The following is a 55,760-nucleotide window of genomic DNA, read 5'->3' on the forward strand; positions in this document are numbered from 1 at the left end:
ATTGCTGCCAAAGTGACGCCGCGCATGATGCCGGGCGTTGTCGCACTTGGAGAAGGTGCCTGGTATTCCCCTGACAGCAAAAAGATCGACCGTGCGGGTAGCATTAACGTACTGACTTCTCAAAGACCTTCACCGCTGGCGAAAGGTAACCCCTCTCATACCAACCTTGTGCAAGTGGCTAAGGTTTAACGGAGTAAAACATGACAACTCAATATGGTTTTTATATTGACTCAAGCCGCTGCACAGGATGCAAAACCTGCGAACTGGCCTGTAAAGATTTCAAAAACTTAACGCCGGACGTCAGTTTCCGCCGCATCTATGAATATGCCGGTGGCGACTGGCAAAAGGACGGCGATGGCTGGCATCAGAATGTCTTCGCGTATTATCTGTCGATTTCCTGCAACCACTGCGCAGATCCAGCCTGTACCAAAGTGTGTCCGAGCGGCGCGATGCATAAGCGTGAAGATGGGTTCGTGGTGGTCAACGAAGACGTTTGCATCGGTTGCCGTTATTGTCACATGGCGTGTCCGTACGGTGCGCCACAGTACAACGAAGCTAAAGGTCATATGACCAAATGCGACGGCTGCTATGAGCGTATTGCGGAAGGTAAGAAACCGATTTGTGTGGAATCCTGCCCGTTACGTGCACTGGATATGGCGCCGATTGAAGAGCTGCGTGCAAAATACGGTGATCTGGCTGAAGTGGCTCCTTTGCCGGCTTCACATTTTACTCACCCAAATATCGTCATCAAACCCAATGCGAATTGCCGTCCTGTAGGCGATACCACGGGTTATCTGGCTAACCCGAAGGAGGTTTGAGATGGGAAACGGATGGCATGAATGGCCTTTAATGGTCTTTACGGTTCTGGGGCAGTGTGTGGTGGGTGCATTTATTGTGCTGGCTATTGCGCTTCTCACCCAACGCAGTAAAGAAGAGGCCCGAAGGATACATCTTTCGATGTTCTTCCTGTGGGCACTAATGGCGATTGCTTTTGTTGCTTCGGTTCTGCATCTGGGTTCACCCCTGCGTGCATTTAACTCGCTGAACCGGCTGGGGGCGTCGCCGCTGAGCAATGAAATCGGTAGCGGATCATTCTTCTTTGCCTTAGGCGGGATTTACTGGCTGCTGGCGATGGTTAATAAGATGCCGCGCGCACTGGGCAAAATCTGGTTGATCGTCACCATGCTGGCGGGTATCGGCTTTGTCTACGCGATGTGCCGCGTTTATGAAATTGATACCGTGCCGACCTGGGATAATGCGTATACCTTCTTCCATTTCGGGCTGACGGTGCTGATCGGTGGTCCGGTTTTGGGTTATCTGCTGCTTCGTGGTGCAAATATCAATGGTTGCGGGCTGCGCCTGTTGCCGGTTATCAGTCTTGCTGCGCTGGTCGTGAGTATAGCGGTCGTTATGCTGCAAAGCGCAAGTCTGGCAGGCATCAACAGTTCTGTTCAGGCGGCTTCTGCCCTGATCCCGCAATATGGTTCGCTGTCAGTCTGGCGGTTGGTGCTGGTAATTCTCGGTCTCGGCTGCTGGTTCTGTCCGCTGATTATGCGCAAGCGTCCGGCACTGGCATCAATGATTCTGGCGTTCGTACTGGTATTTGCCGGTGAGCTAATTGGTCGTGCCATTTTCTATGGTTTGCATATGACAGTGGGAATGGCCGTCAGCGGCTAACGATCAGTAGTCCGATTTATCAGAGAACACGTCGCTTGCGGTGGCGTGTTCTCTCTAAGCAGAGTGAATTATGTCAGCAGAGTCAATCAGTTTAACCGGTAAGATTTTAGGTGCCGTATTATTTTATCCGCCAGATTCCCGCGAAGTTCAGCCCTTAATTGCATTACTGGAAAGCAGCGAATGGGCACCCTTGTGGCCCTGTGCCACTGAAGATGCCAAAGCGCAGGTTACTGAATATTTCAGCCAGATCGATCAGGCGCAAGAAAGCCTCGCGGACGCCTATCAGCGCCTGTTTGTGGGCCCTTACGCGCTGCCAGCACCGCCGTGGGGCTCGGTCTATCTGGATAAAGAGTCTGTCGTGTTTGGCGATTCAACGCTGGCGCTTCGGCAGTGGATGCGCGAAAACGGCATCGAACCGCACCTGAAACAGGCAGAACCAGAGGACCACATTGGTTTACTACTGATGATGTCTGCGTGGCTGGCGGAAAACTCTCCGGCATTGTTGAATGAATTTCTGACAATGCATTTGCTGCCGTGGTCAGGGCGTTATCTGGAATTGTTGCGGCAGAAAGCTGATCATCCGTTTTACGTGGGTGTGGCTTTACTGGCGGAATCCACGCTCTGTGGCTGGATCCAGCAGCAGGGTCTGGATGTGGTAACAGCGGATCTGTATTTCTGATGAGCGATCCACGCGACGCTGGCTTTTACCGGACCTGGATGAGCAGCAGAACCGTCAGCCGCCGGGGATTATTCCGCGGTTTGTTGTCACCCGCAAAACAGGTTATTGAACAGACTGTCAGCCCGGAGAAAACATTGCTGGTTCGCCAGCGCGCGCGTCCACCTCAGGCAATAGCAGAGTCGCTGTTTATTCAAAAATGCGATGGTTGTGGTCGCTGTGGAGAGGCTTGCCCGGTGGGTATTTTGAGTATCCGTGAAGGGAAGGCGACACTGGCCATTGAGTATGCGGAATGTGATGCTTGTGGCGCCTGTACGTCATCCTGCGAGAATGGTGCACTGGATGCCACTGTCGTGATGGATACCGGTTTGCGTCCGGTGATTTTGCCGCAATGTCTTGGTCGCATGGATGACTTGTGCAGGATGTGCGAAATTGCGTGTCCGCGCACTGCAATATTTTTTAATCAACAAAATCAACCCAGCGTTGATAGCGCAAAATGTAACGGTTGCGGTAAATGCAAACTCGTTTGTTATCATGGTGATATTGACTTGTCATTAAAGCATCATGATTCCTGATACACGCGCTTGATTAACGATTTCAATCATCACTCTGCAGTTTGTGCTCAGGTCAATTTTTGCCAGATTGACTTTTTATCCGCCAGTGGCATGATGCGCGCAATTTCCTTCTGTTTGTGGTCATCAATGTCCTATGTCCGCCTATTCTCGCCCCGTTTCTCTGCTCCTGTGCGGACTCCTTTTGCTGACGATTTCTATCGCCGTTTTAAACACGCTGGTCCCCCTTTGGCTCAGCCATGAACAGCTACCGACCTGGCAGGTCGGGCTGGTCAGTTCATCGTATTTTACCGGTAACCTGCTGGGCACTTTGCTCGCAGGCGGGCTGATAAAACGCATCGGTTTCAACCGTAGCTATTACCTTTCCTGTGTAATATTTGCGGTCGCCACCGCAGGGCTGGCGCTTTCCATGAGCTTCTGGACGTGGGTATCGGCGCGTTTCGTCGCGGGGATTGGGTGTGCGCTGATCTGGGTGGTGGTGGAAAGTGCGCTGTTACGTAGCGGAACAGTCAAAAACCGTGGCCAGCTGCTGGCGGCGTATATGATCATGTATTACATCGGAACGGTAGCAGGGCAGTTACTCGTCGGAACCGTACCAACGGCAATCTTCAGCGTTTTACCGTGGGTGACTGCACTGATTGTGATTGCGATGCTGCCTTTGCTGTTAACACATATTGAGGATCAGGACAGTGAGCAACCTCGCCATGCGGTGATGCCGATGTTCAGACGGCGTAATGCACGTCTGGGGATAAACGGCTGTATTATTTCCGGTATTGTCCTTGGTTCACTCTACGGTCTGATGCCGCTGTTCCTGACGCATCAGGGAATGAGTGATGCGAATGTAGGTTACTGGATGGCATTGCTGGTCAGCGCGGGGATTATCGGACAGTGGCCGGTAGGACGTTTGGCAGATCGCTATGGTCGCCTGATGGTTTTACGCATCCAGATATTTTGTGTGATCCTCGGCAGTATTGCCATGCTCAGTGGGTATGCGATGGCGCCGACGCTGTTTATCCTCGGATGTGCGGGCTTTACGCTGTATCCGGTCGCGATGTCATGGGCCTGTGAGAAAGTGAGTGCTGATGAGCTGGTGGCGATGAATCAGGCGTTGCTAATGAGTTACACCATCGGCAGCCTTGCGGGACCGACAATGACCGCGATGCTGATGCAGAGTTATTCTGACCGTTTGCTGTTTGTGATGATCGCAGTGGTTTCGCTGGTCTATCTGATGATGCTGATGCGTAAAGCGGATCATACTCATAATCCTGTGGCCGCAGCGTAGTACTCTTCATTCTTGACGCTGCAACTGCGTTAGCTACGCTCCGGGCCCCGTATCACTGACTTATGTCAGCTCATCGGGATCTCCTCACTTGGCGCCTTATTGCAACTCCAATTATTCTGGGTATGGTTTCATTGAGAATCTTAGTCTCACAAAGCAAAAAAGACGCCAAATGGCGTCTTTTTAATGGGCTGGATATCTGTGTTTAATAGATAACTTTATGCCCGTAGCTGGCGAGAATGTTTTTCACTCTTTCCATGATTTCTTTGGTCGGCGGATTGACGCCGTCCAGTCCATATTTCTCGCCCATTGCCGTCCATTTATGTTTGCCGAGTTCATGATATGGCAACAGTTCAATCTTCTCGATGTTAGTCATGTCTTTGGTGAACTCGCCGAGTTTATGCGCAGACTCATCATCGTCTGACCAGCCCGGTACAACAACATAACGGATCCAGGTGCGCTGATTACGTTTTGCCAGATAGCGGGCAAAGTCCAGCGTACGGTGGTTAGATACGCCGACCAGATTCTGGTGAATATCGTCGTTCATTTGCTTAAGATCGAGCATAACCAGATCTGAGACATCCAGTAATTCGTCGATCACTGGATCATAACGGCGGACAAAACCGTTGGTGTCCAGACAGGTATTAATCCCTTCTTTCTGGCAGGCGCGGAACCAGTCGCGCACAAATTCTGCCTGAAGGATGGCTTCGCCACCTGACGCCGTCACACCACCGCCTGAAGCATTCATAAAGTGGCGATAGGTCACGACTTCTTTCATTAAATCATCAACATTGATCTCTGTCCCGCCGTGCGTGTCCCAGGTATCGCGGTTATGGCAATACATGCAACGCATCAGGCAGCCCTGAAAGAAAACAATGAAACGGATACCTGGGCCGTCAACGGTGCCACAGGATTCATATGAGTGGATGCGACCTTGAACGGACATATGCCCCCCTGACTCAGTGGTGCTTTCCGTGGAAATACAATCAGTTAAGTTACTCATAAAGTTTCACTTAGTCCTAAATAGTGCAGATTCGTGGACATTATATGGACACTCCGTTAAGTGGGTTTAATGAGACTGCATCCTGCAAAAAGTCCGGTGCAAAGTGCGCATAAACCATGGTCTGTTGTACGGTGGAATGCCCTAAAATTCGCTGTAGTGTAATAATATTACCTCCATTCATCATAAAATGCGTGGCGAATGTGTGCCGCAGAACATGGACAGCCTGTCCGGCGGGTAGGTCTGGTTTCATAGTTCGCAGTGTGTTTCGCACCGTGTCGTAATTGGGCGTAAACAGTTTTCCGGTACTACGTTTTTTCACCATTTTAACCAATCCCTCAGACAGCGGTATTGTTCTGCGTCTACCATTCTTCGTTTTCATGAATGTCAGCATGCAGTTAATAATGTGCTCAGCTTTAAGATCTGCAACTTCACTCCAGCGACCACCGGTGGCCAGACAAAGCAGCACAGCGTTGCGGTTGTCTCCTTCAAGCATATCGAGCAACTGCGTGATTTCTTCCGTGGAAAGAAACGCCATTTCTGGCTCAGCCTCTTTAAGCTTTTTCACGCCTCTGAAAGGATGCTCGCTGTGATATTCATTGGCATCAATCAGCTTGGTAAACATGCCGCTGAATATAGCCTGATGACGGTTCACACTGGCTGGTTTCAAGCCTTCATTCATCATCTTGACCCGATAATCCGTTATAGCTTTCTTGGTTATCTGGTCAGCTCTGGTCACCCCGATTTCAGCAAACTTAACCATGATTGCTGAAAGCCTGCCTTTTTCTATCAGACCACGGTTATGGTGCTTACCGTGGTATAGCCACCACAATTCCAGCAAATCAGTCAGCTTGCGGCGGTCTGCCGGTTTCTCTAACCACTCTTTATTATGGTAGTTAACCAGCACATGACGCTCATAAATCTGAGCCTCACCTTTCGTATTAAATTTACGCCGGATTCTTCTTCCCTCGGAACCCTGCGGCCTTACGTCCACTTCATATCGACCATCATCGAGCTTCTTAATTGACATAGCGAAGCCCTCCAATGGTTTTTACTCTGTTCGTTACAGTCTGAATGTGGCTGTAACAATCGGTGACCTTACATTGGCTGCATATATAAGCAGCGTGAATGGTTAGCCAATCTTTTGGTCTGAATGTGATGAGGTTGTTATTTCTTGCCCAGAGTGTGCGAGTGCCGGCGCAATTTGGCCGGTTGCGGGATCGGTTTCGTCAAACATGAACCAGTCGCGATACTTGCGAAAACGCGGGTGCTTGAAGAACTTCATCCCCGCTTCCATAGACATTTTCGACTTACCAGATTCATAGCCATGGTAAGTCACATAATTTAATCCAACTAATTCAGCGGCTTCCTTAACTTTTAGTCGTTCAGACTCACGGATCAGCTTTAGCTTTTCTGACTGTTCAGTTGACATAAAATATCAGATCTCTTATTTTATAAGCATTGAGATACCCGATAAGACATTAGATAGGTCTAAATGGTGTCAGATCGGAAAGGAAATAGGAGAATACCAAATGAATACGAAAGCTAAAACATCAGACCAGTCGAATGATGACGAACTTTTAGGGGAAAGCGGCGGTATCGTTAAACGCAAACCAGTCAGTTTGTCGGAAAAGCCCGGCAACCTACTTTCAAAGGAGGGCTTTGCGCTTTACGTGGGTAAAACCCCAGCCGCAATTGTAGCGATGGCCAAAGCAGGAAAATTGCCAGCGTTTTATATGGCTGATCCATTAAAGCCCGGAGGACATGCAGAGTTATGGATTAGCCGTAAAGAGTGGGACAAGTTTGCTGATCAGCTTGTTGAAGATGCACCGGCAGAATGGCACGGGTGGAAAGACCGTATTAGTGCGAGCAAGCCATGCAGAGGGCAGGCTACGAGAAGAGCATAGTTTAGCAACGTTTTTAAAAGGCCAATTAAGGCCTTTTTAGGGAACAGCGATGAATAGGTTACTTAGGTATTCCGCCAGCAATAAAACAGACAACCCGCTCTTGGAAATTGAGCCGGTAATTGCTTTCTGCGTCTTCACCGTAAAGAGCAATACATGTTCGTTTTCTGGCCGGATTGAAAAGAGACATAACTGGAGATGTATCCTGCTCTTCAATTTTATTTCTCTTAATCCTGACTTCCTCTGGACTCAGAATACTAAGTTCATCCGCGAGCTGCTGGTATCTCAATGCTTGAACCTTTGCGTTGCCAGCAACTTCGCCCGGCTTGTAGGCGAGTTGCAAGGCCGACATAACGGCGATGATTATACCGAACAGCCATCCATAGCCGCTTTGCGCAAAAATGGACGCACCCAGAAGTACCTGAATGAAACAGCAGAATTTGTCGAGCCTACTGTTTAGAGAATCAGTCATTCGAGCAAGATGGGCATTGAAATTGATTTCAAAATTTAATTCGTCGGATGGAGATTTCTTCACCATAGCTCCTAGTTCTTTTTTTCGTTTTCCCCTTCCTGTTTGTCTTGGCGTTCTTGCTGCTGATTAACAGGTGCAGAAGGGGCTGGTTTGTGTAATCGGTGAAATTTTTCTACATCAGACATATTAAATCTCCTTGTGATTGTTGGGTCGTTTTCAGCAGAACGGATCCTATCATAAGGGCGAATATTCGGGGATAAGCACGTAGCGTAATTACACGTAAGTAATTGCTGCGCAGGTAATTATCAATAAAGTTCTGTAAGGAGGGGGAATGTCTCAATCAATCTCTATCGCTCCATTACTCTGGAATCATCAGGTAGTTTCATGCCGTGATTCACAGATAACCCACGGCAAGGGGCGCAAGGGAATCATCATTCGCTGTAAACGACCAAGTCAATTTTCACGTATTAAAAATGCGTTTTATCGGAGGCAAAAATGACAGTAATCACTGCGGCTATGGTAATGAATCAGCCTGCCGGGCTTCGTGCTGCTGTTGGGGAGCGCCTTGCGCCCGCTCGCTGGCAAACCTCTTGTGATTTCTATAACAAGATGAGCGAACGTGAACGTCTGACCATCTGTTTTCATGCTCAGTTAAGACAACGCCATTCCGTAATGAAGTTGCAGGAAATGAACGATTGCGATCGTGAACGTATTGTCTGTGCAATTGATGAGCTCCGGGCTGCTTTTGCAAAGTACCGAAGTTTCAGGATCACCAAGTCATGTTTTATCGGACGTTTAAATATTAGCGAACGCCGCACTTTATATTTTCATGCAGGATTAACGGAAGAAGAATTCAGCCAGCCATATTGGCGAATAGATGACGAAACCTGCTCATGGAGAGAGGCTTTATTCCGGGCACTACGGGAATTATTTAGCCTGTTCGAAAATGCGCCGACTGTATTAACGTCGGTTCGCCCCGAAACTTACCTCCACTAATTAACCATTTTTAATTCTGCGCTTGATTGCGTAGGGGATCCCTTTGTCTGGAGCCAGAGATGAGCTTAACAGTTGGTCAAGAAATGAGAAATAAAGCAGACAGCGAAGCAACGAATTGGATGTTAAATCAGGCACGAAATCAGGCTAAGGCTGATGCAGCAATCACCTTTTCCTCGCATCTGGATTCGCTAATTAGTCACGCGATTCAAGAGCAATTAAACAGGGTTGAAATTCTTGAATTACTCGGACAAGAGTCCATCCGTTTTCACAACGTAGGTTTAGAAAATAAAGGGGTGATGTAATGCCAGATTTAATGGATTCCGTGCAGGAAAGAAATCTCGAAATTTTGACTCATCAGGTAGCTGCACATCGTATTCATAGCAATGGGGTATCGGCCTCAGTCTGTGAAGACTGCGACCAGCCAATCCCTGCGGAGCGGCGCGCTGCATTTCCCGGTGTCGTGCGTTGTGTGCCATGCCAAGAAATCACCGAACAACAGAAAAAACATTTCAGGAGCTAATCATGATTCGAATTTTTGTAGGTGACAATTGGGTTGTGACGAGCGACTGCTACCAGTTCATTCTCAACAAAAAGAAAACTGTTCTTTCTGGCGATAAGAAAGGGCAGGAATATTTAGAAGCCACGGCTTACTACGCCAAAATTGACCAGTTGGTGAAAGGATTACTGCATTTTCACATCAGAGATTCTGATGTCCGTACCCTTGCGGAACTGGCTGATGAGATGACTAATATTGGAGATCTTTGCCGGGTTGCTTTTAACGTGACGCAGTCCGGTAAATAACGTGCTGATGAATGCGAGAGGGCGTATCGCGCCCTCGCCACCACCTAAACTAATAAAAGCCGACAAGGTTCCTTTTGTCGGCGCATACCCTTGGAATGCTCCCCGTCCTGCAATCTCAAAAGAAAGACCTCTTACCCGTGATGAATTCCATCAGGGGCAAGATGCCTTACGCAAGATCCACGCGCTGCCATTTTTTCTAAGTGGCATTTTCTCTAGCCGGTATGAATATCTTAAAGAAAGCTCAGGGCTGCTGGCTGCACATCGTTACCTCATCAATGTTTTTATGCCACGGATTTGGCCTCGCATCGAGGTTGTACAGACTAAATATGCGTTGGCCTTAAGTGGCAGAGCTAATGAAATTTTTACTGATGAGGCTGAGAGTTATCGCCAGTTAGCTGGAATGAATGATAAAGCGCTGAAACGTCTCGCTATGCAAATTTCATCCCGGCTGTTCACAGAATATGAAGAGCAGAGCGATCGGCTTCTTAGTCAGCACAACGGGGTTCAAGCCAAGTTATTCACCGATAGCGCACAGCAGAAAATTTATGGTGAGGTTGCCGGTGCTGCCCGCGTTTTTAATATCACTCCAATGCACTGGCAAAAATACTGTAAACGCAAACTGGATATGCGCTCAGCGTTCTCCAGCATCGCGCGATTGGTAAATGATGAGTGGTGGATTCGACAGTTAAAAGCGCAGCGCACTCAATGGCGCGAATCTCTCCTGATTGCTGTTGGCGAGGTTAGTCTGCAAAAGTCTGGCTATGCCAGCAAACAGGCTATCCGGGATGTTCGGGCGCGCCGCTTAGCAAACATGGAATATCTGAAATCCTGTGATTTAGAAAACATCGAAACAGGGGAACGTATAGATCTCATCGATAAGGTAATGGGGAGTATTTCTAACCCTGAAATCCGTCGTATGGAGTTGATGAGCACTATTGCAGGAATTGAAAAATATGCCTCAGAAGTTGGTCATGTTGGCATGTTCCTCACGATAACCACACCCTCAAAATACCATCCAACACGCATGGTCGGGAAAAAGACTGATCGCCGCGTTAATTTCAATCATAAGTGGGATGAAGAGGCGTTTTCACCAAAGGATGGCCAGCGCTATCTGGTGAAAATCTGGGGCAAGATGCGTACAGCATTCAAAGATAACGGCATCAAGGTATACGGAATGCGCGTAGTTGAGCCTCACCACGACGCTACACCTCACTGGCATATGATGTTGTTTTGCGATAAAGCTCACCGTCAGCCTGCCGTTGACATCATGCGTCGCTATGCACTCCAAGAAGATGGAGATGAACGTGGGGCACAAGCTCAGCGTTTTGAGTGTAAGCATTTAAATAAAGGCGGGGCGGCAGGCTATATCGCTAAATACATAGCCAAGAATATTGATGGTTATGCTCTGGAAGGTGAGATAGACCATGAGACTGGCCGATCATTGTCAGAGACTGCCGCAGCCGTTACTGCATGGGCTTCTACATGGCGTATACCGCAATTTAAGTCCATTGGTGTACCAACAATGGGAGCCTATCGCGAGCTGCGCAGATTACCGCGTGGCGTGAGTATCGCTAGCGAGTTTGACGAACTTGTCGAAGCTGCAAGAGCAGCGGCAGACGGTGGTGATTTCGCCGCATATATTTCTGCGCAGGGTGGGGCGAATGTCCCACGCGATGAGCAAACGGTAAGAACCGCCCGCCAAGTGATTGATGAGTTAAACGAGTACGACGAAGAGATCCAGAAAATCATCGGCATTTATGCCCCTCATCTTGGCACTGATCTCATCCACGAAACACGCACAACAAAATGGCGCATTGTCGCCAAGGCTGTTGAAGTTGCCGTTCATCTTTTGAATTTAATAAGCGCTTCCGGCGCGCCTCGGAGTCCTGTCAATAACTGTGGAAAGCTGAAAGTCGGGGATGATCCAGTTATGACCCCTACGCCGTCTGAGCATGCCGCAGCGGTGTTAAATCTGGTTGATAGTGGCGTTATCGGATGGGATGACCCCGAGGTTGTGACTGTGCTCAGAAAGGCATTAAAACAAAGACATCATGAGGTTCTACAGCCTACAAATGAAACAGCTTTAAAACCTTGCCGATCAAGGCACATACTGAACGACGTTCTTGCGTAAAGACTAAAAACATAGGTCTTCATCAGATCAAATAGTGTTTTTTTACTTCCAAGTTCCAACCAACTTGATATACTGTGTATACGTACAGTTACTTTGGCTAAGAAAGCAATTCTATATTAACAGCATGAGGTGTCTATGTGTCTGACTATAAAATCAAACTAACTTTTTGGATGATTCGTGCGGAGAAAGTAGAGTGTGATCAGTCTTGCATAACTAGTTGATGTTCTTGAGTTGTAGATAGTTGATATTCATTTTAGTATGTGTTCATAAAACCTACTTTAAGGATATCGGAATGGACTGGATTATTCACATCATCACTTTCATCGTTGGGTTAGGGGCTGGCTGGTCGATTCGTATTGTGTATTCATCGCGTAAGAGTGTTGGCAATCACACGGAAGACTCGAACAACCATACTGTAACTGTAACCCAGACTGACAACAACGTTACGAATGGGAGCATTGTTGGTGGCAATCAGGATAGTTCGCATTAAGAGGGATTTAGTGTGTCTATCGAACAGTCGGGCAATGCCGTTACCAATGGCGACATAGTTGCTGGTAATCAGACCAATCAAACTATTCATCAGTACGCTGCAAAGGGCACTAATCGCGAGATACAAGGCCTCTATGAGCGTCTAAAGAAAGGCGAATCCGGTGATTCAAACTCGGCATTTTGTGCCGATCTTGAACATTATATGTCTCTTCAGCCAGAAATTGATGTTCGAGGTCTCGATGCAAAATTGGTCGAGAGCAATAGAACGGATTTGTTATTTTTAGCGAAACAGATGAAAGAAAAGGCCGCAAAAGCTATAATGCGCCGCCAAACCTCAAGAACTGCGCAAAGAATATTTGTAATTATTTTAGACCAAATTCATTATGATTTTATAATGAAGGTGACACCGCTTATAGAAGAAGATAGCCCGAGGAAAGTTGTCGATGAAAAAATTGGCTCAATAATTGATGACCTATATTCTTCATTAGGTGAGAATTTATTAGAGTTGACAGCTAAAGATCTTTTGGGTTTGCTGTTTTTTCTAGGTGGCAATTGTCATATAAGGTGGGATAAATGTTAATTTACCATCCAGCATATGATGCGTATCATTGTCTTTTTAGAATGATTGCGTTGATAGACCATGTGAATGAGATCGAAGTTGATAAAGCAAGGATATTAGATTTTTATCTAATATTCCCTGCTCTGATTTCTGAGATTAGAATGCCTCATAACTATAGTTCCATTAAAAAAGAGGCTAAAAAATATTCTAATGACTATAGGAACCCTATTAATATTTCATCAACATTTAGGGATATGCATGAGATTCAAATGGCTGCAATTAGATGCCTCGCTGCAACTGGTTTGATTGAGATAACATCGCTAGAAAGAAATATTATTAAGCGTACACATAAATCTATTCCAGACGGTTTGTTATTATCCATGCGGGATTTTCTAAATGCAAAAAAAGATATTCATGAATTTATCGTTAATACATTGTCAAAATTCCATCTAACAGGGAAGGATGGGCTAAAAGATAGAACAAATTTAATGGAGTTTAGATATGACTTTTCTTAATCCATCTTTTTCAGTAAGCAGACTGAAAGTATTCCAAAACGGACATGAAGCATTTGGGTGCGACTTTCATAAAGGTGTTAATGTTATAAGAGGGCGTAATAGCTCTGGTAAGACGACCATTATGGATCTTTTGGCCTTTTCTATTGGGGCTGAAAATATAAGATGGAAGCCTCAAGCTCTTCTTTGCACCAAAACTTTGGTGGAAGTGCTTTTAAATGACAAACCTGCTTGTTTCCAAAGAGATATTAGTAAGGAGTCGATGCGGCCGCTCAGTATTTTCTGGGGGACGATGAACGAAGCTCTTCAATCTTCACCTAGCCAATGGGAAACTTATTCCTTCAAACGTTCAGAAAAGTCACTAAGTTTTTCCCAAGTAATTCTAAATGCATTGGATATGCCGTTAGCCCAAGGAGAAGGGGCGTCGATATTAACAATGCATCAAATCCTACGAGTCCTATATGCAGATCAGCCTTCAGTTCATAGCCCTATTTTTAGAAATGATAATTTCGATAAAGCCTTAACTAGGGAAACTGTTGGTGATTATTTATGTGGGATCTTTGATGATACTCTCTATAGTTCGCTGATAAGACTCAAGCAAGTTGATTCTGAGCTTTCAACTAAAATCACAGAATTAAAAAGTATATTCACAGTTTTAGGTCGTTCCGGTCAATCACAAAATATACATTATATAGAAGAAAAAATAATTGAGTTGGAACAAGAAAAAAATGAAATATACGCCAATCTAAAGGCATTAAGAGGCCGGGCAGTTTCTGAAGGGAATAATAAAAGTGCTGATAGGGAAAAAACCGCTGATCTTCGTAAACGATTGAATAAAGCTAAAGAAGCGGAAATAAAAAATACTGATCTCATTAACACCTTAGAGATTGAAGTGGCTGATTCTGAGATGTTTATCAATGAATTAGAATCAAGATATCAGGCGCTAAATGAGTCCAGCGTTGCTAGAGAATATTTCAGTAATGTACAGTTTCAATTTTGCCCTAGCTGCCTAAGTGAGATACATAGCTCTACTGAGGGGGGATGTACATTATGTAAGAGTCATGCACCTGAGGGTAGTGAAGCTCCACAATTGCTGAGGATGAAAAATGAAATTTCTGTGCAATTGAAAGAATCAAAATATCTTCTTGAGCATAATTTAGAGCAACTCAGTAAAATAAAAATTGAAGCACCCTCTCTAAAGAAAAACGTGCAAGCACTAGTTCGCGAATATGAAACTGTTTCAACGACATGGGAAAATGCTTACGAAATAGAGTTTGAAGCTCTGACTAAAGCACTTGGACGAGTTGAAGAAGAGATTAATCAAGCTTATGAATCGCAAAAGCTAAGCGATGTGATTTCAGATTTGCAAAAAAATCGTGATGCTTTACAGTCAGAAAAAGAGCGATTGGAATCATTGGTTGAATCTTTGCAAAGCAAAGAGGAAAGTAGGAAAAATGATATATCTCAGGTGGTTGAAGTTATTATGGCGAGGCTTTTGAAGCTTGATCTTCCTTTGCAAACTGAGTTTATAGATCCTAAGCAAATCAACTTTAGCTTTGTTGATAATGAAGTTTATGTTAATGGTTCTAAAAATTTCTCGGAAAGTTCTGCTGTCGTGCTAAGACATATTTTTCATTTGGCTTTGCTTACCGCAAGTCTGGAAAAACACTACATGCGATTGCCTCGCTTTTTAATGCTTGATGGTATAGACGATGGTGGGATGGAGAAAGAGCGTAGTCATAATTTACAGAAAATTATAGTTCAAGAAGCTAAGACATATGAGTACGATTTTCAGTTAATTTACGCTACGTCTGAAATTAACCCAGAGTACGATAACACCGACTTGATCGTTGGAAGGTACTTTAACCCTGAAGCTAGATCTCTGAATGTGAGTCATGTAGGCGCTGATAACGGACAATTAATTTAAAAACGGAAGCCATGCATCAGGATGCATGGCTTTGCAATCAAAAAATGAGTTAACTATTTTTACCCTTCATTAGATATGGTGGGGATGTCAGAGGAAATGCAGCTGCATTAAAACCGCCCCTTAAAGCGGGCAGGCGTGGCGGGGATAGCATTGCGCGCAAACCCGCATTTTTATTATTTATTCTCGTGCTTGAGCTCGCCGTAGCGGCGTTCTGTGGATTAGGTCAGGTCTTGGGGCGGTTCGGTGTGTCCGCCCCGTATCGCGGCGTTCATGGCCTTGAATAGGGCGTAAAAAAACCGCCGTAGTCCCGGCGGTTCTTCTCAATGGTTGGTTTTAAAGTTCGTAATCAGTAAATCTGACCACATTTTTTCCAACCCACTCGTTTAACTCTTTCATGCGCTCCTGTAGCGGAACCAGCTCATTACGCACAAATACTTTTGCCGCTTTCTCCACGTCTCCAAAGCCGCCGGTGTTGCTAGGGATGATTCCCATCATCTGCGGTGGCACCCGGTGCGCACTAAGCAGGTCGTCGCGTGTTGCGTTCTTGATGTTAAAGAAATCGTCCTTGGTCGCCACTTCGCTGAGGGGAATGATTTTGATCGCATCCGATTTTCCGCCGGGTGCGTGGTAGAAAATATTTTTAAAATTCCCTGACCCTTTGGATTTCGTCATCATGTCGCGCAGTGCGGTCACGTCCTGCGAGTTTTGCGCCGGGTCGGTAACATACATGACATAGCCCGCGTGTGCGCCGTTGAGGAAATATTTCCGACGGTACAGCGTCGCTGACTCATTGAGCCACGCGCTATTTAATGCGCTGAGGTATTCCGGCAGGCCGTACAGTTCCTGATTAATGTCCGGCTCTTGCAAATGAAATACGCTCCCTTGACCAAAGGCGTGAGGGGTTATGTAATTCTCCACGAACCAGTAAACATCTTCCTCTACGCCACGGCGCGTGTACTTGGCCGGTGATGCCTCCAGTTTGAGAAGCTGGCCGGTCACGCTCAGGCGTTTTTCGATGAACGCATTACCAAAAACAATGTAGTCCAGCGCGTAGCGGCTGAATTGCTGCTGAGAAAGCAGTGGGTGAGGGATGAACGTACTCGCCAGAATATTACGCTTAACGTACATCGGCGAACTGTGGTGAACGGCGGCGCGGAAGCTTTTAGCCAACCCAGAGAAAGTGACCGGAGGCTCGTACCATTTCCCGTTGCTGAGGCATTCCAGATAATTAAGAATATCCCGGCGATCCATCACCGTGGCGGGTTCATCAAAACGAAAAATCTCGCTTTTTTGGGTGTCGGATTGGGGCGTCAGTTGTTTATTGATGCGGTTTTTTTTACGGGTCATATCAGAACATCACCAAGGTGGATTTTATTTGTTTGCCGGAGGCGGCGGTCAGCGGCTCGTTAATCAAAACGTGCATCGTTGCCCACGCGACGTCGGCGTGGCTGGCTTCTTCACTGCGGCTCGCGCGGTAGGTTGATTTCGTACCGCTGGCCGTCATGGTTTTCTGAATGGCCATGAATGAGGCCGTAATGTCGGTATGGCCAGCGTCGTATTGCAGACAGCCGCGATGAATGGTGTTTTTCGCTTTCAGCACCATTTCCGTTTTCACTTCCGGCGTGTATTTGATTTCACGCGCCGCCGGGTAAAACTGCCTGACGAGCTGATAAACGCCCTGACCCACGGTGGTGGCATCGATACCGATGTATTCAACGTTAAATTTTTCTGTCAGTGCCTCGATGGCTTTGGCCTGCGCATCGAAATCCATACCCTGCCACTGGTGACGTTCCAGAATGCGGAAAATGCCGCCCGGCTGTGCAGGCGGAGCAATGACCACACACCCGGCGCTGTCACCTCCATTAGCTTCCGACGGGTCGTAACCAATCCACACCGGATTGTCATCGAACGGGTGAAAGGTGTAGGGATTAAAGTCCGGCCACTCTTCGAGACTGTCCACCATGCAGCTCTGCAACTCCTCAAACGGGAATACCGAGGACTTATCATCGACAAATTCACACATCAGCAGGTTCTGATATTCAGACGGGCTGTATTCGAGCGAAAGCTGATTAATGTCGAACAGATCGCAGCCCCCGGACAGCGCATCTTCCACTGTGACAATTTGCCGCCACTGGCCGTCGGCACATTCCACACCGGCGGCTAAATGGCTGTGGCTGAGGTCGAGCTGAATTCGCTGGTCTTTATGCCGACGCCCTTTATTAAATAACTCACCTGACCAGAACGGATAGGCGCTGTGGGCTAGGCTCGACGGCGTGGAGAAATAGGTGGTACGCCATTTTTTATGCAGTGACATCCCGGAGGCCACTTTGCGCAGCTCCTGAAATTTGGGGATCCAGAAATATTCATCCAGATAAAGATTGCCGGTGTAGCTCTGAGCGGTACGGATATTTGTTCCGAGAAAGAACAGGCGCGCCCCGTTTGAAAGCTGCATCGGGTCGCCTTTAAGGTCTACGTCAACCTGACGGGCAAAGTCGATGATGTAATTTTTAAAGACGTGCGCCTGTGATTTACTGGCCGAGATAAATATCTGATTACGTCCGGTGATCAGCGCATCAAGCAGCGCCTCGCGGGCAAAAAAGAAGGTCGCGCCAATCTGGCGAGATTTTAGAATGTTGCGGATGCGGTGCTGTAAACCCGCCTGATGCCAGCCGCGCTGATACTCAAACGCATCATCGAGAAAAATGTTGCTGAGTTTGGCGATAGCGTCATCCGTGAAAACATTTTTCTCCGCCTTTTTCCGCTCCCCTTTGTTGCGGTTCGCCACGTTCGGATTTAAATCCGCTTCGCTGCCTGTGGACATGTAGCGGTTAACTCTTGCGAGACGCTCAATCTGTCGGCCTAGCAGGTCGATTTCTTTAAAATCCTGCCCCTCTTTTTTACTTTTCATCACCAGTTGAATGACCCGCGCCTCGATGCTGGTTTCAATGCGCGAAATCGGGGCGATGGCGTCCCATTTTTCGCGCTGTTTCCAGCTCTGCACTGTGGGTTTTTTCAGACTGAGCATTTCCGCTATTTGCGTGACGGAAAAACCCTGCCAGTAAAGCAGTGCCGCCTGTCTGCGCGGGTCGCTGATTAATCCTGCGTTGTTCTCGGTCATTGTGTCGCTCCGCTGAATGGATGTGCGTCACGCTACGCAACCGCTCACACCCTCGCATTAACCCCCTGTTGTGTAATGGATCGTCAGACGGCCACCGCTGGCCGTTCAGGCGTCAGGTCGGGAAACTAGCCCCGAACCTAACTCCCACTCAGGACATCTGAACAATGGCAAAGAAAGTATCGAAATGGTTTCGAATCGGCGTTGAGGGTGATACCTGCGACGGCCGCAATATTGAGGCAAGCGACATTCAGCAAATGGCCGCAGCGTTTGATCCGCGCGTCTACGGTTGCCGCATCAATCTGGAGCACATCAGAGGCTTATTACCCAGCGGTGACTTTAAGCGCCTGGGTGATGTCGTCGAACTGAAAGGCGAGAAAATTGATGATGACTCAGCCCTGAAAGGTAAGTGGGCACTGTTTGCCAAAATCACCCCGACTGACGAGCTGGCCGCAATGGTCAAAGCGGGGCAGAAAATTTACACCTCCATGGAAATTCGCCCGAATTTCGCCAACAGCGGTAAAGCCTATCTGGTCGGTCTGGCCGTGACTGATGACCCCGCCAGCCTTGGAACGGAAATGCTCGAATTCAGCGCCCGCGCTAAGGTCAACCCGTTCGCCGGTAAGAAAGACCAGCCGGATGATTTGTTCTCCGTGGCCACCATTGCCGAGCTGGATTTCGAAGACCTGCCCGACAACCTGCTTACCAGCCTGACGGAAAAGATCAAAGGGATGTTCAGCACTAAACAGACCAGCGATGACGCCCGTTTTTCTGACGTGCAGGGCGCGATCACGGTCGTAGCCGAGGAATTACAAACCGCCGGTGAAACCACCGCAAAACGCTTCTCTGAACTGGAGCAGGAAATTACCTCGCTGAAAGGGCAGGTGAAAACCAGCGATGCGGCGCTTAGCTCGTTAAAAACCTCCCTCGACAGCACCGAAAGTTTCAAACAACCGAAACGCCCGGTCTCTCCGGGTGGCAACGGTGAAAGCACCTTTTTGACGAACTGCTAACCGGCGGCGTTCCCCTTTATTCCTGATAAACAGTGAGAGAAACATGCGTAAGAACACCCGTTTTAAATTTAATGCCTACCTGTCCCGTCTGGCCGAGCTGAACGGCGTTGATGTGGAGGATTTGAGTAAAAAATTCAGCGTTGAACCCTCCGTGACGCAGACGCTTATCACCACCGTGCAGGAGTCCTCTGAATTTCTGAGTCGCATCAATATGGTGCCGGTGGATGAGCAGGAAGGTGAAAAAATCGGCCTTGGCGTGACCGGGTCTATTGCCAGTACCACGGATACCGACGGTGGCAGCGAGCGTAAAACCGCAGATTTTCAGGCGCTGGCTTCACGCAAATATAAGTGTGAGCAGGTCAATTTCGATTTCCATATCCGTTACAACACTCTCGATTTGTGGGCGCGTTATCAGGACTTCCAGACCCGTCTGCGCGATGCAATCGCTAAACGTCAGGCACTGGATTACATCATGGCCGGTTTCAACGGCGTAAGCCGCGCGGAAACGTCCGACCGCAGCAAGTTCCAGATGTTGCAGGACGTGACTGTCGGCTGGCTGCAAAAGATGCGTAACGAAGCCGCCGAGCGTGTGATGGATAAAATCACTGACGACGACGGCGCAATTGTCTCTGCCACTGTGCGAATCGGTAAGAACGGTCATTTCGAAAATATTGACGCTGCTGTCATGAATGCCACCGATTTTCTGCTGGATGCATGGCATTCAGAAGATCCCGGACTGGTAGTGATCTGCGGTCGCAAAATGCTTTCCGATAAGTATTTTCCGCTGATTAATAAGTCGCAGGAAAACAGCGAAATGCTGGCTGGTGACATTATTGTCAGCCAGAAACGCATCGGTAATTTGCCTGCGGTGCGTGTGCCTTACTTCCCGGACAATGCCCTGCTGATCACCCGTCTGGATAACCTGTCTATCTACATCATGGACAGCTCACACCGTCGCCATATCGAAGAAGTAGCGCGCCGTGACCGCATCGAAAACTACGAGTCCCTGAAAATTGACTTTGTGGTCGAAGACTACGGTTGCGCGGCTATGATTGAAAACATCGAGCTCGGCGATTTCAGCCCTGCAAAAAACGAACCGGCCTCATCACCGGTGACCGAAACCCAACCTGAAACCGAGGCATAACCCATGCTGAGTCCCGCACAGCGTCACATGATGCGGGTCTCTGCTGAAAAAGCCTCATCGCAGCGGGTCAGTGATCCGCTGCGTTCGGCACTGCCCTACGGTCAGATGCTGATGAAGCTGCGCGGAGACCGCCAGATACTTAAATCTATTTATTCCGTTGAAGACAAAGCCCGACGCAAGCGCGACATGTTGCCAGCCTATGCGCCGTGGATTGCTGGTGTGCTGGCCAGCGATGCCGGAAATCAGGATGACGTCCTGATGACGATGTTGCAGTGGTCACTCGATGCCGGGGACATTCGCGGCACGTTCGACATGGCGCGCTATGCGCTAAAACACGGTCTCAATGTGCCGAATAACAAGCGCCCGACGCCGTATTTATTTGCCGAAGATGTTGCGCTGGCCGCGATGCGCGCCCGCAGTGCCGGGCAGGCCGTCAGCGTTGATGACCTGCTGACCGTTATTGATATGACCCTCCCGCACGACATGCCGGATCCAGTGCGCGCCAAGCTGCACAAAATTACCGGTCTGGTACTGCGCGACAACGGCCAGCCCGAACAGGCGCTTATTCAGCTAAAACGCGCGATGCAGCTTGATAACGTCGCTGGTGTGAAAAAAGACATAGAGCAACTGGAGAGGGCGCTGCGGCCAGCGGTGGTGGTGGCGAAGCCTGATGCTGCCCCGCGCAAAACCAAGCCTAAAGCCACTCCGGCTAAGCGTGGTCGCCCGCGTAAGACAAAGCCCAGTTGTTAACAGAAAGCGCCCCGCGCCGGACGGCACGCAGGCCGATGCAGGTTTTCACCTCGTCTGACGCCTGCGTCCACCGTCCCCCTATTTGAGGTTTAAACATGGATATTGTCATGACCGCACCAGCGGCGAGCTCCACCGTAGTGATCCCACCAGAGCAGGCGGTCATTCCCGTTATCACCAATACGTTCTTTTTCCCGGACGTTGACCCAAAACTGGTGAGCGAACGTATCCGCCTCGGTCACGTCGTGACGGATGAAAGACTGCGCGCCGCGATTAAGTCCGCAATGGCCGAGGTCAACGCCGAGCTTTATCTCTTCCGGGAGGTGCAGATCGAGGCAGGATTTAAAACGCTGGCGGATGTGCCCGCTGAAGCGCTCGACGGGGAAAGCGTGAAGTGTTTCCACTACCTGAGCGCAGTCTGTGCGATGACCACCGCCGTGATTTATGAGCGTTACCGCAGCTATGACGCCAGCGCGAAGGGTGACAAAAAGGCCGATGCGCTGGAGGTGTCGGTGGATGACCAGTGGCGTGACATGCGCTGGCATTTGTCCCGGTTACAGGGGCAGGCGCGCGGCATGGTGAGCCAGCTCTGATGAAAGTCATCGCACAGCAGGGCGACACGCTCGACGCCCTGTGTTTTCGCTACTACGGGCGAACCGGGGGCGTCGTTGAGACGGTACTGATCGCGAATCCCGGTCTGGCTGAATTAGGCGAAGTCCTGCCGCACGGTACCACCGTGATTTTGCCAGACGTTGATACCGCCTCCACTTCTGAAACCGTCCAGCTATGGGACTGACGATGGAAAAAATATCTTCAATGTTTGCCTATGGGCTCGCGGCATTGCTGGCTTTTATCGGCGCGCTGACGCCGCAGGATTTCGCCTTTCTGGTGGGTGCTGCGGTGGCCGTGGGGACGTTTTTCGTTAACTGGTACTACCGGCGTAAAAGCTACAAGTTGCTGGAGCGTAACGGCCTGAATCAGAGGGTTTTCGATGAGCTCAATCGTTAAACGTTGCAGTGTGGCCGTCGTGTTGGCGCTGGCCACGCTGATGCCTGATTACCGGTTTGTCAAAACCTCCGCCGAGGGTCTGGCCATTATTGCCAACCTTGAAGGGTGCCGCCTGAATCCGTACCAGTGCAGTGCTGGAGTCTGGACGTCAGGTATTGGTCACACTGCGGGGGTGAAGCCCGCGCAGAACATTACGGAGCAGGACGCCGCCCGTAATCTGATCGCTGACATCATCATGACGGAGCGCGCCGTGGATAAATGCATGCCGGTGACCATGCCGCAGCCGGTGTATGACGCCGTGATCAGTCTGGCGTTTAACATCGGCACGGGGGCAGCGTGTAAATCCACGCTGGCCTATTTCATCAGGCACGGTGAATGGTCACAAGCCTGCCAGCAACTCCCCCGCTGGGTGTACGTCAATGGCGTGTGGAATAAGGGACTCAACAACCGTCGGGCGGTTGAACTGAAACAGTGCATGAAGGGGGTGCCATGAAATACATCATCACGGTGTTAGTGCTGACGCTCGCGGTTGCGCTCTTTGCGTGGCGGGGAGCAAATCAGAAAGTAGCAGCTGCCAATCAGCACATTCAGCAATTAAAAACGACGCTGGAAGCCAGCGCGCTGGCCATCAGTGAGCTGAAAGCCAGCGGTCAGCGTAATGAGCTCGCACTGGTTGTGCTCCGTCAGCAGGTTAATGCGGCGGGTGCGCTGGCCGCGCGTCGGAATCAGACAATTACGAGGTTACTCAATGAAAATGAAGCACTGCGCGGCTGGTTTCAGTCTCCTTTGCCTGATGACATTATCCGGCTGCACACCCGCCCCGCGTTCGATAAACCCGGAGATTATTTACGTTGGCTGTCCGAAAGTCAGCAGTTGTCCGATGCCGGGAAACACCCCGAAAACGAACGGTGATTTAAGCGAAGATAATCGCCAACTGGAGAGCGCGCTGGTGAATTGTGCGCTGCAAGTCGAGACCGTTAAACAGTGTCAGGAGTCCCACGATGTTGAAGCCCGCCAGCCTGAAAAACGCGATCTTTAAGTCCGTTCCGTTGCTGCGTGATAACCCGGACATGCTGCACATGTTTGTTGATGGCGGCACGATTAATGCCACGCTGGCCACGTCGTTATCGTTTGAGAACCGCTACACGCTGGATATTGTCGTCACGGATTACTCCGGGGATTTAAACCTGCTGATTGTGCCGGTTAACGTGTGGCTGCGTGAGCATCAGCCGGACATCATGACAACAGAGGAAGGGAAAAAACGCGGCTTCACCTACGTAGCAGATATTAATAACGACGACAGCAAAGACGTGCGCATGAGCCTACAACTGACCGAGCGCACCATCGTCAAAGAGGCTGAACGTAGGCTAACGGTTACGCCTCTGGATGAGCCCCCGTTACCGGTGCCGGTCAATCGACCAATGGAGCTGTATGTGCATGGCGAGCTTGTGAGTAAATGGGATGAATGAGCTCAAGCCCTTTGACGATAAGCTCGCCGGATTGCTGGCAAGCCTGTCCCCCGCTGGCCGTCGTAAGATGGCCGCTGAAATAGCCAAAAAGCTGCGAGCTAGCCAGCAGCAGCGCATCAAGCAACAAAAGGCACCGGACGGTACGCCCTACGCTAAGCGAAAGCGTCAGCCGGTCAGAGGTAAAAAGGGCAGGGTAAAGCGGGAAATGTTCGCCAAGCTGCGCACAGCTCGATACCTCAAGACGAAAAGCAGCAGTGAGGCTGCGGTGGCCGAATTTGCGGCGAGGGTGCAGAGGATCGCGCAGATACATCAGGAAGGATTACGGGATAAGCCGAACCGTTATAGCAAGCCAGTACAATACAGTGCGCGCCCATTATTGGGGTTTAGTCCGGATGATTGTATTATTATTGAGGATATAATTTTTTCATGTTTAGGTTAAAGGTATAACTAATATTTCCCTTTAACCTTCAGTATGTTTGTGTTTTATGAACCAACGTCGTTAATCGGGATTAACTCCACTCTTCTGGTTGTGTTGAGTTTTAATTTGTAGCAATCATTATCGTTTTTTCTAATGTAAAAGTCATGACTATCTTGTTTATTGCACGACGTATAAACGTTCGCGTCTAGAAAAAGAAAATAAGATTTGTTATTTTCTATAAACGTAAGGGATGTTACACCAATAAAGATAAGTGAGATAGCAACTGAAAGAAACGTCATGCTCCTAATTATCTCATTAATGCCGAACTTCGCTCTGGAACGTGGGAATATTATTGGTAATAACTGGTAAATAACTAAGGTCATTAGTAAGAAAATTAGTTGTTGCATAGTGCTAGAGTTGGAGGCAATCTTTTTGAAAAAATAAGCCCCTAAGCCTATGGAAAGTAGTGATGAAAAAAACAGCGCCAACAAGGATATCTTTCTAACATAAATGTACGCATAGACAGCAAGACCGAAAAATAGTGCTGTTATGGGTAAAGTGAGGAAAACCGCATAGCCAATAATTGAATAATTTAAATTTTCAGGCGTGATTTTATAATCAATATTAAAGGTCCATCTTGCAAGCAGTAAACAGCATGTGTAAATCAATGCTGTTACTATCCATTTTATGACTCCATGGCTCAGTACTATTTTTATCTCATCTTTATATCTACTGTATCCGTATGCAAGCAAGGTGATAGAGCAAAGCATGGAAATAATGATTATCCCTCTGTTTGCAAAATAGATGGTACCGTTAGAAATTAAATAATAAACGGCTATTAGATAGGTGATGGATACTAAATCTAGGGTCTCTTGATTGTCATAGAAAATCTTGGTTTTCTTTATTGTGTTTTGTATCGCTGTCGGAATGATGTCAAGTAGAGCAAGCAAGAATTTCCCTGATAATTGAAGGAGTAATATAAATAATTTAATGATTGTATACCTAATAATGTTTAAAAAATTGATGGGGCGTGATGGCGAATGATTTCTGAAGAATTTCATGAACAGTTCCTTTGAGTTAGAAATTTTGGTGTTTATATAGCATTGTTGTGCAGGCTGTCAAATAACGACTCCTAATTGCTGTTAAATATCTTTAACGTCATTCTCTCCCCCATGAATATACACGAAACTCTCTCCGAACTTTCCCGCGCGATGCGCGACATTATCCGAATCGGTGTGGTCGCAGAAGTCGATACCGAGCTGGCTCTTTGCCGCATCCAGACGGGTGAAATTCTTACTGACTGGTTGCACTGGATGACGTCCCGCGCTGGTGGTTCGCGGACTTGGTGGGCTCCCTCCGTGGGTGAGCAGGTTCTGCTTTTATCTCTGGGTGGCGAGCTCGATACCGGGTTTGTTTTGCCGGGTATTTACAGCGATGACTTTCCCACGCCGTCCGTATCCGCAGAGGCGTATCACGTCAGCTTTTCTGACGGCGCTCAATTTCAATATGAACCGGCCAGCGGTGCGCTGACGGTGAGTGGCATTCAGACCGCTGATGTATCCGCCACAAAATCTATTCAGGCTACCGCCCCCAATGTGACGGTGACGGCCAGCGGGAAAATCACGCTCGATACGCCGGAGGTGGTGTGTACCAACAAGCTGACCACCGGCTCATTAGAGGTGAAAAAAGGCGGTGCGATGAAAGGCAATATTGCGCACAGCGGCGGCGCGTTTACCTCCAACGGTGTGCAGGTAGATACCCACACACACGGCGGCGTCCAGACCGGTGGCGGAAACACCGGTAAACCGAATTGATAGCTGAGGTTTTGACAATGACTAACGCGAAATATCTCGGCATGTCACGCCAGTCAGGGCGCGCGGTTGAAGACATGGCGCATATCAATCAGTCAGTCAGTGACATCTTGCGAACGCCGATAGGTTCGCGGGTTATGCGTCGTGATTACGGTTCGCTGCTTTCCGCGTTGACCGACCAGCCACAAAACGCGGCGTTACGTTTGCAAATCATGGCGGCGTGTTATTCGTCGATCCTCCGCTGGGAGCCCCGCGTCAGCCTGACCGGCATCACTTTTGAAACCACTTATACCGGGGAAATGGTGGTCAACATTACCGGCAACCGTAATGATTCTCCCGGCGGTTTTTCTTCTTCCATCTCACTGAGTTAATACTATGGCCACGATTGATTTAAGCCTGCTCCCCGCGCCGGATGTGGTCGAGGGGTTGGACTATGAAACCTTGCTGGAAGAACGCAAAGCCACGTTGCTGTCACTGTATGACGAGAGTGAACGGGAGGCCGTCGCCCGCACCTTGGCGCTGGAATCTGAGCCTATCGTCAAACTGTTGCAGGAGAATGCTTACCGCGAGGTGATTTTGCGTCAGCGTGTCAACGAGGCGGCGCGCGCCAATATGCTGGCCTACGCCACCGGCGCTGACCTCGACCAGCTCGGCGCAAACTATAACGTTGCGCGGCTGGTTATCACGGAGGCTGATGATACGGTGCTGCCGCCGGTTGCCGAGGTACTGGAAAGTGACAGTGATTTTCGTGTGCGTATTCAGCAGGCTTTCGAGGGTCTGAGCGTGGCCGGTTCAACGGGCGCTTATCAGTTCCATGGCCGCAGTGCTGACGGTCGGGTTGCGGATGTGTCAGTGATTAGCCCGGAACCTGCCAGCGTGACTATTTCTGTGCTTTCGCGTGAGGGTGACGGCACGGCCAGCGCGGAGCTTATCGCGATTGTGAATAAAGCGCTTAACGCTGAAGACGTGCGCCCGGTGGCTGACCGCGTGACGGTGCAGTCAGCGAAGGTTGTCCCTTATCAGATTACCGCCAAGCTCTATGTTTATCCGGGGCCGGAATTAGAACCCGTCAGACTGGCCGCAGCCGATAAGCTTAACGCTTACACGCTGGCACAGCACCGGCTGGGGCGTGATATTCGTCTCTCGGCTATCTATGCCGCGCTGCATGTTGAAGGTGTTCAACGTGTCGAGCTCACGCAGCCGCTGGCCGATATCGTACTGGATGACACGCAGGCGTCATATTGCACTGAGTCCTCCATCACTATCGGGGGCACCGATGAGTAATGTGCGCCTGTTACCTGTGGGTTCTTCTCCGCTGGAGGTTGCCGCCGCTGCGGCGTGCGCCGAGCTGACCGCTGTCCCGGTGCCGTTGCGTGATTTATGGAACCCACAGACCTGTCCGGCGAAGTTTTTGCCTTATCTGGCGTGGGCTTTTTCAGTTGACCGGTGGGACGAAAGCTGGCCGGAGGCAACAAAACGCGGCGTTATCCAGTCAGCTTATTTCATCCATACCCATAAAGGCACCATCAGCGCAATCCGCCGGGTGGTTGAGCCGCTGGGGTACGTCATCAATATTTCCGAGTGGTGGGAAACCAACAGCCCGCCCGGCACGTTTCGCCTCGATATTGGCGTGCTGGAAAGCGGCATTACCGAAGAAATGTATCAGGAAATGGAGCGACTCATTGCGGACGCCAAACCCGCCAGTCGCCACCTTGAGACGCTGACCATTATTCAGGATATCCCCGGCCATATTTTTGTCGGCGCGCTTTCTTACGACGGCGACGTCATCACCGTTTATCCGGCCTAAGCAGAGGAAAACTCATGGCGACTTATAAAGCATTACTGACTACCGCCGGAGCGGCCAAAATTGCCGCCGCCACGGCCGGTGGAACGCAGGTCAAAATCACACGTATGGCCGTTGGTGATGGGGGCGGAAAACTCCCGAGGCCTGACCCAAAACAAACGAAACTTGTTAATGAGGTTTACCGCGCTAATCTCAACCGCCTAAGCATCGATGCCAAAAACAGTAATTATCTGGTGGCCGAGCTGGTGATCCAGCCTGACGTCGGCGGTTTCTGGATGCGTGAAATGGGCTTATACGATGCTGACGGCGTGCTGATTGCTGTCAGCAATATGGCCGAAAGCTATAAACCGCAACTGGCCGAAGGGTCAGGCAGATTACAAACGCTGCGTATGGTGCTCATCGTCAGTGAAATTGAGTCTATCGCGTTGAGCATTGACGGCTCTACGGTGATGGCCACGAAAGACTATGTTGACGATAAGCTGGCCGCACATGAAAAATCCCGTAACCATCCTGACGGCACGCTGACGGCAAAAGGTTTTGTGCAGCTTAACAGCTCGGTTAGCAGTACCAGCGAAACGCTGGCGGCGACGCCAAAGGCGGTGAAAACGGCCAATGACAACGCCAATACCCGCGTTCCCGCCACCCGCAAGGTAAACAATAAAGCACTGAGTGCTGATATCACGCTGACGTCTGAGGACGTCGGGGCAATGAGCAATCTGATGCTGGCAACGGACACGACGAAGGTTAAGCGTCTGGATGACCCGTCCATTATTGACGTCACGAACCCCATCAGTATTTCTGCCACGTTTGAAGACCATCCTTTGGGCGCCTCCTATGTCGTTGCCGGTCAGTTGCATAACTGGCGGCGTTACTGGGCTGCGGGTGCGGCGGCCTATCAACGACTGATTAACAACGATGGGCAAATTTTTGAGCGCATAGGCTCATACACTGCCGCCGCTGGTTGGAAATGGTATTTAGGAGACAGTGCCTACCCATTCGGCTGGAGGAAAGTATTTGATTCAGGAAGCATGACACTTGCCGATTTAACACGTCTCGGCGTCGCTCAGTCCGGTAACAATGCCGACATTACCAGCATGAGCAAACTGACCAGCATTGCTTCCAGTGTGAAAATGGGGATGAATCTGGAGGTCGCAAGCACCATTCAGGCGAACTACCGCGTCGGTATAATGCGCGCAGGCGATTATGAAGCCTATATGTCATTTACCAGCCGGACAGGGAAGGTATCGGCTGAGAATTTACCTTCCACCTTAACCTCAATGGGGAATGTCTATTTTCGTGTGCCTAACACGTTAACAGATACTGACCCCCATGCGGGGCGTGCGCTGGGTGGCATTTCCTCGGCTATTTATCCCGCCGGTGAGGGGGTTATGCGGATGGATGCTCGCGATGAAACGGGCACTATTAAAGCGCGCATTGTCTGCGATGGTCAGACCGACAGTGTTCAAATTGCTAACGGCGTTTTACGGCCTGAATCAGGTATTACCCTTTCCTCAACGAATGCGAATTCAGTGATCCGCGGGCGGAATGATGCCGTCATTCTGCGCGACCACAACAACGGTAATGTCACGTTATCTGCCAGCGTCAAGGATGCCGGTTCCGGCGTCGGCGGCACGTTATATCTGGGATATAACCGGGACACTGCCAACATCTACACCTCTGCCGTTTCCGTTGATTCTCCATTAACGGTGAATGCCAAAATGGTGGCTGAACAAGCGGCGACGTTCTCCGATTCGATTACAGTCAAGGGCGAGGTGGCATTTACAAAAGGCGGCAGTGTTGGTTATCTCGAAGGGGCTAATCATTACGCTACCAAAGCGGGGGCGTGGGAAGGTGCGGGAGGCTTTTCTAGCCAATATACACAACCAAATGCTCCTTTTATCGTCCCTTACGGATACAGGGCTCCAAAGGATGTGAGTTCATATGCCCCAATTGCCAAAGGGGTAATTCAAACCACCAGTTATGGCTATGGTACTGCTGTCAGTTTTGGTGCATACACAAGCGGTGGTAAAAAGTTTGCCAGCGCCGCTATACATGCAATCGGGGACAGCGGAGTCACTCAGGCGTGGTTATTCGATCCTACCGATGGAAGTTTTAGCTGTCCCGGTTCTATTAATGGCGGCAATATTTATTCATCACTGGGAATATATGAGCAAGGGCAGCGCGTTTATAGCCCTAACTACAGACCAACACCCGAAGCGATAAATGCCATCGCGCGTGATACGTGTTCTACCGCGGGTTTTGTGTCAGCAAATGCCAATGATCCTTATATGCGTCATTCGACCAGCAACGCTGTCGTTATTCTGTCTACGCGTGATCAGTTGAATAACGAAATAGCAGCCTCTCGAAATTGGGCGAATGCCGATTTACGCAATGATATCTACAACTGGTGCCGTCAGAGTTTTGTGACAGCCGTCAGATTAGGTAGTGAGCGCGTTCAGGCATCAACAAATGACAGTGGCGGCGTGGTTAGCTTAGGGGGCGGTGAACTATTCACGGGTGCCGCCGGTGTCGGAGGTTCCGACTTCAACAGAGCACAATGGCGGGTCAGGCAGCTTCAATATTTTATCAATGGGCAGTGGGTTGCGGCAGGTTCTATCTAAGGAAATATAAAAATGATTATTATGAAAAACTTCACCGCGAAAAAAGTTGAAATCAATGGAATGCTCATCGGGATGGCCACAGACGAAACCGGCGCTGATTGGTATGAATCTCAAAAGAACTTTGCAGACGATACTTTAAAAATCATATTCAATTCTGATGGTGTGATTGTTTCGATGAGTAATGATGTTTCGTCTCTTTGGCCTGCGGGTAATTCAGTTGCTGAGATAGCTCCCGATGCGGTGCCGGATAACCTAGATATTAATGGCGGATGGGCTTTCGACGGAAAGAAAATTATAGCGCGAGAATATACGACAGCGGAACTGGTTGAACTGGCGAAAAATAAGCGTGATGCATTAATGGCGGTGGCAACTGCGGCCATTGCTCCGCTGCAAGATGCTGTTGATATTGCTGATGCAAGCGACGACGAACAGGAAAGTCTGACTGTCTGGAAAAAGTATCGAGTCTCGCTGAATCGACTCGATTTATCTCTGGCTCCAGATATTGATTGGCCTTTGTTACCTGAATAAATCATTGCCCCGAAAGGGGCTTTTTTTTCGCCTGTTGTACTGACTCCCTCCCAACGCTCATCCCTCGCCCTGACTCCCGTTAAACAACAAAATTACCTTGCCTATTTTAACGGAGTTAAGCCGATGAGTGATTTTCACCACGGCGTGCAGGTCGTCGAAATCAACGACGGAACGCGCGTCATTACCACCGTATCCACGGCCATCATTGGCATGGTCTGCACGGCCAACGATGCTGACGAAAAAGTTTTTCCTCTTAACACACCGGTGTTAATCACCGATGTGATCGCAGCGCAGGGCAAGGCGGGGAAAACCGGCACGCTGTTACCGGCGCTGACGGCCATTGGCGACCAGTGCAAGCCGGTCACCGTTGTGGTGCGCGTGGCGGAATCAGAAAACGAAGACGAGGAAGCCGCCGCCGCCGAAACCCTCTCTAACATCATCGGCGGGGCTGATGAAAATGGCCAGTACACCGGCATGAAAGCATTGCTCACCGCCGAAGCGGCCACCGGTGTTAAGCCGCGCATTCTCGGCGTGCCGGGGCTGGATCCGCAGGCAGTTGCTACGGCGCTGGCCACGGTTTGTCAGTCGCTGCGCGCTTTCGGCTATATCAGCGCGTGGGAATGCAAAACTATCTCTGATGCGATTAAGTACCGGGATAATTTCAGCCAGCGTGAACTGATGCTTATCTGGCCTGATTTTATTTCATGGGACACCAAACTAAACGCCAGCTCTACCGCGTACGCCACGGCGCGCGCGTTAGGTCTGCGCGCCAAAATAGACCAAGACACCGGCTGGCATAAAACCCTGTCTAACGTTGGCGTTAACGGCGTGACCGGTATCAGCGCCTCGGTGTTTTGGGATTTGCAGGCATCCGGCACCGATGCTGACCTGCTCAATGAGGCCGGTGTCACGACGCTGGTGCGTAAAGACGGCTTCCGCTTTTGGGGTAACCGCACCTGTTCTGATGACCCGCTTTTCCTGTTTGAGAACTACACCCGCACCGCGCAGGTGCTGGCTGACACGATGGCCGAAGCGCATATGTGGGCGGTGGATAAACCGATGACCGCCTCGCTTATCCGCGACATCATCGACGGCATCAACGCCAAATTCCGTGAGCTCAAATCGAATGGCTACATCATTGACGGCACCTGCTGGTTTGATGAATCGGCCAACGATAAAGACACCCTGAAAGCCGGGAAACTTTATATCGATTATGACTACACGCCGGTGCCGCCGCTGGAGAGCCTGACCCTGCGTCAGCGCATCACGGACACCTACCTCGTTAATCTGGCCGCATCCGTTAACAGCTAAGGGCAATCACAATGGCACTTCCTCGCAAACTGAAATACCTCAACCTGTTTAACGACGGCCTGAGCTACATGGGCGTGGTGCAGTCTGTCACGCTGCCCAAGCTGACCCGCAAGCTTGAGAACTATCGCGGCGGCGGTATGAACGGCTCCGCGCCGGTGGATTTTGGGCTGGACGACGACGCGCTGACCGTTGAGTGGTCAATGGGCGGGCTCCCGGATGAAACCCTGTGGGCGCAGTATGCCGCCGCCGGTGCGGCGGATGTGCCGCTGCGATTTGCCGGGTCATTCCAGCGCGACGACACCGGCGATACTTCCGCCGTGGAAATCGTCATGCGTGGTCGTCATAAAGAAATCGACACCGGCGACATGAAGCAGGGCGAAGACACCGAAAGCAAAATCACCACGCAGTGTACGTATTACAAGCTGGTGATTGACGGTAATACGCTGATTGAAATCGACACCGTGAACATGGTCGAAATCGTCAACGGCACCGACATGCTGGAAAAACACCGCCGCAATATCGGCCTGTAATCACCGCGTGGCCGGTAACCGCTGGCCACGCCCATAACCTGATGTGGAGATAATCTTATGAGCAATAAAGACCTGACTACCGCCGACGAAAACACCAATGTCGTGATGCTGGATAAACCCCTCAAGCGCGGCGAAACCCTGATTGATTCGGTGACGGTTATCCGTCCCACTGCCGGAGCATTGCGCGGCGTCGGTCTGGCTGACGTGGCTAATGCGCAGGTTGATGCGCTGCTGGTGGTGCTGCCGCGCATCACCTACCCGAGCCTGACAAAAGAAGAGTGCAACGCGCTGGATCTGCCAGACCTTGTGGCGCTGGCGGGCAAGGTGATTGGTTTTTTATCGCCGAATTCGGAACACTGACGTTCCCGCCCCACTTTGGGGTAGATGACCTGATGGCTGACGTGGCGGTGGTCTTTCACTGGCCACCGTCAGAGCTCTATCCGATGAGCCCCGCCGAGCTCGCACAATGGCGCGCAAAGGCAATCGAACGAAGTGGACACGCCAATGAGTAACGTTAAGTTGCAGGTTCTGCTCAAGGCCGTTGACCAGGCAAGTCGCCCGTTTAAATCCATCCAGACAGCGAGTAAATCGCTGTCCGGGGATATCCGAAATACCCAAAACTCCCTCAAATCCCTGAACGCCCAAGCCGGGCGTATTGAGGGATTTCGTAAAACGAGCGGTCAGCTTGCCGTTACCGGCCAGTCTCTCAAGAATGCAAAACAGGAAGCCGCCGCGCTGGCTGTCCAGTTTAAAAACACCACCAACCCGACGCGGGCGCAGGCCAAGGCGCTGGAAGATGCGAAGCGCGCCGCGTCTGACCTGCAAATTAAATACAACGGACTGCGGCAATCGGTGCAGCGTCAGCGTCAGGAACTGGCGCAGGCCGGTATCAATACGCGCACGCTGTCAGCCGATGAGCGCCGCCTGAAAACCTCAGTCAGTGAGACCACGGCACAGCTCAACCGCCAGCGCGATGCGCTTGCCCGCGTCAGTGCGCAGCAGGCCAGACTCGGTGCGGTAAAAAAACGCTATGACTCCGGCAAGCAGTTAGCCGCCGGTGCGCGCGGGGCGGGCATGGCTGGCGTCGGTGTGGCCGCCGCCGGGCTGTATGGGGAAGCCCGGTTTATCGCGCCGGGCATTGGTTTTGATAAACAGATGTCAGGCACGCAGGCCATTCTTGGTCTTGATAAAGGCGATGAGAAACTCGGACAAATTCGTAAGCAGGCGCGTGATATCGGTGCGACAACGGCGTTTTCACCGGGCGACGTTGCCCGTACGCAGACCACGCTTGCCCGCTCGGGCTATGACGCCGATTCAGTGCTGGCCGCAACGGGATCCACGGTTAACCTGAGCCTTGCGGCGGATGTGGATATCGCCGAAGCCGCCGACATCATCACCAATATGCAATCGGCGTTTAACCTGCCGACCACAGAAATTCAGCGCGTAGCAGACGTAATGACCAAGGGGTTTACCTCGTCAAATACCGGGCTGATTGAGCTTGGCGAAGCGATGAAATACGTCGCGCCCATTGCAGAGGCGGCGGGTGCCAGCATCGAAGACACGACGGCCATGCTCGGCGTGATGGCAGATAACGGCATTAAGGGGTCGATGGCCGGTACAGGAGCAAGTGCTATTTTCAGCCGTCTGCAAGCTCCCGTTGGTCAGGCTCCGGCGGCGCTTAATGAGCTGGGTATTAAAACCCGAGACGCAAAAGGCAACATGCTGCCGGTGGTGGGGATCCTCCAGTCGATTGACCGGTCTTTTAAAAAGAACAAACTCGGCACCGCGCAGCAGGCTGAATACCTGAAAGTTATTTTTGGTGAAGAGGCCATGAAGGGCGCGGTTAAGCTGGTGGCCGCTGCGGGGAACGGCAACCTTGCTGAGAAGCAAGGGGCGATTAAAAACTCTGCCGGTACCACGGAACGTATCGCCAAAGTCCAGACCGACAACCTCGACGGGGATTTAAAAAACCTCGCCTCGGCATGGGAAGATTTACAGATTGAGGTGTTCGAGAAACAGGATAAGACCCTGCGCCGCCTGACCACCTCGGCTACCAACTGGTTAGGGAAAATCGGGGCATGGACAAAAGCCAATCCAGAGCTGACGAAAACACTTTTTGCTGTGGCCTCCGGTGCGCTGGCCATCATCGGCGTACTGGGCGGAATTGGTCTTATCGCGTGGCCGGTGATAGCGGGCATTAATGCGATTATCGCCGTCGCCGGTACGCTCGGGGTGATATTCAGCACGGCGGGAACGGCCATTGTCACTGCGCTGGGTGCAATAACATGGCCAGTGCTGGCCGTCGGCGCGCTGTTCGTCGCTGCGGCTCTGCTTATCCGTAAATACTGGGAACCTATCAGCGCCTTTTTCTCCGGTGTAGTTGAGGGTTTGGGCGTTGCCTTTGAGCCTATCAAAGAGCTTTTTGCGCCGCTCAAGCCGGTATTTGACGGCTTGGGGCAGATGCTTAAAAAAACATGGCAGTGGTTCAAGGATTTAATTGCGCCGGTGAAATCCACGCAGGAAACGCTGGAAAGTTGCAAAAATGCCGGGGTGCTGTTTGGTCAGGCCGTGGCTAATGCGCTCACTGCACCTTTGCAGGTATTCAACAAACTGCGTCGCGGCGTTGACTGGTTGCTGGAAAAGCTCGGGCTTATCAAGGGTGAGTCTGAGGATATCGACAAAGCCGCTGATAAGGCGGAGCAGCGAGCTAAATCAGAGGGCGGTAATTCAGAGGCCGCAAGTTCAGAGCCGTACCAGCCGCCGGGAGGTAATTTTGGATTCAGTTACGGCTACGTGCCGGTGTCGGCGGGTGGTGGGCGTTCTTATACCGACAACAGCAAAAACAGTTATCAGATTTCCGTCGGTGCCGGTATGGGCGCACAGGATACCAGCCGTCAGGTGATGGATGCGCTGGAAGCCCGTGAACGCCAGCGCCGTGCAGATTTACGCTCACGGCTGGGTTATGACTAAGGAGATATTCGTATGATGTTAACGCTCGGATTATTTGTGTTTCAGCTTCAGACCGTCCCTTATCAGAGCCTGCAACGCAATGTTGATTACCGCTGGCCGTCAAACAGCCGTGTTGGGCAGCGTCCCGCGCTGCAATTTCTCGGTGTGAATGAGGAAAAAATTACCCTGTCAGGGGTGCTAATGCCGGAAATCACCGGCGGACGCATGTCACTGCTGGTACTTAACCAGATGGCGGATGAAGGCAAGGCGTGGCCACTGCTGGAGGGCTCCGGCACTATTTATGGCATGTTTGTTGTGGAAAGCCTCAGTGAAACCCGCAGTGAATTCTTTGCCGATGGCAGCGCGCGAAGCATTGAATTTACGCTAACGCTCACCCGCGTGGATGAGACCCTGACCTCCATGTTTGGTGACTTGCAGGCGCAGGCTGAAGGATTGCTGAATAAAGCCAGCTCGGCGGTGCAGGGGGTATGGTCATGATCACGGGTATGACACTCGATGCCGGGGCGAAACTGGCTCCGGCGTTTATGCTGACGCAGGCGGGGAATGACATCACGAAAGATATCAGCGCCCGGCTGTTATCTCTGACGCTCACGGATAACAGGGGGTTTGATGCTGACCAGCTCGACATTGAGCTCGATGACAGCGACGGTCTGGTGGAAATGCCTGCGCGCGGCGCGGTGCTCTCCCTGTTCTTAGGCTGGCAGGGTGCGGCGCTGCTGGGTAAGGGGAAATTTACGGTTGATGAAGTTGAACACCGTGGCGCGCCGGATACGCTGACCATCCGGGCGCGCAGTGCTGACTTTCGCGGCACCCTGAACTCACGGCGGGAAATGTCTTACCACGACACTACGCTCGGTCAGGTGGTGGAGCAGATCGCCGCGCGCAATAAGCTGACGGCCAGCGTAGCCACGCAGTTAAACGCCATCAGTATTCCGCATATCGATCAGTCTCAGGAATCTGACGCCAAGTTTTTAACCCGTCTGGCCACGCGCAACGGGGCTGATGTTTCGGTGAAAGCCGGTAAGTTACTTTTTCTTAAAGCAGGAAGCGGAACTACCGCCAGCGGTAAACCTATACCAACCATGACGATTGAACGCGCCGACGGTGACCGGCATCAGTTTGCCATTGCTGACCGGGGCGCTTACACCGGCGTTACGGCCAAATGGTTACATACCAAAGACCCTAAGCCGAAAAAGCAAAAGGTCAAAATCAAGCGAAAGCCCAAGTTTAAGCAATTGCGCGCACTGCAACATCCCAAAGCGAAGCCGGTTAAAGCCAAGGCATCGGCAGTCAAAACACCCGAAGCCAAAGAAGGTGAATACATGGCCGGTGAAGCGGATAACGTGTTTGCGCTGACCACCATCTATGCCAGCAAAGCGCAGGCCATGCGCGCAGCGGCGGCAAAGTGGGATAAGTTGCAGCGCGGGGTGGCGGAATTCTCCATTAATCTGGCCATGGGGCGTGCGGATTTATATCCCGAAACGCCGGTGCAGGTTAAAGGGTTTAAGCGCGTCATAGACGACCAGTCATGGATTATCACTAAGGTGGTTCACTCACTTAGCAATGGTGGCTACACGACGTCCTTAGACCTTGAGGTAAGGCTTTCGGATGTGGAGTTTGACACGCAGGAAGAATGATGATTTGACTGGTTAACTTTTTGTTTTAATGGAATTTTTCGGTTAAAATAAACGCATCTTAAAGTGATTCATTGAGGTGGTGATCATGTTCCATTGTCCAATCTGCAAACACGCTGCACATACCCGTTCCAGCCGTTACCTTAGTGAGAACACTAAAGAACGTTATAACCAGTGTCAGAACATAAATTGTGGCCATACGTTTAAGACGATGGAATCATTCGAAGGCTCCATTATGAAACCGGGACATATCAATGCAGTATTGCCTCATCCAACCTCGCACGGTCAGCAAACCTTCCTGATGTGATCGCAGAAACAAAAAAGCCCCGCACAGTTAAATGCGGGGCTTTTTTGTCGTTAAATCTCGAAATGGTCAATATGTGGACGTGTTTTGAAATAAATACTTATATTTCAATAAGATAAACCCTAATTCATGTCACCTTGAACTGACATTGCGGGTTATTCTCCATATTGACCAATGAATAGCAGTCTACATGTGCGGGTGCTGGCCTGGCAGAGATAAACTGGAAACCACAGGTTTATGATACCAGACAATCAATAAGGTTGATTGTCAGCAATGGTGCTACTGCTTTGCCAGAGATCCACAACGTATAGCGCTCTGGCAAAACAGACTGTCGTGCAGACAGTGCAGGGCAGGGAGAGATGAAACAAAGGCTCCACACTGTGGAGCCTTTTATCAGACCAGATTACAAGGCTGAGTTATTACAGGGACTTGGTGAAAGTACGAGTAATAACGTCTTGTTGCTGTTCTTTAGTCAGTGAGTTGAAACGCACTGCGTAACCAGAAACACGGATGGTCAGCTGAGGATAGTTTTCAGGATGTTCCATCGCATCTAACAGCATTTCGCGGTTCATCACGTTCACGTTCAGGTGTTGACCACCTTCGATGGACGCTTCGTGGTGGAAGTAACCATCCATCAGGCCAGCGAGGTTTGCTTTACGCACATCATCGTCTTTACCCAGCGCATTTGGAACGATGGAGAAGGTATAAGAAATACCATCTTTCGCGTAAGCAAACGGCAGTTTAGCAACAGAAGTCAGAGAGGCAACCGCACCTTTCTGGTCACGACCGTGCATTGGGTTAGCACCTGGACCAAATGGAGCGCCAGCGCGACGACCGTCTGGAGTGTTACCCGTTTTCTTACCATAAACCACGTTAGAGGTGATGGTCAGAACAGACTGAGTTGCTACAGCGCCACGGTAGGTACGCAGTTTCTGAATTTTCTTCATGAAACGTTCTACCAGGTCACAAGCGATGTCATCTACGCGAGAATCGTTGTTACCAAACTGTGGATATTCGCCTTCAATTTTGAAGTCTACAGCCAAGCCGTCTTCGTCACGGATGGTGCTAACTTTTGCGTATTTGATGGCAGACAGGGAGTCAGCAGCAACTGACAGACCTGCGATACCACACGCCATGGTGCGATAAACGTCACGGTCATGCAGAGCCATCAGCGATGCTTCGTAGCTGTATTTGTCATGCATGTAGTGAATGATGTTCAGCGCAGTCACATACTGTTTAGCCAACCAGTCCATGAAGTGATCCATGCGGTCCATGACTTTATCAAAGGTCAGGACTTCATCCATCATTGGTGCTTCTTTAGGACCAACCTGGATTTTCATTTTTTCATCAACGCCGCCGTTGATTGCGTACAACATGGTTTTTGCCAGGTTTGCACGAGCGCCGAAGAACTGCATTTGTTTACCCACAACCATCGGGCTCACACAACAAGCGATAGCATAATCATCGTTGTTGAAGTCAGGACGCATCAGGTCATCGTTCTCATACTGTACTGATGAGGTATCGATAGACACTTTCGCTGCGTACTTTTTGAAGTTCATAGGCAGTTTTTCAGACCACAGGATGGTCATGTTCGGCTCTGGTGAAGGACCCATGGTGTACAGGGTATTCAGGAAGCGGAAGCTGCTTTTGGTAACCAGAGTACGGCCGTCAACGCCCATACCTGCCAGAGATTCAGTTGCCCAGATTGGGTCACCGGAGAACAGTTCATCATACTCAGGTGTACGCAGGAAACGAACCATACGCAGTTTCATAACCAGATGGTCAATCAGTTCCTGAGCTTGTTCTTCAGTCAGTTTGCCAGCTTTAATATCACGTTCGATGAACACGTCAAGGAAAGTAGATACGCGGCCGAAGGACATTGCAGCGCCGTTCTGAGATTTAACTGCAGCAAGGTAGCCGAAGTAAGTCCACTGTACAGCTTCCTGTGCGTTAGTCGCAGGACCAGAAATGTCGCAACCGTATTTAGCAGCCATTTCTTTAATCTGGCCCAGAGCACGGTGTTGTTCAGAGATTTCTTCACGCAGCTGGATGGTCATTTCCAGGTTTACGCCATTTTCCAGGTCGTCTTGCAGAGACTGGAATTGTGCGTATTTATCGGCCATCAGGAAGTCGATACCGTACAGTGCAACGCGACGGTAGTCACCGATGATACGGCCACGGCCATACGCATCTGGCAGACCAGTCAGAACACCGGATTTACGGCAGTTCAGGATATCTTTGGTGTAAACATCAAATACGCCCTGGTTGTGCGTTTTACGATAATCAGTGAAAACTTTCTTCAGCGCTGGATCCAGTTCACGGCCATAAACTTTACATGAACCTTCGACCATTTTGATGCCGCCGAATGGGATCAGAGCACGTTTCAATGGCGCGTCAGTTTGCAGACCAACGATAGTTTCCAGAGATTTATTGATGTAACCGGCATCGTGAGAAGTGATGGTAGAGGCAACGTCAGTATCGAAATCAACAGGAGCCTTAGTGCGGTTCTCCAGTTTGATACCATCCATTACTTTATCCCACAGGGTGGTTGTCGCTTCGGTAGCGCCAGCCAGGAAGGACTCATCACCTTCATACGGTGTGTAGTTCTTCTGAATGAAGTCACGGACGTTTACGCCATTCTGCCATTCACCAGCACTAAAACCTTGCCATGCGTTGGTCAATTTTTCATTGAGCTTGGACATTTTGCACCTACCTTCTAATTTGGATTTCTTTAAAAATCACGAGTAAAACTGTCGTAACAAGACTGCCACGTTGTATCAGTGGTGCTTCTCATCGCGAAGATATATAACCCAGTACGTTAACCCTACCAGCAAACCGCCCCCGATGATGTTACCTATGGTCACAGGGATGAGATTGTCGATGATAAAGTTAGAGATGTTCAGTTCTGCGAATTGTGCCGGTGTTGCCCCGACAGCCTGCCAGAATTCTGGTGTCGCAAAGTTTTTCACTACGATGCCTAAAGGGATCATGAACATGTTGGCAATGCTGTGTTCAAAGCCGCTGGCGACGAACATACCTACTGGCAAAATCATGGCGAACATTTTGTCCATCAAGCTACGGCCGGAGTAACTCATCCATACCGCCAGACAAACCATCAGGTTAGCGAGGATCCCAAGACATACAGCTTCGATAAATGTGTGATGCATTTTATGGTCAGCGGTTTGCAAGACATTGAGGCCCCACAAGCCATTATCGACCATGTATTCACCGGAGAACCAAATCAGAGCCACAAAGAACAGGCAGCCAATCAGGTTACCAAAATAGACATTGACCCAATTGCGTGCTAATTGCCCCCAGGTGATACGCCCGCTGGCTTTGGCAATTACGATAAGCACAGTGGAAGTAAACAGGTCGGCGCCACACACTACGACCAGCATCAGACCCAGTGAGAAGCAGATGCCCCCGACGAGTTTTGCAAGACCATAAGGTACGGTTCCGGTGCCTGTGGTGGCGGTGATATAAAAAGCAAAAGCAATAGAAATAAAGACGCCAGCAGTAATGGCTAAAAAGAATGTTTTTAACGGCTGTTTGGTGGCTTTATAAACGCCGGCATCTTCAGCAACTTTTGCTGTAGCGGCGGGTAAAATGAGATCGAAGGGGTTGTCAGCTTTCACATTAACTCTCTTATTCAGGGCTATGCACTGCGCAACGAGATACTAGCAAAGCAGTATAACGTAAAAATTGACGTGGATCATACGAGGCGGTTTTTGGTGGTTTTCTGCGTACTACTGAAGGGGTGGTTTTGGTGTTAACTTATTGAAAATTTTGGTGTAAAAACATTTTAATTTTTGCAAATAAAGTTGAGGGTGCTCAAAATTATTTTTACTTACAGGTTAATAATAAGGCTTTAATGTTAATTAATATCACTATTTTTAGTTTGTAAATTTCACTTTGATTTAACCCATAAAAAAATGCATAAAAATAAGTGTCATATTTTTGTCGTTAAAAAGCCAAAAGCACATTATTTCGCGCGGAATTACACGTCATTTTAATGGCTGAGTCAAACCTTTGCGGACAAAGAGAGCAGCACATGCGCAGGATCTGCATTGAATGTATAAACAAAAAAGCCAGCAGGAAATCCCGCTGGCTTTAATCAATTCGTAATGTCCGTTCGATTACGCTTTCGACCAGTGACGACGTTTTGCGACTTGCAGTTTTTCGTATGCGCCAAGCAGCGCCTGGTGGGCTGGCAATGCTTTAAGTTCAGGATCAACAGCAAACAGGCTATGGAAACGAACTTCACCGCTGATAGCTGCAGAAGCATCTTCAACCGCTTTCTGACCGTACATTTTCACGAAGGCGTTGTAGTACTGTGCGGGTTCGCGATCTTCTTCCAGAGACAGCTGCAGCAGAGTTTGCAGACAACGGTAGTAGTTGTTGCGCTCATCGCTGTAGACAGAAGAGTTGAACTCATGCGCCCATTCAGCCCATGTCAGCGCCTGATCCAAATCACCACCGGCCAGTGCCAGCATAGATTTCAGCTCACCGACACGCAGCGTGTACCAGCCATTGTCTTTACCGCTGGCAATGCCCAGCAGTTCACGCACGCGGGTGAAGTCATCCAGACCTTCATCATCGAGCTGAGTGATCATCTCAAGATAGGCTTCTTTTGGCAGGTCACTGTCCGGCAACGCCAGCAGTTGGTCACGCAGATGCGCACCCATGCTGTTGTTTGCCAGCAGCAGATCTTCTGCAGGATAGATGTCGGACATGCCCGGAACGATAATGCGGCAGGCATACACGTCCAGATGTTCGTAATCAGCGATATACACTTCAGCATCTTCTTTATCGAAGATAGCCATCAGCGTGGCGAATTCTTCTTCAGTGGTGCCGCTGAAGCTCCAGTCTGCAAACGGATAGTCTGCGTCCTGCTTGAACATATCCCACGAAATCAGACCGCTTGAATCGATGAAGTGGGTTTCAAGGTTGGCGTGCTCGGCCACTTCTTCGTCATCGAAGGTCGGTGCAGTGAAGACATCCAGATCTTTCAGGCTGCGGCCCTGCAACAGCTCAGTGACGGTACGTTCCAGTGCTACGCCGAAATCCGGGTGCGCACCAAAGGAAGCGAAACAGGTGCCGTTCGCCGGGTTGAAAAGAACCACACAAATAACCGGATAATTGCCGCCCAGAGAGGCGTCATAAGAAAGAATAGGGAAACCTTCTTCTTCCAGTTTGGCGATGGCTTCAACCACACTCGGATAGCGCGCCAGAACCTCAGCAGGAATTTCTGGCAGGCTGATGGATTCTGCAATGATGCGGTTTTTGACGTAACGCTCGAAGACTTCGGACAGACCCTGAACGCGCGCTTCATTAGCGGTGTTACCCGCGGACATCCCGTTGGAAACGTACAGGTTGCCGATGATGTTCATCGGAATATAAACGGTTTGCAGATCTGACTGACGGGTAAACGGCAGGGCGCAGATACCACGATCAGGATTGCCGGATTGCAGGTCGATCAGATCACTGGCAACCAGTTCTTTCTCAGCGTCATAAAAATCGTGCAGGCGTTCATCCAGAATGCCAGCTGGCAGGCTGTCATCTTCCGGCAGCGGGAACCACTTCTCATTCGGATAGTGGACGAAATCGCCATTGGCGATGTCTTTGCCAAGATAGAAATCCGCGAAGAAATAGTTAGTCGACAGACGTTCAAAATATTCACCCAGAGCAGAAGCCAGTGCGGCTTTTTTGCTGGCGCCTTTACCGTTGGTGAAGCACAGCGGGCAGTCGCGGTCGCGAATGTGCACTGACCAGACGTGGGGAACCGGATTCAGCCAAGAAGCTTCTTCGATATTAAAGCCGAGATCGGTGAGTTTTTGTTGGAAGCGGGAAATGGAGTCTTCCAGCGCCGCGTCTTTACCAGGAATAAAAGTTTGCGTCATTGAGTTCACTTTTGAGCGTGCTAAAAACGCGCAATGATACGGGGTTTTACGTATTAGCTCCATGTATTCGTGTTAAGAATGTAATCGCGTTGTAACGCGCTAAGCTTGTCTGTAAATCCGCGGTCCGTAAGCCGCTGTTTTCACTTCCCGTGAGGCATCTATGCAGGCTTTTGATATCAAACGTATGACACTGGATAAGTTCCCTCTGGAGTATCTGGGAGAGGTAACATTCCGCTGTTTTTTCATCTTTGTAGTGGTGTTTATATTTCTGAAACTCACCGGGCGTCGCGGGGTCAACCAGCTTTCTTTATTCGAAGTGGTGATTATTCTGACGCTGGGCTCTGCGGCCGGTGACGTCACTTTCTATGATGATGTACCTTTGCTGCCGGTGTTTGCGGTCTTCTTCTCCATCCTGCTGCTTTACCGTCTTTCTACCTGGTTGATGGATAAAAGCCGCCATTTTCAGAACTGGATGGAAGGAAAACCGCTGATCATTATTCGCGACGGTATGTTCGAGTGGGAAACCATGGCGAGGGAAAATATTACCAAAGGCGAGTTTTATATGGAGTTGCGCCAAAAAGGTGTCGAACATCTTGGACAGGTCCGGCTGGCTTTTCTGGAAGCCAATGGCGGCCTGAGCGTTTACTTCCGTCAGGATGGCGATGTAGAGCCGGGGTTGCCGGTTTTACCCGAAGATTATATCGATATCGAAACCCTGATGATGACCAGCGGGCTCTATGCCTGCCATCGGTGCAGCCTGATTAAGTCATTCAAAGTAGGGGAAAAAGCCAGCTGCCCGCGGTGTCAGAATATCAACTGGGTGAGGGCACTGAGCACTGTGCGAGTGTGAACATATAATCCTGTTAAATCAGCTTTCCAGGGAGTAAATAACCTTGTGACGCAGATCTCAACGCGCTTTATCAGGTCATGAGGAATAACCGTTACAGATGGCTTGTTTCCAATAATAAAACCGGTAAATTAAAGGCAACTATGTGGCTGTCTCAGAGAAGTGGTGAGGGGAAATGACTCAGGTTTATAATTTTAGTGCAGGTCCGGCAATGATCCCGGCTGAAGTGTTGCGTCGTGCGGAACAGGAACTTTGTAACTGGCACGGACTGGGTACCTCGGTGATGGAAATCAGTCACCGCAGTAAAGAGTTTATCCAGGTTGCTGAAGAGTCCGAAAAGGATATCCGTGATCTGCTGAATATTCCCTCGAACTACAAAGTGCTCTTTTGCCACGGTGGCGCACGCGCGCAATTTGCTGCTGTGCCGATGAACCTGCTGGGTGATAAATCCACAGCCGATTATATTGATGGTGGTTACTGGGCTCACAGCGCAGTCAACGAAGCGAAAAAATATTGCACACCGAATGTTATTGATGTCACGACGACCGTTGACGGTAAACGTGGCATTCTGCCAATGAATGAATGGAAGCTGAATGCAGATTCTGCCTACGTTCATTACTGCCCGAATGAAACTATCGATGGTATCGCTATCGACGAAATGCCTGATTTTGGTGACAAAATCGTCGTTGCGGATTACTCATCCTGCATTCTCTCCCGCCCGATTGATGTCAGCCGTTTTGGTGTGATTTATGCCGGCGCGCAGAAAAACATCGGTCCTGCCGGCCTGACACTGGTTATCGTTCGCGAAGACTTGCTGGGTAAAGCGCGCACTGAATTGCCTTCCATTCTTGATTATACCGTGCTGGCTGAGAACGACTCTATGTTCAATACCCCGCCGACCTTCGCGTGGTATTTGTCAGGCATGGTGTTCAAGTGGCTGAAAGAGCAAGGTGGTCTGCGTGAAATGGAAAAACGCAACCGCGCGAAAGCCGAACTGTTGTATGGTGCTATCGACCGTACCGGTTTCTACCGTAACCCGGTCGCTGCGGAAAACCGTTCGTGGATGAACGTTCCTTTCCAGATGGCTGATGCTTCTCTGGACAAACTGTTCCTGGATCAGGCGCAGGAAGCTGGTCTGCAGGCATTGAAAGGCCACCGTGTGGCTGGTGGTATGCGTGCATCTATTTATAATGCGATGCCGATTGAAGGCGTGAAAGCACTGACCGACTTCATGGCAGAGTTTGAAAAACGCCACGGCTAAGCGTGCTGGCTTTCGGGCCCGCAGAATGCTTAAGTAAGTAGCCTTAAAAATGACCCCGGCTCAATGTCCGGGGTCATTTTATGAAAAGAAGAATTGGAGAAAGAGTGGAATCCCTGACATTACAACCCGTTGCGCTGGTTAACGGCAGCATCAATTTACCTGGCTCAAAAAGTGTTTCCAACCGCGCACTTTTACTGGCTGCTTTTGCACAGGGCACTACCCGCCTGACTAACCTGCTCGACAGCGACGATGTTCGCCATATGCTCACCGCACTGACGCAACTGGGCGTTACGCATCGTTTATCGGCGGATCGTACCGAATGCGAAATTGATGGTCTGGGCCACGCTTTTTCCAACGCTAAAGGTCTGGAACTTTTTCTGGGCAATGCGGGCACCGCAATGCGTCCGCTGGCTGCGGCGTTATGTCTTGGCGAACAAGATGTCGTGCTGACCGGCGAGCCGCGTATGAAAGAGCGTCCGATCGGTCATCTGGTGGATGCACTTCGTCAGGGTGGCGCGCAGATTGATTATCTGGAGCAGGAAAATTATCCGCCGCTGCGTCTGCGCGGTGGTTTTAGTGGTGGCGACGTCAGTGTTGATGGCAGCGTTTCCAGCCAGTTCCTGACTGCGCTGTTAATGACAGCTCCGCTGGCAGACAACGACACGACGATTCAGATTAAAGGTGATCTGGTTTCCAAACCTTATATCGACATCACCCTTAACCTGATGAAAACATTCGGTATTGAAGTGGAAAACCACCAGTATCAGAAATTCAGCATCAAAGGTCGTCAGCAATATGTGTCCCCGGGTTCTTATCTGGTCGAAGGCGATGCGTCTTCCGCGTCCTATTTCCTGGCCGCAGCTGCGATCAAAGGCGGCACGGTTCGCGTGACCGGTATCGGCAAAAACAGTATGCAGGGCGATATTCGTTTTGCCGATGTGCTGGAAAAAATGGGCGCAACCATTCACTGGGCTGATGACTACATTGAATGTACCCGTGGCGAGCTGAAAGGCATCGACATGGACATGAACCATATTCCAGATGCTGCGATGACCATTGCTACCGCCGCATTGTTTGCCGAAGGCCCGACGACGCTGCGTAATATCTATAACTGGCGCGTTAAAGAAACCGATCGTCTGGCGGCAATGGCGACAGAATTGCGTAAAGTCGGTGCGACGGTCGAAGAGGGCGAAGATTATATTCGCGTTGAACCGCCTAAATCTCTGAAGTTTGCTGAGATCGGAACCTATAATGATCACCGCATGGCGATGTGTTTCTCGCTGGTGGCGTTATCGGATACACCGGTGACTATTCTGGACCCGAAATGCACGGCGAAAACATTCCCGGACTATTTTGAACGTCTGGCAGGAATCAGCACTCTGGCATAGTCTTTCACTGTGAATGCCACTGAGCGAACGGACATCACACGATGTCCGTTTTTTTTGTTATCAGGCTCAGAACCGTCCGCTTTTTAGGCAACTGAAAAATGTGGGGTAACAGTTGTCGTAAAGGCAGCGTATAATGCCGCTCCTGAATTAGTCCTGTGAGACTAATGAAGCGGGTATACCCCACCGAAAGGAGACAAAAATGACGGCTTTAGCCCCGGTAATCACCGTTGATGGCCCAAGTGGTGCAGGTAAAGGTACGTTGTGCAAGGCACTGGCCGAAGCCTTTAACTGGCATCTGCTCGATTCCGGCGCGATTTACCGCGTATTAGCGCTGGCGGCTTTGCATCATCAGGTTGATATTGTCTCAGAAGAGGCGCTCGTTCCGCTTGCCGCACATCTCGATGTTCGTTTTGTGGCTCAGGATGGGCAGTTACACGTTATTTTAGAAGGTGAGGATGTTACCAACGAAATCCGCACCGAAACCGTTGGGAATACGGCGTCTCAGGCGGCGGCATTTCCCCGCGTTCGTGAAGCATTATTGCGCCGGCAGCGCGCATTCCGCGATACACCGGGTCTGATTGCCGATGGTCGCGATATGGGCACCGTGGTTTTCCCTGATGCCCCTGTAAAGATATTTCTGGATGCCAGTTCCGAAGAGCGCGCAAACAGAAGAATGCTACAGTTGCAGGAAAAAGGCTTTAGTGTTAACTTTGAACGGCTTTTAGCCGAGATCAAAGAACGCGATGATCGTGATCGTAATAGATCTATTGCGCCTTTAGTGGCTGCTTCCGATGCGTTATTGCTGGATTCAACCAGCATGTCCATCGACGAAGTCATCGAAAAAGCGCTGGCTTATGCCACAGAAATTCTAGGATTGCCGCAAAAACAAACCCGGTAATCGAGCCGTAATCTGGTGCTGAAGAATATTCAGTGCCAGTTTTGGCTATAGTTTTTTTTAACCTCGCCGCAAGGATCTGTAGCGGGGCATTTGAAACAACCCCATCCAGCAGGAAGCCAGATGGACGTTAAACTTAAGAACCTAAAGATTATCAACATGACTGAATCTTTTGCTCAACTCTTTGAAGAATCCTTAAAAACAATCGAAACCCGTCCTGGTTCCATCGTTCGTGGTGTTGTTGTGTCAATCGACAAAGATATCGTACTGGTTGACGCCGGTCTGAAATCTGAGTCTGCAATCCCGGCAGAACAATTCAAAAACGCACAGGGCGAACTGGAAATCCAGGTTGGCGACGAAGTTGATGTTGCGCTGGACGCTGTTGAAGACGGCTTCGGTGAAACTCTGCTGTCCCGTGAAAAAGCTAAACGTCATGAAGCTTGGATCACGCTGGAAAAAGCTTACGAAGAATCTGCAACTGTTACCGGTGTTATCAACGGTAAAGTTAAAGGCGGTTTCACTGTTGAGCTGAACGGTATCCGTGCGTTCCTGCCAGGTTCACTGGTAGACGTTCGTCCTGTTCGCGACACGCTGCATCTCGAAGGCAAAGATCTTGAGTTCAAAGTCATCAAACTGGACCAGAAACGCAACAACGTTGTTGTTTCCCGTCGTGCAGTAATTGAGTCTGAGAACAGCGCAGAGCGCGATCAGCTGCTGGAAAACCTGCAGGAAGGCATGGAAGTTAAAGGTATCGTTAAGAACCTCACTGACTACGGTGCATTCGTTGATCTGGGCGGCGTTGACGGCCTGCTGCACATCACTGACATGGCCTGGAAACGCGTTAAGCACCCAAGCGAAATCGTTAATGTCGGCGATGAAATCACTGTTAAAGTCCTTAAATTCGACCGCGAACGTACCCGTGTGTCACTGGGTCTGAAACAACTGGGCGAAGATCCATGGGTCGCTATCGCTAAACGTTACCCAGAAGGTACTAAACTGACTGGTCGCGTTACCAACCTGACTGATTACGGCTGCTTCGTAGAAATCGAAGAAGGCGTTGAAGGTCTGGTTCACGTTTCTGAAATGGATTGGACTAACAAAAATATCCACCCATCTAAAGTTGTTAACGTGGGCGATGTTGTTGAAGTTATGGTTCTGGATATCGACGAAGAGCGTCGTCGTATCTCCCTGGGCCTGAAACAATGCAAAAACAACCCATGGCAGCAATTCGCAGAGACCCACAACAAGAACGACCGTGTTGAAGGTAAAATCAAGTCAATCACTGACTTCGGTATCTTCATTGGTCTGGACGGCGGCATCGACGGCCTGGTTCACCTGTCTGACATCTCCTGGAACGTTGCAGGCGAAGAAGCAGTACGTGAATACAAAAAAGGCGACGAAATCGCAGCTGTGGTCCTGCAAGTTGACGCAGAACGTGAACGTATCTCCCTGGGCGTGAAGCAACTGGCTGAAGATCCATTCAATAACTACCTGTCTGTTAACAAGAAAGGTACTATTGTTACTGGTAAAGTCACAGCAGTTGACGCCAAAGGTGCTACAGTTGAATTAGCTGGTGGCGTAGAAGGTTACCTGCGCGCTTCAGAAGCTTCTCGCGACCGTATTGAAGACGCAACTCTGGTTCTGAGCGTTGGTGATGAAGTTGAAGCTAAATTCACCGGTGTTGATCGTAAGAACCGCGTAGTAAGCCTGTCCGTCCGTGCTAAGGACGAAGCAGACGAGAAAGATGCAATCGCTGTTGTTAACAACAAACCAGACGAAAGCAACTTCTCTAACGCTATGGCTGAAGCGTTCAAAGCGGCAAAAGGCGAGTAATGACGGGGGGCAACTCTGTTGCCCCGAAACGGTAGTTTAGCTGCAAAGCTTGGAGGTAATATGACCAAGTCTGAACTTATTGAAAGACTTGCTGGCCAGCACTCTCATATCCCGGCGAAAGCTGTTGAGGATGCAGTGAAAGAGATGCTTGAGCATATGGCTGCAACCTTGGCTGATGGTGAACGCATCGAAATCCGTGGGTTTGGCAGTTTTTCTCTTCACTACCGTGCTCCGCGTGTTGGGCGCAACCCTAAAACGGGTGATAAAGTTGAGCTGGACGGCAAGTATGTTCCTCACTTTAAACCAGGCAAAGAGTTGCGTGATCGCGCGAATATTTATGGTTAAGGCTTTGGCCTGAACATAAATGTCTGCCTATAGCGAACGTAAACGGTACCCTTCGGGGTGCCGTTTTTTTTGCTTTAATTACTGATAATTAACCCTTCATAACCCGTCTCCCTTCGATATTTTGCGTAATGTCCCGCATTGATTCTGTCTTCTGCTTGTTCATCATTCGCCTGAAAATCATACTCCGGTACGGAAAGCTACCGAAGGTATTGGTGGTTAAACGGAAGGGCGTAAAAAATAAAAATCTCAACGGATGAGGCAGCGGCAGCCGTCATAACCGGCATGTTGCCACTGATATTTCTCCCACAAATACCTTCTGCGGGTGTTCTTACGGCTTTATGTGGTCTCGCCTGGTATTTAGCCGGGGGAAAGCAAAAAGTATTAAGGATATCTGCGCTCGCATTGCTCAGTTTTAGCTGGGGGGCTTTTCAGGGAGGGATCCTGATACAGCAGATAAATACATTTCAGGGAGCGTCCAGAAACGTGACAGCAACTCTGCAAACTATCAATCTTGGGAATGCCAGTGAACTATCTCAGTATTTCAAAATTGAAAAATTCGAAGGCCAGAGAATCTTCCCACCTCTTATGGTCAGGACAAAGTGGCGTGAGGGAGGGGAAAGTCTGCAGGCCGGTCAGCGCTGGCAGCTGAAGGTCAGCTTGCGTCCTGTTCATAGCCTGCTCAACGAAGGCGGTTTTGACGCACAACGTTGGGCCCTTTCTCAGCATGCTCCTATGACCGCGACAATCCGCAGTGCAGTGTTGCTTGATAATAACAGCACCTTTCGTCAGCAATTTATCAAGCGGGTACAGCAGGGGATGCCGCAGCTGGAAAATACGCCAGTGTTAGTGGCATTGGCTTTTGGGGAAAAAGGGCTGATTCAGGGACCGGAAAAACTTTTGTTGCAGAGAACCGGGATCGCGCATCTGGTGGCTATATCAGGGCTGCATATTGGTATTGCCGCCTTGTTTGGCTGGTGGCTGGCGCGTGGTCTGCAATTTTATCTGCCGGTAAGAATGATTGACTATCGCTTACCGTTAATAGTGAGTGGGGCATTTATGCTGACCTATGCCTGGCTGTCGGGTGGGAATGCACCGGCTATGCGAGCTGCTCTGGCGGTATCAATGTGGCTGACACTTCGTTTTTTTCGCATCCGTTGTCATCCATGGCAGATTTGGCTGTGGGGAGTGGCTCTGCTACTGCTTTTGGATCCCATGAATCTTCTGTCAGACAGCTTTTGGTTATCCTGTTTTGCCGTGGCCTCGCTGGTGTTTTGGTTCCAGTGGGCGCCACTTCCAGCACGTTTCCAGCATGCCTGGTATTGGTCATTCTTGCGCTGGGGTCACTTACAGACTGGCATGACACTTCTTCTTTTACCGATACAAATTGCTATTTTTCAGGGAGTTAATGCTTATTCTTTTTTGGCTAATATGTGGGCGGTGCCGGTTGTTTCATTGATCACCGTGCCTTTAGTTTTGTTGTCCTTACTCACAAATTTGCTGCCAGCGGGCTGGCTGATTAATGCGAAAATTATTGTCTGGCAACTCGCTGATTCATCGCTGAGTCTGGCCATGTGGGGGGTAAAACCTTTTGCTGCGGGCTGGACTCCGCTTGGTGAGTCGTTTCAGGTGTCAAGCTTTTTGGGGTGGCTAATAATTATTTGCTGGCGCCTCATTCCTGTTAAACACTCTTTTTCACTTGTGCTTTCTTTGCTTGCTCTTTCCGTAACCTGGTTTCTCAGGTTTCCGCCGGAAAGGTGGCGGATCGATATGCTGGATGTCGGTCATGGTCTTTCAGTCCTCATCAGCAGAAACGGAAAAGGGATTCTGTATGACACCGGTAACAGATGGGAAGGGGGTTCAGCTGCTGAGCAGAATATTATTCCGTTCCTGAACCGACGAAATATTCAGCTTGAGCAGATAATTATCAGTCACAACGACATGGATCACCGTGGCGGGCTGGAGTCATTACAAACCCGGTATCCCGATGCCCGGCTTCGGGAAAACTCAATATCGGGGCAGAGCCATTTGCAATGCATTGCTGGTGAGCAATGGCGCTGGCAAGGGCTGATGTTCAACGTGCTGTGGCCTGAGCGGCAGGTCGCTGATGCGGGAAACAACGAAAGTTGCGTCATTCGCGTCAGTGAAGGGGCATTTAGTTTGCTACTGACGGGAGATATTGAAGCGGAAACAGAAAAGGCTCTCATCATGAAATGGCGTCAGGGTTTACAGGCGACAGTGCTACAGGTACCCCACCATGGAAGCAATACATCGTCGACTCCGCCCTTCCTGAGAACGGTTAAACCTGTTACTTCACTCGCTTCTGCTTCCCGTTTCAATAAATGGCATCTGCCTGCGCATAAAGTTGTTAGCAGATACAACAAAGCGCGCTATGACTGGCATTCGACGTCTGAATCAGGCCAGTTGAGCCTGTTCATTTATGATGATTATTGGACAATTAAAGGCTTACGCGAGCAATTAATCCCACGTTGGTATCACCGTCAGTTTGGAGTATCAGTAGATAATGAGTAGAATAGACCGCTATTTCTTTCGATGCTGGTTGATATTGCATGATGAACGATAAAGATCTCTCCACATGGCAGACATTCCGCCGTTTGTGGCCGATGATCACACCTTTTAAAGCTGGGCTTATCGCTGCGGCTATTGCTCTGGTCGCTAACGCCGCCAGTGATACTTTCATGCTGTCCTTGCTGAAGCCGCTGCTGGATGACGGTTTTGGTAAAGCTGACCGCTCAATTCTTCTCTGGATGCCACTGGTCGTTATCGGCCTGATGGTCGTTCGTGGCATCAGTGGCTACATTTCCAGCTACTGCATTTCATGGGTGTCGGGCAAAGTGGTGATGCATATGCGCCGCCGTCTGTTCGGCCATATGATGAGAATGCCGGTCGCTTTCTTTGACCAGCAATCGACCGGTACCTTGCTTTCGCGCATTACCTATGATTCAGAACAGGTCGCGTCCTCCTCCTCCAGTGCGTTGGTGACAGTCGTACGTGAAGGCGCGTCGATCATTGGTCTGTTTATCATGATGTTCTATTACAGCTGGCAGCTGTCGGTGATCCTGTTAGTGATTGCGCCGATTGTTTCTGTTGTTATTCGTGTGGTGTCTAAGCGCTTCCGTAATATCAGTAAGACGATGCAAAACACGATGGGGCAGGTAACAACCAGCGCCGAGCAAATGCTGAAAGGCCATAAAGAAGTGTTGATCTTCGGTGGTCAGAAAGTTGAAACCGCGCGTTTTGATAAAGTCAGTAACCGCATGCGTCAGCAAGGTATGCGTATGGTTTCTGCTTCTTCAATTTCCGACCCGATTATTCAGCTGATCGCTTCTCTGGCTCTGGCCTTCGTGTTGTATGCGGCGAGCTTCCCGTCTGTGATGGAAACGCTCAGCGCAGGTACCATCACTGTCGTGTTCTCTTCCATGATTGCCCTGATGCGTCCGCTGAAATCTCTGACTAACGTCAACTCTCAGTTCCAGCGCGGTATGGCTGCCTGCCAGACTCTGTTCTCCATTCTGGATATGGAACAGGAAAAAGACGAAGGTAAACTGGAAGTTAAACGCGTTAAAGGTAATGTGGAATTTAAAAATGTGACTTTCACTTATCCCGGTCGTGATATTCCCGCACTGCGTAATATTTCCTTCGGCCTGCCAGAAGGTAAAACCGTTGCACTGGTAGGACGTTCCGGTTCCGGTAAATCGACCATCGCGAATTTGCTGACACGCTTCTATGACATTCAGGAAGGTAAAATCCTGATGGATGGACATGATTTGCGTGAATATACCCTGTCGTCATTGCGCGACCAGGTGGCACTGGTTTCCCAGAACGTCCATTTGTTCAACGACACCATTGCCAACAATATCGCCTACGCCCGAACTGATATGTATTCCCGCGAAGAAATCGAGAAAGCGGCCACCATGGCGTATGCGATGGACTTTATCAGTAAAATGGACAAAGGGCTGGACACGGTCATTGGCGAGAATGGCGTTCTGCTTTCAGGCGGTCAGCGTCAGCGTATTGCCATTGCACGTGCCTTGTTACGTGATTCGCCAGTTCTGATCCTCGATGAAGCAACCTCTGCGCTGGATACTGAGTCTGAGCGCGCAATCCAGGCTGCGCTGGATGAATTGCAGAAAAACCGTACCTCACTGGTTATCGCTCACCGTTTATCGACTATCGAGAAAGCGGATGAAATCCTGGTTATTGAGGATGGGTGTATCGTGGAACGTGGTTCACACGCGAAACTTCTCGAAGAACGTGGTGTTTACTCACAACTCTACCGGATGCAATTCGGGCAATGATTGATCGCATCTGGTCAGGGAAATCACCGTTATATTTGTTACTCCTTCCGCTGGCCTGGCTTTACGGATTGATCTCAACTCTGATCCGTTTTAGCTATAAAGCGGGGCTGAAAAAAAGCTGGCGGGCTCCGGTGCCCGTCGTGGTGGTCGGGAATCTGACTGCCGGGGGGAACGGCAAAACGCCGGTGGTCATCTGGCTGGTTGAAACGCTACAACAGCATGGTTTTCGTGTCGGCGTTGTTTCACGCGGGTATGGCGGAAAAGCGGAAAGCTATCCGCTGCTGCTTTGTGAAGAAACTTCAACGGCACAAGCGGGCGATGAGCCAGTGCTGATTTTTCAGAGAACGGGGGCACCGGTTGCGGTGTCTCCGATTCGCTCTGATGCAGTAAAAGCACTCCTTGCGTCAAATGAACTGGACGTGATTATTACCGACGATGGTTTGCAACATTATGCTCTTGCGCGTGATGTTGAAATTGTAGTGGTTGATGGCATAAGGCGCTTCGGCAACGGCCACTGGTTACCGGCGGGACCGATGCGGGAACGTCGTTCACGTTTGCGCTCAGTTGATGCTGTGATAACTAACGGCGGCGCGGCACACTCAGGTGAGTTAGCGATGATCCTGCAGCCTGGAAAAGCTATCAATCTGCTGACCGGTGAGCAGCGTGATCCGACCTCACTACAGAATGTTGTTGCAATGGCTGGCATCGGGCATCCGCCACGTTTTTTTGCGACGCTGAAACAGTTGAACGTGAACGTGCAAAAAGAAGTCGCATTTTCTGATCATCAATCCTATACGCTGGATAAGCTTTCAGGCGTTTTACAATCCGGGCAAGCTCTTCTGATGACGGAAAAAGACGCGGTAAAATGTCGCTCATTTGCTCAGCCCGACTGGTGGTATCTGCCGGTTGACGCAAAGATTGAAGGAGTTTTGGCCGAGAAATTACTGCAAAAAATCAGCGATCTGATACTGAAAAACATTTGCTGAAAGCGGATTTTTCATTAAAATTCACATTGTGATTTAAAATTCACGTAAATATATAATCTCAAGGCAACTGATTTTAAAGGTTTATATTTAAAATTACTGTTTTCCTGAAAATAATTACGTTAGATGTCTTGCTATCAGGCAGCACTTATGAGTAAATGCATGCAGCCTGTGTTGCAGCGCTATTTATGTATGAGTGTAGAGTAAAGCAGTTCCTCCCAGACGTTATCTCTTTCCCGATGATTCCGCTTCCAAGACGAACCTTCTAAGTCCTCCCCATAAGTAATTGTCTGAACTATTGGCCAACATTGCCGAATGGCAGGATTTTATATTAGTAAAAAGGTTTTAAATATGTCTAAGAAAAATGGTCAGGTTAAGTGGTTCAATGAAAGCAAAGGTTTTGGTTTTATTGAGCAAGCTGATGGCGGCAAAGATGTATTCGTACATTTTTCTGCAATCGCAACTGATGGTTTCAAAACTCTGGCTGAAGGCCAGCGTGTAGAATACACCATTCAGGACAGCCCGCGCGGTCCGGCTGCTGCCAACGTTATTGCGCTCTGATAAGAGGCT

The 55,760-nt window shown here is 49.8% G+C and carries 61 protein-coding genes (1 of these 61 only partly in view); 51 read left to right on the top strand and 10 right to left on the bottom strand.

Annotated features, from left to right (window positions below; all coding sequences use genetic code 11):
• The 6 genes from dmsA to UC15_RS04410 all read left to right on the top strand — a co-directional run.
• Positions 1-189, top strand: partial view of a dimethylsulfoxide reductase subunit A gene (dmsA, locus tag UC15_RS04385; RefSeq protein WP_112287301.1) — the 3' end only. Its footprint begins 2,259 nt before the window's first position; only the last 189 of its 2,448 coding nucleotides appear in the window; its start codon lies off the left edge, out of view; the stop codon is at positions 187-189.
• A gap of 11 nt (positions 190-200) precedes the next feature.
• On the top strand, positions 201-818 hold the full coding sequence (locus tag UC15_RS04390; protein ID WP_095922658.1) for a DMSO/selenate family reductase complex B subunit: 618 nt from the start codon (positions 201-203) through the stop codon (positions 816-818).
• A gap of 1 nt (position 819) precedes the next feature.
• Positions 820-1,677 carry a dimethyl sulfoxide reductase anchor subunit family protein gene (locus UC15_RS04395; RefSeq protein ID WP_112287302.1) on the top strand — a complete coding sequence of 286 codons (858 nt, stop codon included), beginning with the start codon at positions 820-822 and terminating at the stop codon, positions 1,675-1,677.
• A 70-nt stretch (positions 1,678-1,747) separates the two neighbouring features.
• The gene (gene dmsD, locus UC15_RS04400; RefSeq protein ID WP_112287303.1) at positions 1,748-2,356 is read left to right on the top strand and encodes a Tat proofreading chaperone DmsD; all 609 of its coding nucleotides are present in this window, start codon (positions 1,748-1,750) and stop codon (positions 2,354-2,356) included.
• A complete protein-coding gene (locus UC15_RS04405) occupies positions 2,356-2,928 on the top strand; it encodes a ferredoxin-type protein NapF (RefSeq protein ID WP_112287304.1) in 573 nt (190 codons plus the stop codon). Before dmsD ends, UC15_RS04405 begins: the two co-directional genes overlap by 1 nt.
• A 133-nt stretch (positions 2,929-3,061) precedes the next feature.
• On the top strand, positions 3,062-4,207 hold the full coding sequence (locus UC15_RS04410) for an MFS transporter (RefSeq protein WP_112287305.1): 1,146 nt from the start codon (positions 3,062-3,064) through the stop codon (positions 4,205-4,207).
• A 202-nt stretch (positions 4,208-4,409) separates the two neighbouring features.
• Here the strand turns inward: UC15_RS04410 and pflA are convergent, their stop codons facing one another.
• From pflA to UC15_RS04425, 3 genes are all read right to left on the bottom strand, one after another.
• A complete protein-coding gene (gene pflA / locus UC15_RS04415; protein ID WP_120161208.1) occupies positions 4,410-5,150 on the bottom strand; it encodes a pyruvate formate lyase 1-activating protein in 741 nt (246 codons plus the stop codon).
• A gap of 97 nt (positions 5,151-5,247) precedes the next feature.
• Positions 5,248-6,234 carry a tyrosine-type recombinase/integrase gene (locus tag UC15_RS04420; RefSeq protein WP_112287307.1) on the bottom strand — a complete coding sequence of 329 codons (987 nt, stop codon included), beginning with the start codon at positions 6,232-6,234 and terminating at the stop codon, positions 5,248-5,250.
• Between the two features lie 102 nt (positions 6,235-6,336).
• On the bottom strand, positions 6,337-6,636 hold the full coding sequence (locus UC15_RS04425) for a helix-turn-helix transcriptional regulator (protein WP_112287308.1): 300 nt from the start codon (positions 6,634-6,636) through the stop codon (positions 6,337-6,339).
• 100 nt (positions 6,637-6,736) lie between these two features.
• Here UC15_RS04425 and UC15_RS04430 point away from each other — a divergent pair, with 100 nt between their 5' ends.
• Positions 6,737-7,111, top strand: a complete 375-nt coding sequence (locus tag UC15_RS04430) for a Cox family DNA-binding protein (RefSeq protein WP_112287309.1) — start codon at positions 6,737-6,739, stop codon at positions 7,109-7,111.
• 58 nt (positions 7,112-7,169) lie between these two features.
• On the opposite strand, the gene UC15_RS04435 is transcribed toward UC15_RS04430, so the two are convergent.
• Positions 7,170-7,646 carry a hypothetical protein gene (locus UC15_RS04435; RefSeq protein ID WP_112287310.1) on the bottom strand — a complete coding sequence of 159 codons (477 nt, stop codon included), beginning with the start codon at positions 7,644-7,646 and terminating at the stop codon, positions 7,170-7,172.
• Positions 7,647-8,075: 429 nt separating this feature from the next.
• Between UC15_RS04435 and UC15_RS04440 the strand changes: the two genes are divergently transcribed.
• From UC15_RS04440 to UC15_RS04480, 9 genes are all read left to right on the top strand, one after another.
• The gene (locus UC15_RS04440; RefSeq protein WP_112287311.1) at positions 8,076-8,576 is read left to right on the top strand and encodes a replication protein B; all 501 of its coding nucleotides are present in this window, start codon (positions 8,076-8,078) and stop codon (positions 8,574-8,576) included.
• Positions 8,577-8,635: 59 nt separating this feature from the next.
• Positions 8,636-8,878: a DUF2732 domain-containing protein gene (locus UC15_RS04445; protein ID WP_112287312.1), complete on the top strand. Its 243-nt coding sequence runs from the start codon at positions 8,636-8,638 to the stop codon at positions 8,876-8,878.
• Complete coding sequence (locus tag UC15_RS04450; RefSeq protein WP_037036053.1) at positions 8,878-9,096, top strand: TraR/DksA family transcriptional regulator; 219 nt, start codon at positions 8,878-8,880, stop codon at positions 9,094-9,096. Before UC15_RS04445 ends, UC15_RS04450 begins: the two co-directional genes overlap by 1 nt.
• Positions 9,097-9,098: 2 nt before the next feature.
• Complete coding sequence (locus UC15_RS04455; protein WP_112287313.1) at positions 9,099-9,377, top strand: DUF5405 family protein; 279 nt, start codon at positions 9,099-9,101, stop codon at positions 9,375-9,377.
• A gap of 7 nt (positions 9,378-9,384) precedes the next feature.
• A complete protein-coding gene (locus tag UC15_RS04460) occupies positions 9,385-11,508 on the top strand; it encodes a replication endonuclease (protein WP_232829814.1) in 2,124 nt (707 codons plus the stop codon).
• Positions 11,509-11,800: 292 nt separating this feature from the next.
• Positions 11,801-11,998, top strand: a complete 198-nt coding sequence (locus tag UC15_RS04465; RefSeq protein ID WP_112287314.1) for a hypothetical protein — start codon at positions 11,801-11,803, stop codon at positions 11,996-11,998.
• A 12-nt stretch (positions 11,999-12,010) separates the two neighbouring features.
• Positions 12,011-12,577, top strand: coding sequence for an ABC-three component system protein (locus UC15_RS04470; protein ID WP_112287315.1), 567 nt, complete (start codon positions 12,011-12,013; stop codon positions 12,575-12,577).
• Positions 12,571-13,071: an ABC-three component system middle component 5 gene (locus UC15_RS04475; protein ID WP_112287316.1), complete on the top strand. Its 501-nt coding sequence runs from the start codon at positions 12,571-12,573 to the stop codon at positions 13,069-13,071. Before UC15_RS04470 ends, UC15_RS04475 begins: the two co-directional genes overlap by 7 nt.
• Positions 13,058-14,995: an AAA family ATPase gene (locus tag UC15_RS04480; protein ID WP_112287317.1), complete on the top strand. Its 1,938-nt coding sequence runs from the start codon at positions 13,058-13,060 to the stop codon at positions 14,993-14,995. Before UC15_RS04475 ends, UC15_RS04480 begins: the two co-directional genes overlap by 14 nt.
• A 333-nt stretch (positions 14,996-15,328) precedes the next feature.
• Here UC15_RS04480 and UC15_RS04485 read toward each other — a convergent pair whose 3' ends face one another.
• A complete protein-coding gene (locus UC15_RS04485) occupies positions 15,329-16,342 on the bottom strand; it encodes a phage portal protein (RefSeq protein ID WP_112287318.1) in 1,014 nt (337 codons plus the stop codon).
• A gap of 1 nt (position 16,343) precedes the next feature.
• On the bottom strand, positions 16,344-18,113 hold the full coding sequence (locus UC15_RS04490; protein WP_112287319.1) for a terminase ATPase subunit family protein: 1,770 nt from the start codon (positions 18,111-18,113) through the stop codon (positions 16,344-16,346).
• A gap of 164 nt (positions 18,114-18,277) precedes the next feature.
• Here UC15_RS04490 and UC15_RS04495 point away from each other — a divergent pair, with 164 nt between their 5' ends.
• The 11 genes from UC15_RS04495 (at position 18,278) to UC15_RS04540 (ending at position 23,930) form a co-directional block, all read left to right on the top strand.
• Complete coding sequence (locus UC15_RS04495; RefSeq protein WP_112287320.1) at positions 18,278-19,123, top strand: GPO family capsid scaffolding protein; 846 nt, start codon at positions 18,278-18,280, stop codon at positions 19,121-19,123.
• Positions 19,124-19,166: 43 nt separating this feature from the next.
• On the top strand, positions 19,167-20,267 hold the full coding sequence (locus UC15_RS04500) for a phage major capsid protein, P2 family (protein ID WP_112287321.1): 1,101 nt from the start codon (positions 19,167-19,169) through the stop codon (positions 20,265-20,267).
• A gap of 3 nt (positions 20,268-20,270) precedes the next feature.
• Positions 20,271-21,017, top strand: a complete 747-nt coding sequence (gene gpM / locus UC15_RS04505; RefSeq protein WP_112287322.1) for a phage terminase small subunit — start codon at positions 20,271-20,273, stop codon at positions 21,015-21,017.
• 95 nt (positions 21,018-21,112) lie between these two features.
• Entirely contained in the window at positions 21,113-21,607 is a 495-nt protein-coding gene (locus UC15_RS04510; protein WP_112287323.1) for a head completion/stabilization protein, read from the top strand.
• The gene (locus tag UC15_RS04515; RefSeq protein WP_112287324.1) at positions 21,607-21,810 is read left to right on the top strand and encodes a tail protein X; all 204 of its coding nucleotides are present in this window, start codon (positions 21,607-21,609) and stop codon (positions 21,808-21,810) included. Before UC15_RS04510 ends, UC15_RS04515 begins: the two co-directional genes overlap by 1 nt.
• Before the next feature lie 2 nt (positions 21,811-21,812).
• Positions 21,813-22,022: a holin gene (locus UC15_RS04520; RefSeq protein ID WP_112287325.1), complete on the top strand. Its 210-nt coding sequence runs from the start codon at positions 21,813-21,815 to the stop codon at positions 22,020-22,022.
• The gene (locus UC15_RS04525) at positions 22,006-22,515 is read left to right on the top strand and encodes a lysozyme (RefSeq protein ID WP_112287326.1); all 510 of its coding nucleotides are present in this window, start codon (positions 22,006-22,008) and stop codon (positions 22,513-22,515) included. The genes UC15_RS04520 and UC15_RS04525 overlap by 17 nt, the downstream gene beginning before the upstream one ends.
• Entirely contained in the window at positions 22,512-22,934 is a 423-nt protein-coding gene (lysB, locus tag UC15_RS04530; protein WP_112287327.1) for an Rz-like lysis system protein LysB, read from the top strand. The genes UC15_RS04525 and lysB overlap by 4 nt, the downstream gene beginning before the upstream one ends.
• Positions 22,816-23,061 carry an Rz1-like lysis system protein LysC gene (gene lysC, locus UC15_RS25900; protein ID WP_232829811.1) on the top strand — a complete coding sequence of 82 codons (246 nt, stop codon included), beginning with the start codon at positions 22,816-22,818 and terminating at the stop codon, positions 23,059-23,061. The genes lysB and lysC overlap by 119 nt, the downstream gene beginning before the upstream one ends.
• Entirely contained in the window at positions 23,024-23,491 is a 468-nt protein-coding gene (locus UC15_RS04535; RefSeq protein ID WP_112287328.1) for a phage tail protein, read from the top strand. Before lysC ends, UC15_RS04535 begins: the two co-directional genes overlap by 38 nt.
• Positions 23,484-23,930, top strand: a complete 447-nt coding sequence (locus tag UC15_RS04540) for a phage virion morphogenesis protein (protein ID WP_112287329.1) — start codon at positions 23,484-23,486, stop codon at positions 23,928-23,930. The genes UC15_RS04535 and UC15_RS04540 overlap by 8 nt, the downstream gene beginning before the upstream one ends.
• A 44-nt stretch (positions 23,931-23,974) precedes the next feature.
• Here the strand turns inward: UC15_RS04540 and UC15_RS04545 are convergent, their stop codons facing one another.
• Positions 23,975-24,970 (bottom strand): hypothetical protein, encoded by a 996-nt coding sequence (locus tag UC15_RS04545; protein WP_112287330.1) that lies wholly within the window; start codon positions 24,968-24,970, stop codon positions 23,975-23,977.
• Positions 24,971-25,081: 111 nt separating this feature from the next.
• Here UC15_RS04545 and UC15_RS04550 point away from each other — a divergent pair, with 111 nt between their 5' ends.
• From UC15_RS04550 to UC15_RS04615, 14 genes are all read left to right on the top strand, one after another.
• The gene (locus UC15_RS04550) at positions 25,082-25,723 is read left to right on the top strand and encodes a phage baseplate assembly protein V (RefSeq protein ID WP_112287400.1); all 642 of its coding nucleotides are present in this window, start codon (positions 25,082-25,084) and stop codon (positions 25,721-25,723) included.
• Between the two features lie 17 nt (positions 25,724-25,740).
• The gene (locus UC15_RS04555) at positions 25,741-26,091 is read left to right on the top strand and encodes a GPW/gp25 family protein (RefSeq protein ID WP_112287331.1); all 351 of its coding nucleotides are present in this window, start codon (positions 25,741-25,743) and stop codon (positions 26,089-26,091) included.
• A gap of 4 nt (positions 26,092-26,095) precedes the next feature.
• Positions 26,096-27,004 carry a baseplate J/gp47 family protein gene (locus UC15_RS04560; RefSeq protein WP_112287332.1) on the top strand — a complete coding sequence of 303 codons (909 nt, stop codon included), beginning with the start codon at positions 26,096-26,098 and terminating at the stop codon, positions 27,002-27,004.
• The gene (locus UC15_RS04565; protein ID WP_112287333.1) at positions 26,997-27,527 is read left to right on the top strand and encodes a phage tail protein I; all 531 of its coding nucleotides are present in this window, start codon (positions 26,997-26,999) and stop codon (positions 27,525-27,527) included. The genes UC15_RS04560 and UC15_RS04565 overlap by 8 nt, the downstream gene beginning before the upstream one ends.
• Before the next feature lie 14 nt (positions 27,528-27,541).
• A complete protein-coding gene (locus UC15_RS25905) occupies positions 27,542-30,145 on the top strand; it encodes a phage tail protein (RefSeq protein ID WP_232829812.1) in 2,604 nt (867 codons plus the stop codon).
• A 12-nt stretch (positions 30,146-30,157) separates the two neighbouring features.
• On the top strand, positions 30,158-30,673 hold the full coding sequence (locus UC15_RS04575) for a tail fiber assembly protein (protein ID WP_112287334.1): 516 nt from the start codon (positions 30,158-30,160) through the stop codon (positions 30,671-30,673).
• 123 nt (positions 30,674-30,796) lie between these two features.
• Positions 30,797-31,984, top strand: coding sequence for a phage tail sheath protein (locus tag UC15_RS04580; protein WP_112287335.1), 1,188 nt, complete (start codon positions 30,797-30,799; stop codon positions 31,982-31,984).
• Positions 31,985-31,995: 11 nt separating this feature from the next.
• A complete protein-coding gene (locus tag UC15_RS04585; protein ID WP_112287336.1) occupies positions 31,996-32,514 on the top strand; it encodes a phage major tail tube protein in 519 nt (172 codons plus the stop codon).
• Between the two features lie 57 nt (positions 32,515-32,571).
• Positions 32,572-32,874, top strand: a complete 303-nt coding sequence (locus UC15_RS04590; RefSeq protein WP_112287337.1) for a phage tail assembly protein — start codon at positions 32,572-32,574, stop codon at positions 32,872-32,874.
• Positions 32,875-32,906: 32 nt separating this feature from the next.
• A complete protein-coding gene (locus UC15_RS04595) occupies positions 32,907-33,026 on the top strand; it encodes a GpE family phage tail protein (protein WP_198659659.1) in 120 nt (39 codons plus the stop codon).
• Complete coding sequence (locus tag UC15_RS04600; RefSeq protein ID WP_112287338.1) at positions 33,019-35,484, top strand: phage tail tape measure protein; 2,466 nt, start codon at positions 33,019-33,021, stop codon at positions 35,482-35,484. The genes UC15_RS04595 and UC15_RS04600 overlap by 8 nt, the downstream gene beginning before the upstream one ends.
• A 12-nt stretch (positions 35,485-35,496) precedes the next feature.
• A complete protein-coding gene (locus tag UC15_RS04605) occupies positions 35,497-35,961 on the top strand; it encodes a phage tail protein (protein ID WP_112287339.1) in 465 nt (154 codons plus the stop codon).
• Complete coding sequence (locus UC15_RS04610; protein ID WP_112287340.1) at positions 35,958-37,121, top strand: phage late control D family protein; 1,164 nt, start codon at positions 35,958-35,960, stop codon at positions 37,119-37,121. The genes UC15_RS04605 and UC15_RS04610 overlap by 4 nt, the downstream gene beginning before the upstream one ends.
• An 85-nt stretch (positions 37,122-37,206) precedes the next feature.
• Complete coding sequence (locus UC15_RS04615; protein ID WP_112287341.1) at positions 37,207-37,425, top strand: DNA-binding transcriptional regulator; 219 nt, start codon at positions 37,207-37,209, stop codon at positions 37,423-37,425.
• Between the two features lie 416 nt (positions 37,426-37,841).
• Here UC15_RS04615 and pflB read toward each other — a convergent pair whose 3' ends face one another.
• From pflB to ycaO, 3 genes are all read right to left on the bottom strand, one after another.
• Positions 37,842-40,124, bottom strand: a complete 2,283-nt coding sequence (pflB, locus tag UC15_RS04620) for a formate C-acetyltransferase (protein WP_112287342.1) — start codon at positions 40,122-40,124, stop codon at positions 37,842-37,844.
• Between the two features lie 75 nt (positions 40,125-40,199).
• The gene (gene focA, locus UC15_RS04625) at positions 40,200-41,057 is read right to left on the bottom strand and encodes a formate transporter FocA (protein WP_112287343.1); all 858 of its coding nucleotides are present in this window, start codon (positions 41,055-41,057) and stop codon (positions 40,200-40,202) included.
• 501 nt (positions 41,058-41,558) lie between these two features.
• Positions 41,559-43,322: a 30S ribosomal protein S12 methylthiotransferase accessory factor YcaO gene (ycaO, locus tag UC15_RS04630; RefSeq protein ID WP_112287344.1), complete on the bottom strand. Its 1,764-nt coding sequence runs from the start codon at positions 43,320-43,322 to the stop codon at positions 41,559-41,561.
• Positions 43,323-43,482: 160 nt separating this feature from the next.
• Here ycaO and UC15_RS04635 point away from each other — a divergent pair, with 160 nt between their 5' ends.
• The 10 genes from UC15_RS04635 (at position 43,483) to UC15_RS04680 (ending at position 55,751) form a co-directional block, all read left to right on the top strand.
• Positions 43,483-44,172, top strand: coding sequence for a DUF421 domain-containing protein (locus tag UC15_RS04635; protein WP_112287345.1), 690 nt, complete (start codon positions 43,483-43,485; stop codon positions 44,170-44,172).
• A gap of 172 nt (positions 44,173-44,344) precedes the next feature.
• Entirely contained in the window at positions 44,345-45,430 is a 1,086-nt protein-coding gene (gene serC, locus UC15_RS04640; RefSeq protein ID WP_112287346.1) for a 3-phosphoserine/phosphohydroxythreonine transaminase, read from the top strand.
• A 104-nt stretch (positions 45,431-45,534) separates the two neighbouring features.
• The gene (aroA, locus tag UC15_RS04645) at positions 45,535-46,818 is read left to right on the top strand and encodes a 3-phosphoshikimate 1-carboxyvinyltransferase (RefSeq protein WP_112287347.1); all 1,284 of its coding nucleotides are present in this window, start codon (positions 45,535-45,537) and stop codon (positions 46,816-46,818) included.
• Between the two features lie 199 nt (positions 46,819-47,017).
• Positions 47,018-47,716, top strand: a complete 699-nt coding sequence (gene cmk, locus UC15_RS04650) for a (d)CMP kinase (RefSeq protein ID WP_112287348.1) — start codon at positions 47,018-47,020, stop codon at positions 47,714-47,716.
• Between the two features lie 156 nt (positions 47,717-47,872).
• Positions 47,873-49,546: a 30S ribosomal protein S1 gene (gene rpsA, locus UC15_RS04655; RefSeq protein WP_095925166.1), complete on the top strand. Its 1,674-nt coding sequence runs from the start codon at positions 47,873-47,875 to the stop codon at positions 49,544-49,546.
• Positions 49,547-49,606: 60 nt separating this feature from the next.
• Positions 49,607-49,891 (top strand): integration host factor subunit beta, encoded by a 285-nt coding sequence (ihfB, locus tag UC15_RS04660; protein ID WP_013574835.1) that lies wholly within the window; start codon positions 49,607-49,609, stop codon positions 49,889-49,891.
• Between the two features lie 282 nt (positions 49,892-50,173).
• Positions 50,174-52,420 carry a DNA internalization-related competence protein ComEC/Rec2 gene (locus UC15_RS04665; RefSeq protein WP_112287349.1) on the top strand — a complete coding sequence of 749 codons (2,247 nt, stop codon included), beginning with the start codon at positions 50,174-50,176 and terminating at the stop codon, positions 52,418-52,420.
• 38 nt (positions 52,421-52,458) lie between these two features.
• Positions 52,459-54,207, top strand: coding sequence for a lipid A ABC transporter ATP-binding protein/permease MsbA (gene msbA, locus UC15_RS04670; protein WP_112287350.1), 1,749 nt, complete (start codon positions 52,459-52,461; stop codon positions 54,205-54,207).
• The gene (gene lpxK, locus UC15_RS04675; protein ID WP_112287351.1) at positions 54,204-55,193 is read left to right on the top strand and encodes a tetraacyldisaccharide 4'-kinase; all 990 of its coding nucleotides are present in this window, start codon (positions 54,204-54,206) and stop codon (positions 55,191-55,193) included. The genes msbA and lpxK overlap by 4 nt, the downstream gene beginning before the upstream one ends.
• Positions 55,194-55,541: 348 nt before the next feature.
• Complete coding sequence (locus UC15_RS04680; RefSeq protein ID WP_013574839.1) at positions 55,542-55,751, top strand: cold shock domain-containing protein; 210 nt, start codon at positions 55,542-55,544, stop codon at positions 55,749-55,751.
• Positions 55,752-55,760: the final 9 nt, after the last annotated feature.

It is taken from the genome of Rahnella sp. AN3-3W3 (assembly GCF_003263545.1).
Taxonomy (GTDB): domain Bacteria; phylum Pseudomonadota; class Gammaproteobacteria; order Enterobacterales; family Enterobacteriaceae; genus Rahnella; species Rahnella variigena.

What these genes read in the sequence shown, in the direction of transcription:
- UC15_RS04480 (WP_112287317.1), top strand. Translation starts at nt 13,058, where the DNA reads ATGACTTTTCTTAATCCATCTTTTTCAGTAAGCAGACTGAAAGTATTC.
- gpM (WP_112287322.1), top strand. Translation starts at nt 20,271, where the DNA reads ATGCTGAGTCCCGCACAGCGTCACATGATGCGGGTCTCTGCTGAAAAA.
- UC15_RS04525 (WP_112287326.1), top strand. Translation starts at nt 22,006, where the DNA reads ATGAGCTCAATCGTTAAACGTTGCAGTGTGGCCGTCGTGTTGGCGCTG.
- UC15_RS04520 (WP_112287325.1), top strand. Translation starts at nt 21,813, where the DNA reads ATGGAAAAAATATCTTCAATGTTTGCCTATGGGCTCGCGGCATTGCTG.
- lpxK (WP_112287351.1), top strand. Translation starts at nt 54,204, where the DNA reads ATGATTGATCGCATCTGGTCAGGGAAATCACCGTTATATTTGTTACTC.
- UC15_RS04610 (WP_112287340.1), top strand. Translation starts at nt 35,958, where the DNA reads ATGATCACGGGTATGACACTCGATGCCGGGGCGAAACTGGCTCCGGCG.
- UC15_RS04465 (WP_112287314.1), top strand. Translation starts at nt 11,801, where the DNA reads ATGGACTGGATTATTCACATCATCACTTTCATCGTTGGGTTAGGGGCT.
- UC15_RS04410 (WP_112287305.1), top strand. Translation starts at nt 3,062, where the DNA reads ATGTCCGCCTATTCTCGCCCCGTTTCTCTGCTCCTGTGCGGACTCCTT.
- UC15_RS25905 (WP_232829812.1), top strand. Translation starts at nt 27,542, where the DNA reads ATGGCGACTTATAAAGCATTACTGACTACCGCCGGAGCGGCCAAAATT.
- UC15_RS04540 (WP_112287329.1), top strand. Translation starts at nt 23,484, where the DNA reads ATGAATGAGCTCAAGCCCTTTGACGATAAGCTCGCCGGATTGCTGGCA.
- pflB (WP_112287342.1), bottom strand. Translation starts at nt 40,124, where the DNA reads ATGTCCAAGCTCAATGAAAAATTGACCAACGCATGGCAAGGTTTTAGT.
- UC15_RS04535 (WP_112287328.1), top strand. Translation starts at nt 23,024, where the DNA reads ATGTTGAAGCCCGCCAGCCTGAAAAACGCGATCTTTAAGTCCGTTCCG.
- UC15_RS04425 (WP_112287308.1), bottom strand. Translation starts at nt 6,636, where the DNA reads ATGTCAACTGAACAGTCAGAAAAGCTAAAGCTGATCCGTGAGTCTGAA.
- UC15_RS04460 (WP_232829814.1), top strand. Translation starts at nt 9,385, where the DNA reads ATGAATGCGAGAGGGCGTATCGCGCCCTCGCCACCACCTAAACTAATA.
- UC15_RS04555 (WP_112287331.1), top strand. Translation starts at nt 25,741, where the DNA reads ATGACTAACGCGAAATATCTCGGCATGTCACGCCAGTCAGGGCGCGCG.
- rpsA (WP_095925166.1), top strand. Translation starts at nt 47,873, where the DNA reads ATGACTGAATCTTTTGCTCAACTCTTTGAAGAATCCTTAAAAACAATC.
- UC15_RS04390 (WP_095922658.1), top strand. Translation starts at nt 201, where the DNA reads ATGACAACTCAATATGGTTTTTATATTGACTCAAGCCGCTGCACAGGA.
- UC15_RS04495 (WP_112287320.1), top strand. Translation starts at nt 18,278, where the DNA reads ATGGCAAAGAAAGTATCGAAATGGTTTCGAATCGGCGTTGAGGGTGAT.
- UC15_RS04450 (WP_037036053.1), top strand. Translation starts at nt 8,878, where the DNA reads ATGCCAGATTTAATGGATTCCGTGCAGGAAAGAAATCTCGAAATTTTG.
- UC15_RS04590 (WP_112287337.1), top strand. Translation starts at nt 32,572, where the DNA reads ATGAGCAATAAAGACCTGACTACCGCCGACGAAAACACCAATGTCGTG.
- UC15_RS04515 (WP_112287324.1), top strand. Translation starts at nt 21,607, where the DNA reads ATGAAAGTCATCGCACAGCAGGGCGACACGCTCGACGCCCTGTGTTTT.
- serC (WP_112287346.1), top strand. Translation starts at nt 44,345, where the DNA reads ATGACTCAGGTTTATAATTTTAGTGCAGGTCCGGCAATGATCCCGGCT.
- UC15_RS04635 (WP_112287345.1), top strand. Translation starts at nt 43,483, where the DNA reads ATGCAGGCTTTTGATATCAAACGTATGACACTGGATAAGTTCCCTCTG.
- UC15_RS04395 (WP_112287302.1), top strand. Translation starts at nt 820, where the DNA reads ATGGGAAACGGATGGCATGAATGGCCTTTAATGGTCTTTACGGTTCTG.
- UC15_RS04405 (WP_112287304.1), top strand. Translation starts at nt 2,356, where the DNA reads ATGAGCGATCCACGCGACGCTGGCTTTTACCGGACCTGGATGAGCAGC.
- dmsD (WP_112287303.1), top strand. Translation starts at nt 1,748, where the DNA reads ATGTCAGCAGAGTCAATCAGTTTAACCGGTAAGATTTTAGGTGCCGTA.
- UC15_RS04600 (WP_112287338.1), top strand. Translation starts at nt 33,019, where the DNA reads ATGAGTAACGTTAAGTTGCAGGTTCTGCTCAAGGCCGTTGACCAGGCA.
- UC15_RS04430 (WP_112287309.1), top strand. Translation starts at nt 6,737, where the DNA reads ATGAATACGAAAGCTAAAACATCAGACCAGTCGAATGATGACGAACTT.
- UC15_RS04475 (WP_112287316.1), top strand. Translation starts at nt 12,571, where the DNA reads ATGTTAATTTACCATCCAGCATATGATGCGTATCATTGTCTTTTTAGA.
- UC15_RS04575 (WP_112287334.1), top strand. Translation starts at nt 30,158, where the DNA reads ATGATTATTATGAAAAACTTCACCGCGAAAAAAGTTGAAATCAATGGA.
- lysB (WP_112287327.1), top strand. Translation starts at nt 22,512, where the DNA reads ATGAAATACATCATCACGGTGTTAGTGCTGACGCTCGCGGTTGCGCTC.
- ycaO (WP_112287344.1), bottom strand. Translation starts at nt 43,322, where the DNA reads ATGACGCAAACTTTTATTCCTGGTAAAGACGCGGCGCTGGAAGACTCC.
- UC15_RS04550 (WP_112287400.1), top strand. Translation starts at nt 25,082, where the DNA reads ATGAATATACACGAAACTCTCTCCGAACTTTCCCGCGCGATGCGCGAC.
- UC15_RS04565 (WP_112287333.1), top strand. Translation starts at nt 26,997, where the DNA reads ATGAGTAATGTGCGCCTGTTACCTGTGGGTTCTTCTCCGCTGGAGGTT.
- lysC (WP_232829811.1), top strand. Translation starts at nt 22,816, where the DNA reads ATGACATTATCCGGCTGCACACCCGCCCCGCGTTCGATAAACCCGGAG.
- UC15_RS04615 (WP_112287341.1), top strand. Translation starts at nt 37,207, where the DNA reads ATGTTCCATTGTCCAATCTGCAAACACGCTGCACATACCCGTTCCAGC.
- UC15_RS04605 (WP_112287339.1), top strand. Translation starts at nt 35,497, where the DNA reads ATGATGTTAACGCTCGGATTATTTGTGTTTCAGCTTCAGACCGTCCCT.
- UC15_RS04560 (WP_112287332.1), top strand. Translation starts at nt 26,096, where the DNA reads ATGGCCACGATTGATTTAAGCCTGCTCCCCGCGCCGGATGTGGTCGAG.
- UC15_RS04680 (WP_013574839.1), top strand. Translation starts at nt 55,542, where the DNA reads ATGTCTAAGAAAAATGGTCAGGTTAAGTGGTTCAATGAAAGCAAAGGT.
- UC15_RS04510 (WP_112287323.1), top strand. Translation starts at nt 21,113, where the DNA reads ATGGATATTGTCATGACCGCACCAGCGGCGAGCTCCACCGTAGTGATC.
- UC15_RS04545 (WP_112287330.1), bottom strand. Translation starts at nt 24,970, where the DNA reads ATGAAATTCTTCAGAAATCATTCGCCATCACGCCCCATCAATTTTTTA.
- UC15_RS04665 (WP_112287349.1), top strand. Translation starts at nt 50,174, where the DNA reads ATGTTGCCACTGATATTTCTCCCACAAATACCTTCTGCGGGTGTTCTT.
- UC15_RS04585 (WP_112287336.1), top strand. Translation starts at nt 31,996, where the DNA reads ATGGCACTTCCTCGCAAACTGAAATACCTCAACCTGTTTAACGACGGC.
- UC15_RS04435 (WP_112287310.1), bottom strand. Translation starts at nt 7,646, where the DNA reads ATGGTGAAGAAATCTCCATCCGACGAATTAAATTTTGAAATCAATTTC.
- UC15_RS04490 (WP_112287319.1), bottom strand. Translation starts at nt 18,113, where the DNA reads ATGACCGAGAACAACGCAGGATTAATCAGCGACCCGCGCAGACAGGCG.
- UC15_RS04440 (WP_112287311.1), top strand. Translation starts at nt 8,076, where the DNA reads ATGACAGTAATCACTGCGGCTATGGTAATGAATCAGCCTGCCGGGCTT.
- UC15_RS04455 (WP_112287313.1), top strand. Translation starts at nt 9,099, where the DNA reads ATGATTCGAATTTTTGTAGGTGACAATTGGGTTGTGACGAGCGACTGC.
- UC15_RS04420 (WP_112287307.1), bottom strand. Translation starts at nt 6,234, where the DNA reads ATGTCAATTAAGAAGCTCGATGATGGTCGATATGAAGTGGACGTAAGG.
- UC15_RS04500 (WP_112287321.1), top strand. Translation starts at nt 19,167, where the DNA reads ATGCGTAAGAACACCCGTTTTAAATTTAATGCCTACCTGTCCCGTCTG.
- pflA (WP_120161208.1), bottom strand. Translation starts at nt 5,150, where the DNA reads ATGTCCGTTCAAGGTCGCATCCACTCATATGAATCCTGTGGCACCGTT.
- ihfB (WP_013574835.1), top strand. Translation starts at nt 49,607, where the DNA reads ATGACCAAGTCTGAACTTATTGAAAGACTTGCTGGCCAGCACTCTCAT.
- msbA (WP_112287350.1), top strand. Translation starts at nt 52,459, where the DNA reads ATGATGAACGATAAAGATCTCTCCACATGGCAGACATTCCGCCGTTTG.
- UC15_RS04595 (WP_198659659.1), top strand. Translation starts at nt 32,907, where the DNA reads ATGGCTGACGTGGCGGTGGTCTTTCACTGGCCACCGTCAGAGCTCTAT.
- UC15_RS04580 (WP_112287335.1), top strand. Translation starts at nt 30,797, where the DNA reads ATGAGTGATTTTCACCACGGCGTGCAGGTCGTCGAAATCAACGACGGA.
- UC15_RS04485 (WP_112287318.1), bottom strand. Translation starts at nt 16,342, where the DNA reads ATGACCCGTAAAAAAAACCGCATCAATAAACAACTGACGCCCCAATCC.
- UC15_RS04445 (WP_112287312.1), top strand. Translation starts at nt 8,636, where the DNA reads ATGAGCTTAACAGTTGGTCAAGAAATGAGAAATAAAGCAGACAGCGAA.
- cmk (WP_112287348.1), top strand. Translation starts at nt 47,018, where the DNA reads ATGACGGCTTTAGCCCCGGTAATCACCGTTGATGGCCCAAGTGGTGCA.